The organism is Olivibacter jilunii, assembly GCF_900607235.1.
GTDB lineage: Bacteria > Bacteroidota > Bacteroidia > Sphingobacteriales > Sphingobacteriaceae > Olivibacter > Olivibacter oleidegradans.
On record NZ_LR027848.1, the window covers coordinates 115344 to 172476 of the forward strand.

61 protein-coding genes and 1 tRNA gene (2 of these 62 only partly in view) are annotated in these 57133 nt (G+C 42.2%); 13 read left to right on the forward strand and 49 right to left on the reverse strand.

Translation table 11 applies throughout. The annotated features are described in order from the left end of the window. From E0E36_RS00445 to E0E36_RS00455, 3 genes are all read left to right on the forward strand, one after another. Positions 1–298 carry the 3' portion of a DNA-directed RNA polymerase subunit omega gene (locus E0E36_RS00445; RefSeq protein WP_013665049.1) on the forward strand. 35 nt of this gene lie to the left of the window's left edge, so 298 of the gene's 333 nt are visible here — the last part of the coding sequence; the start codon falls outside the window, past its left edge; the stop codon is at positions 296–298. Positions 299–322: 24 nt separating this feature from the next. Continuing rightward, positions 323–1543 (forward strand): bifunctional phosphopantothenoylcysteine decarboxylase/phosphopantothenate--cysteine ligase CoaBC, encoded by a 1221-nt coding sequence (gene coaBC / locus E0E36_RS00450; protein ID WP_130854386.1) that lies wholly within the window; start codon positions 323–325, stop codon positions 1541–1543. Between the two features lie 221 nt (positions 1544–1764). Next, a complete protein-coding gene (locus E0E36_RS00455; protein WP_013665047.1) occupies positions 1765–2532 on the forward strand; it encodes a 3-keto-disaccharide hydrolase in 768 nt (255 codons plus the stop codon). Between the two features lie 95 nt (positions 2533–2627). Here the strand turns inward: E0E36_RS00455 and E0E36_RS00460 are convergent, their stop codons facing one another. Genes E0E36_RS00460 through E0E36_RS00470 form a run of 3 tightly spaced genes read right to left on the reverse strand, consistent with a single transcriptional unit; the run spans position 2628 to position 6616 of the window. Beyond that, on the reverse strand, positions 2628–4220 hold the full coding sequence (locus E0E36_RS00460) for an MFS transporter (RefSeq protein ID WP_130854387.1): 1593 nt from the start codon (positions 4218–4220) through the stop codon (positions 2628–2630). Position 4221: 1 nt separating this feature from the next. Then, the gene (locus E0E36_RS00465) at positions 4222–5274 is read right to left on the reverse strand and encodes an HlyD family secretion protein (RefSeq protein ID WP_130854388.1); all 1053 of its coding nucleotides are present in this window, start codon (positions 5272–5274) and stop codon (positions 4222–4224) included. A 4-nt stretch (positions 5275–5278) separates the two neighbouring features. Next, positions 5279–6616, reverse strand: a complete 1338-nt coding sequence (locus tag E0E36_RS00470; RefSeq protein ID WP_130854389.1) for a TolC family protein — start codon at positions 6614–6616, stop codon at positions 5279–5281. 86 nt (positions 6617–6702) lie between these two features. On the opposite strand from E0E36_RS00470, the gene E0E36_RS00475 reads away from it, so the two are divergent. Together E0E36_RS00475 and lacZ are read left to right on the forward strand one after the other, a co-directional pair. Next, positions 6703–7518: a helix-turn-helix domain-containing protein gene (locus E0E36_RS00475; protein WP_130854390.1), complete on the forward strand. Its 816-nt coding sequence runs from the start codon at positions 6703–6705 to the stop codon at positions 7516–7518. Positions 7519–7716: 198 nt separating this feature from the next. Continuing rightward, the gene (gene lacZ, locus E0E36_RS00480) at positions 7717–10938 is read left to right on the forward strand and encodes a beta-galactosidase, LacZ type (protein WP_130854391.1); all 3222 of its coding nucleotides are present in this window, start codon (positions 7717–7719) and stop codon (positions 10936–10938) included. 78 nt (positions 10939–11016) lie between these two features. Here lacZ and gmd read toward each other — a convergent pair whose 3' ends face one another. Further along, the gene (gene gmd, locus E0E36_RS00485) at positions 11017–12153 is read right to left on the reverse strand and encodes a GDP-mannose 4,6-dehydratase (protein ID WP_130854392.1); all 1137 of its coding nucleotides are present in this window, start codon (positions 12151–12153) and stop codon (positions 11017–11019) included. 212 nt (positions 12154–12365) lie between these two features. Then, positions 12366–13232 (reverse strand): glucose-1-phosphate thymidylyltransferase RfbA, encoded by an 867-nt coding sequence (rfbA, locus tag E0E36_RS00490; RefSeq protein ID WP_130854393.1) that lies wholly within the window; start codon positions 13230–13232, stop codon positions 12366–12368. A 319-nt stretch (positions 13233–13551) separates the two neighbouring features. Between rfbA and E0E36_RS00495 the strand changes: the two genes are divergently transcribed. The 3 genes from E0E36_RS00495 (at position 13552) to E0E36_RS00505 (ending at position 18546) form a co-directional block, all read left to right on the forward strand. Continuing rightward, a complete protein-coding gene (locus tag E0E36_RS00495; RefSeq protein ID WP_130854394.1) occupies positions 13552–15978 on the forward strand; it encodes a S9 family peptidase in 2427 nt (808 codons plus the stop codon). A 75-nt stretch (positions 15979–16053) separates the two neighbouring features. Continuing rightward, complete coding sequence (locus tag E0E36_RS00500; RefSeq protein WP_130854395.1) at positions 16054–17595, forward strand: helicase HerA-like domain-containing protein; 1542 nt, start codon at positions 16054–16056, stop codon at positions 17593–17595. Positions 17596–17637: 42 nt separating this feature from the next. Further along, positions 17638–18546 (forward strand): nucleotidyltransferase family protein, encoded by a 909-nt coding sequence (locus E0E36_RS00505; protein WP_013665037.1) that lies wholly within the window; start codon positions 17638–17640, stop codon positions 18544–18546. Between the two features lie 135 nt (positions 18547–18681). Here the strand turns inward: E0E36_RS00505 and E0E36_RS00510 are convergent, their stop codons facing one another. The 3 genes from E0E36_RS00510 to folB form a co-directional block, all read right to left on the reverse strand. Continuing rightward, complete coding sequence (locus tag E0E36_RS00510; protein ID WP_130854396.1) at positions 18682–20712, reverse strand: S9 family peptidase; 2031 nt, start codon at positions 20710–20712, stop codon at positions 18682–18684. A 146-nt stretch (positions 20713–20858) separates the two neighbouring features. Beyond that, positions 20859–22253 (reverse strand): FAD-binding oxidoreductase, encoded by a 1395-nt coding sequence (locus E0E36_RS00515; RefSeq protein WP_130854397.1) that lies wholly within the window; start codon positions 22251–22253, stop codon positions 20859–20861. 80 nt (positions 22254–22333) lie between these two features. After that, a complete protein-coding gene (gene folB / locus E0E36_RS00520) occupies positions 22334–22708 on the reverse strand; it encodes a dihydroneopterin aldolase (protein ID WP_130854398.1) in 375 nt (124 codons plus the stop codon). A gap of 70 nt (positions 22709–22778) precedes the next feature. Here folB and E0E36_RS27635 point away from each other — a divergent pair, with 70 nt between their 5' ends. Further along, positions 22779–22949 (forward strand): hypothetical protein, encoded by a 171-nt coding sequence (locus E0E36_RS27635; protein ID WP_013665033.1) that lies wholly within the window; start codon positions 22779–22781, stop codon positions 22947–22949. On the opposite strand, the gene E0E36_RS00525 is transcribed toward E0E36_RS27635, so the two are convergent. From E0E36_RS00525 to E0E36_RS00695, 35 genes are all read right to left on the reverse strand, one after another. Further along, on the reverse strand, positions 22950–23555 hold the full coding sequence (locus E0E36_RS00525) for an HAD family hydrolase (protein ID WP_013665032.1): 606 nt from the start codon (positions 23553–23555) through the stop codon (positions 22950–22952). A 169-nt stretch (positions 23556–23724) separates the two neighbouring features. Further along, a complete protein-coding gene (dnaK, locus tag E0E36_RS00530) occupies positions 23725–25641 on the reverse strand; it encodes a molecular chaperone DnaK (RefSeq protein ID WP_013665031.1) in 1917 nt (638 codons plus the stop codon). A gap of 241 nt (positions 25642–25882) precedes the next feature. Next, positions 25883–27082 carry a class I SAM-dependent methyltransferase gene (locus E0E36_RS00535; RefSeq protein WP_130854399.1) on the reverse strand — a complete coding sequence of 400 codons (1200 nt, stop codon included), beginning with the start codon at positions 27080–27082 and terminating at the stop codon, positions 25883–25885. Between the two features lie 101 nt (positions 27083–27183). Then, the gene (rplQ, locus tag E0E36_RS00540; RefSeq protein WP_130854400.1) at positions 27184–27783 is read right to left on the reverse strand and encodes a 50S ribosomal protein L17; all 600 of its coding nucleotides are present in this window, start codon (positions 27781–27783) and stop codon (positions 27184–27186) included. A 191-nt stretch (positions 27784–27974) separates the two neighbouring features. Then, a complete protein-coding gene (locus E0E36_RS00545) occupies positions 27975–28967 on the reverse strand; it encodes a DNA-directed RNA polymerase subunit alpha (RefSeq protein WP_013665028.1) in 993 nt (330 codons plus the stop codon). An 83-nt stretch (positions 28968–29050) separates the two neighbouring features. Further along, positions 29051–29659 (reverse strand): 30S ribosomal protein S4, encoded by a 609-nt coding sequence (rpsD, locus tag E0E36_RS00550; protein ID WP_130854401.1) that lies wholly within the window; start codon positions 29657–29659, stop codon positions 29051–29053. A 66-nt stretch (positions 29660–29725) separates the two neighbouring features. Then, entirely contained in the window at positions 29726–30115 is a 390-nt protein-coding gene (gene rpsK / locus E0E36_RS00555; RefSeq protein WP_013665026.1) for a 30S ribosomal protein S11, read from the reverse strand. A 16-nt stretch (positions 30116–30131) separates the two neighbouring features. Beyond that, positions 30132–30509, reverse strand: coding sequence for a 30S ribosomal protein S13 (rpsM, locus tag E0E36_RS00560; RefSeq protein WP_130854402.1), 378 nt, complete (start codon positions 30507–30509; stop codon positions 30132–30134). Between the two features lie 93 nt (positions 30510–30602). Next, positions 30603–30719, reverse strand: a complete 117-nt coding sequence (gene ykgO / locus E0E36_RS00565; protein ID WP_013665024.1) for a type B 50S ribosomal protein L36 — start codon at positions 30717–30719, stop codon at positions 30603–30605. A 144-nt stretch (positions 30720–30863) separates the two neighbouring features. Next, complete coding sequence (infA, locus tag E0E36_RS00570; protein WP_013665023.1) at positions 30864–31082, reverse strand: translation initiation factor IF-1; 219 nt, start codon at positions 31080–31082, stop codon at positions 30864–30866. Between the two features lie 74 nt (positions 31083–31156). Beyond that, positions 31157–31942 carry a type I methionyl aminopeptidase gene (gene map / locus E0E36_RS00575; protein WP_013665022.1) on the reverse strand — a complete coding sequence of 262 codons (786 nt, stop codon included), beginning with the start codon at positions 31940–31942 and terminating at the stop codon, positions 31157–31159. Between the two features lie 8 nt (positions 31943–31950). After that, positions 31951–33282, reverse strand: a complete 1332-nt coding sequence (gene secY, locus E0E36_RS00580; RefSeq protein WP_013665021.1) for a preprotein translocase subunit SecY — start codon at positions 33280–33282, stop codon at positions 31951–31953. A 4-nt stretch (positions 33283–33286) separates the two neighbouring features. Beyond that, a complete protein-coding gene (gene rplO / locus E0E36_RS00585) occupies positions 33287–33733 on the reverse strand; it encodes a 50S ribosomal protein L15 (RefSeq protein WP_013665020.1) in 447 nt (148 codons plus the stop codon). Positions 33734–33868: 135 nt separating this feature from the next. Further along, on the reverse strand, positions 33869–34048 hold the full coding sequence (rpmD, locus tag E0E36_RS00590) for a 50S ribosomal protein L30 (protein WP_041388049.1): 180 nt from the start codon (positions 34046–34048) through the stop codon (positions 33869–33871). Between the two features lie 4 nt (positions 34049–34052). Beyond that, a complete protein-coding gene (gene rpsE, locus E0E36_RS00595; protein ID WP_013665018.1) occupies positions 34053–34571 on the reverse strand; it encodes a 30S ribosomal protein S5 in 519 nt (172 codons plus the stop codon). A 13-nt stretch (positions 34572–34584) separates the two neighbouring features. Then, positions 34585–34938 carry a 50S ribosomal protein L18 gene (gene rplR, locus E0E36_RS00600; protein ID WP_130854403.1) on the reverse strand — a complete coding sequence of 118 codons (354 nt, stop codon included), beginning with the start codon at positions 34936–34938 and terminating at the stop codon, positions 34585–34587. Positions 34939–34943: 5 nt separating this feature from the next. Then, the gene (rplF, locus tag E0E36_RS00605; protein WP_013665016.1) at positions 34944–35498 is read right to left on the reverse strand and encodes a 50S ribosomal protein L6; all 555 of its coding nucleotides are present in this window, start codon (positions 35496–35498) and stop codon (positions 34944–34946) included. Between the two features lie 18 nt (positions 35499–35516). After that, on the reverse strand, positions 35517–35915 hold the full coding sequence (gene rpsH, locus E0E36_RS00610) for a 30S ribosomal protein S8 (protein ID WP_013665015.1): 399 nt from the start codon (positions 35913–35915) through the stop codon (positions 35517–35519). Positions 35916–36057: 142 nt separating this feature from the next. Next, a complete protein-coding gene (gene rpsN, locus E0E36_RS00615) occupies positions 36058–36327 on the reverse strand; it encodes a 30S ribosomal protein S14 (protein ID WP_013665014.1) in 270 nt (89 codons plus the stop codon). Then, positions 36320–36886 (reverse strand): 50S ribosomal protein L5, encoded by a 567-nt coding sequence (gene rplE, locus E0E36_RS00620; RefSeq protein WP_013665013.1) that lies wholly within the window; start codon positions 36884–36886, stop codon positions 36320–36322. The genes rpsN and rplE overlap by 8 nt, the downstream gene beginning before the upstream one ends. Further along, positions 36886–37212: a 50S ribosomal protein L24 gene (gene rplX, locus E0E36_RS00625; RefSeq protein ID WP_130854404.1), complete on the reverse strand. Its 327-nt coding sequence runs from the start codon at positions 37210–37212 to the stop codon at positions 36886–36888. Before rplX ends, rplE begins: the two co-directional genes overlap by 1 nt. Before the next feature lies 1 nt (position 37213). Further along, positions 37214–37582, reverse strand: coding sequence for a 50S ribosomal protein L14 (rplN, locus tag E0E36_RS00630; RefSeq protein WP_013665011.1), 369 nt, complete (start codon positions 37580–37582; stop codon positions 37214–37216). Between the two features lies 1 nt (position 37583). Then, on the reverse strand, positions 37584–37838 hold the full coding sequence (gene rpsQ, locus E0E36_RS00635) for a 30S ribosomal protein S17 (RefSeq protein ID WP_013665010.1): 255 nt from the start codon (positions 37836–37838) through the stop codon (positions 37584–37586). A 12-nt stretch (positions 37839–37850) separates the two neighbouring features. Further along, positions 37851–38081, reverse strand: coding sequence for a 50S ribosomal protein L29 (gene rpmC, locus E0E36_RS00640; RefSeq protein WP_013665009.1), 231 nt, complete (start codon positions 38079–38081; stop codon positions 37851–37853). Positions 38082–38244: 163 nt separating this feature from the next. Continuing rightward, a complete protein-coding gene (gene rplP / locus E0E36_RS00645; RefSeq protein WP_013665007.1) occupies positions 38245–38667 on the reverse strand; it encodes a 50S ribosomal protein L16 in 423 nt (140 codons plus the stop codon). A gap of 54 nt (positions 38668–38721) precedes the next feature. Continuing rightward, on the reverse strand, positions 38722–39525 hold the full coding sequence (rpsC, locus tag E0E36_RS00650) for a 30S ribosomal protein S3 (RefSeq protein WP_013665006.1): 804 nt from the start codon (positions 39523–39525) through the stop codon (positions 38722–38724). Positions 39526–39534: 9 nt separating this feature from the next. Next, a complete protein-coding gene (rplV, locus tag E0E36_RS00655; protein ID WP_013665005.1) occupies positions 39535–39969 on the reverse strand; it encodes a 50S ribosomal protein L22 in 435 nt (144 codons plus the stop codon). A 6-nt stretch (positions 39970–39975) separates the two neighbouring features. Then, complete coding sequence (gene rpsS / locus E0E36_RS00660; RefSeq protein WP_013665004.1) at positions 39976–40242, reverse strand: 30S ribosomal protein S19; 267 nt, start codon at positions 40240–40242, stop codon at positions 39976–39978. Continuing rightward, complete coding sequence (rplB, locus tag E0E36_RS00665; RefSeq protein ID WP_013665003.1) at positions 40242–41066, reverse strand: 50S ribosomal protein L2; 825 nt, start codon at positions 41064–41066, stop codon at positions 40242–40244. The genes rpsS and rplB overlap by 1 nt, the downstream gene beginning before the upstream one ends. Before the next feature lie 6 nt (positions 41067–41072). After that, positions 41073–41363 carry a 50S ribosomal protein L23 gene (gene rplW / locus E0E36_RS00670; protein WP_013665002.1) on the reverse strand — a complete coding sequence of 97 codons (291 nt, stop codon included), beginning with the start codon at positions 41361–41363 and terminating at the stop codon, positions 41073–41075. Position 41364: 1 nt separating this feature from the next. Continuing rightward, positions 41365–41994, reverse strand: coding sequence for a 50S ribosomal protein L4 (rplD, locus tag E0E36_RS00675; protein WP_013665001.1), 630 nt, complete (start codon positions 41992–41994; stop codon positions 41365–41367). A gap of 4 nt (positions 41995–41998) precedes the next feature. Then, entirely contained in the window at positions 41999–42616 is a 618-nt protein-coding gene (rplC, locus tag E0E36_RS00680; protein ID WP_013665000.1) for a 50S ribosomal protein L3, read from the reverse strand. A 194-nt stretch (positions 42617–42810) separates the two neighbouring features. Then, on the reverse strand, positions 42811–43473 hold the full coding sequence (locus tag E0E36_RS00685) for a DedA family protein (RefSeq protein ID WP_013664999.1): 663 nt from the start codon (positions 43471–43473) through the stop codon (positions 42811–42813). A 29-nt stretch (positions 43474–43502) separates the two neighbouring features. After that, the gene (gene dnaN / locus E0E36_RS00690; protein WP_013664998.1) at positions 43503–44627 is read right to left on the reverse strand and encodes a DNA polymerase III subunit beta; all 1125 of its coding nucleotides are present in this window, start codon (positions 44625–44627) and stop codon (positions 43503–43505) included. A 55-nt stretch (positions 44628–44682) separates the two neighbouring features. Next, on the reverse strand, positions 44683–45498 hold the full coding sequence (locus E0E36_RS00695) for a helix-turn-helix domain-containing protein (RefSeq protein ID WP_130854405.1): 816 nt from the start codon (positions 45496–45498) through the stop codon (positions 44683–44685). A 170-nt stretch (positions 45499–45668) separates the two neighbouring features. Here E0E36_RS00695 and E0E36_RS00700 point away from each other — a divergent pair, with 170 nt between their 5' ends. Beyond that, positions 45669–47165 (forward strand): succinate CoA transferase, encoded by a 1497-nt coding sequence (locus tag E0E36_RS00700; protein ID WP_130854406.1) that lies wholly within the window; start codon positions 45669–45671, stop codon positions 47163–47165. Positions 47166–47231: 66 nt separating this feature from the next. Here E0E36_RS00700 and gldG read toward each other — a convergent pair whose 3' ends face one another. From gldG to E0E36_RS00720, 4 genes are all read right to left on the reverse strand, one after another. Next, complete coding sequence (gldG, locus tag E0E36_RS00705; RefSeq protein ID WP_130854407.1) at positions 47232–49637, reverse strand: gliding motility-associated ABC transporter substrate-binding protein GldG; 2406 nt, start codon at positions 49635–49637, stop codon at positions 47232–47234. A 132-nt stretch (positions 49638–49769) separates the two neighbouring features. Next, positions 49770–50357 (reverse strand): hypothetical protein, encoded by a 588-nt coding sequence (locus E0E36_RS00710; protein ID WP_013664994.1) that lies wholly within the window; start codon positions 50355–50357, stop codon positions 49770–49772. Positions 50358–50456: 99 nt separating this feature from the next. Further along, positions 50457–51164 (reverse strand): ABC transporter ATP-binding protein, encoded by a 708-nt coding sequence (locus E0E36_RS00715; protein WP_013664993.1) that lies wholly within the window; start codon positions 51162–51164, stop codon positions 50457–50459. A 20-nt stretch (positions 51165–51184) separates the two neighbouring features. After that, positions 51185–52111, reverse strand: coding sequence for a glycerophosphodiester phosphodiesterase family protein (locus E0E36_RS00720; protein WP_041387212.1), 927 nt, complete (start codon positions 52109–52111; stop codon positions 51185–51187). A 338-nt stretch (positions 52112–52449) separates the two neighbouring features. On the opposite strand from E0E36_RS00720, the gene E0E36_RS00725 reads away from it, so the two are divergent. Then, entirely contained in the window at positions 52450–53916 is a 1467-nt protein-coding gene (locus tag E0E36_RS00725; protein WP_130854408.1) for a glycine--tRNA ligase, read from the forward strand. Between the two features lie 69 nt (positions 53917–53985). On the opposite strand, the gene E0E36_RS00730 is transcribed toward E0E36_RS00725, so the two are convergent. Then, entirely contained in the window at positions 53986–55281 is a 1296-nt protein-coding gene (locus tag E0E36_RS00730) for an NAD(P)/FAD-dependent oxidoreductase (protein ID WP_130854409.1), read from the reverse strand. 543 nt (positions 55282–55824) lie between these two features. Between E0E36_RS00730 and E0E36_RS00735 the strand changes: the two genes are divergently transcribed. Further along, a tRNA-Asn gene (locus E0E36_RS00735) sits at positions 55825–55898 on the forward strand. Between the two features lie 54 nt (positions 55899–55952). Then, positions 55953–56867: a PfkB family carbohydrate kinase gene (locus E0E36_RS00740; RefSeq protein ID WP_013664989.1), complete on the forward strand. Its 915-nt coding sequence runs from the start codon at positions 55953–55955 to the stop codon at positions 56865–56867. 79 nt (positions 56868–56946) lie between these two features. Here the strand turns inward: E0E36_RS00740 and E0E36_RS00745 are convergent, their stop codons facing one another. Continuing rightward, positions 56947–57133, reverse strand: the 3' portion of a protein-coding gene (locus E0E36_RS00745) for a cytochrome b5 domain-containing protein (RefSeq protein WP_130854410.1). Its footprint extends 44 nt past the window's final position; the window shows 187 of its 231 coding nt (coding positions 45–231); its start codon lies off the right edge, out of view; it ends in the stop codon at positions 56947–56949.

Here is a 57133-nt window from a genome sequence, read left to right on the forward strand (position 1 = left end):
CACTGTAACCCGCGATTTACGGGAGTTAGATGAAAAAACCGGCAATATTTACGAATCGATCGTTATTATGGGTCGTCGTGCCAATCAGATTGCCACCAACATGAAGGAAGAGCTTCATAGCAAATTAGCAGAATTTGCCACATCCAATGACAATTTGGAAGAGGTATTCGAAAACCGCGAGCAAATCGAAATTTCGAAGCATTACGAGCGTCTTCCTAAACCTACTTTAGTAGCTGTAGACGAATTTTTAAACGATAAGGTTTACTTTAGAAATCCTTCTAAAGAGCAACAAAAGTAAGCGCAACTGATCATTTAGCTTAACATGCTAAAGGGAAAAAAGATTATACTGGGCATATGTGGAAGCATTGCCGCCTACAAAGCCGCGGCTTTAACCAGACTACTGGTTAAAGCCGGCGCTGAAGTACAAGTAGTCATGACACCTGATGCTGTTGAGTTTATTACCCCGCTTACCCTTTCTACCTTATCAAACAAGCCGGTGTTAACGGCTTATTTTGAGAAGAAGACCGGAACCTGGAATCACCATGTGCAGTTGGGCCTATGGGCCGATTTAGTGTTAATTGCTCCGGCAAGCGCAAACACCTTAGCGAAATTGGCCAATGGCTTGTGTGACAATTTGCTTTGCGCAGTTTACTTATCTGCAAAATGCCCCGTCTACCTTGCCCCTGCGATGGACCTGGATATGTGGGCTCATCCAAGTACCCAAAGCAATATTAAGAAATTACAGGAATACGGGAATAGGTTAATACCTCCCGGAACGGGTGAGCTTGCCAGCGGATTAGTGGGGGAAGGCCGTTTAGCCGAGCCTGAAGAGATCCTTCGTTTCTTAGAAAAAACACTTGCAGACGCAGCTTCTGAACGGAAAGGCCCTTTAAATGGGAAAAAGGCCTTAGTGAGCGCCGGACCTACGCACGAGGCAATTGATCCCGTACGCTTTATTGGGAACCACAGCAGCGGTAAAATGGGTTATGCCATTGCTGAAGCGTTACATCAATTGGGAGCAGACGTGACCTTAGTAAGCGGCCCTACTAGCCTCCCTACTCCGAATGGTGTCAAACGTATTGATGTGGTATCAGCGAAAGATATGCTAGAAGCCTGTTCATTGGCATTTGCGGAAGCTGACATTACCGTGATGAGCGCCGCCGTAGCAGACTATACCCCCGAAACTGTCGCAGATCGGAAAATCAAGAAAAAAGACACGCATTTTACGATCGCCCTAAAAAAGACAACTGATATTTTAGCTACTTTGGGAGCCAGAAAGCAAACCCATCAGCTCCTAGTAGGTTTTGCACTGGAAACCGACAATGAGCTCGCTAACGCCGTCGGCAAATTGAAGAAAAAGAACCTGGATTTTATTGTCCTCAATTCCATGCAAGACAAAGGAGCCGGCTTTGCGGGCGACCGGAACAAGATTACCATTATAGACCGCAACCACCAACAAGTAACTTTCCCCCTCAAGACCAAGAAAGAAGTAGCCACTGATATTTGTGATTTTATCATTAAGGCTTTAGGCTTTAGGCAATAGGCTGTCGATGTTTTCTCAATTACGCAACCCCTTCATCATACATTATCTTGATTGGCTAATTGGCTAATTGTCTGATTGGCTAATTGGCTAATTAACAAATTTGCTACTCAACTAATTCTCTCCTAACCCTTGCTACTTACTATCCGAATAACTACCTTTGATAAACGTACTTTAAACACTAAGTACATATAGCTAATTAAATTAACAACTTATTTACAGCGATGCTTAAAAATCAATTACTTATAGCAGCCCTATTATTGGGAACCGCAGCGTCATCCTTAGCTCAAGAAAAAATGAAACCTGAAGACACCGAAGTATGGGAACCCGTACCACATGTTGTAGCAACGCCTGTTGGGCAGGCTCCTTCGGACGCCATTGTATTGTTTGATGGCAAGGATCTGAGTGCCTGGGAATCACAAAAGAATCCGGGTCAACCGGCCGATTGGCCCGTGGCAGGCGGTGTATTTACGGTTAATAAAAAAGCCGGTAATATTTGGACAAAGCAAAAATTCGGAAGTTATCAGCTCCACCTCGAGTACTATATCCCACAGGATATTGATGGAGAAGGACAAGGGAGAGGAAATAGTGGTTTGTTTTTAGCAGCTATAGGAAATGGTGATGAAGGCTACGAGTTGCAGATCCTGGACTCTTATAACAACAAAACATATGTAAACGGACAGTTGGGTTCCGTTTATAAGCAACGTATTCCCCTAGCAAATCCGGCAAGAAAACCAGGTGAATGGCAAACCTACGATGTGGTTTGGACAGCGCCTACCTTTAAATCCGATGGCTCGGTGGAAACGCCTGCTCGAGTAACGGCATTTGTTAATGGGGTGCTGGTACAAAATAATGTAGAGCTCATAGGCGGTACTCAATATATCGGACGGCCAAGTTACAAGCAACATGGCCCTGCACCGATCATGTTGCAAGCTCACGGCGATCCAAGTAAACCGATCAGCTTCAAAAATATCTGGGTAAGACCATTGTAGTTTAAGGACACAAGTAGCAGGGCATAAGACATAAAGTCCTGCTATTTTTACTCTTTCTACTTAACTACTCCCCTACTCAACCACTCAACAATCACCTAAAACCCCGCTGCAGCCGGTTGCTTGTTCTTAACATTAATAATCGTTTTATTGATAATAGGCATGAGCAGTATCAGTACTATGGTAATAACACATATAATCGCCATCAACTGATAATAATCCATGCAGAAACGTAGAAAATCTTGCTTGTGCATACTTTTCGCCAATAAAGCATGTGCTGCGCGCCCAGCCTGATCATGCGGCATCCCGCTGGCTGACAGTGCCTGCTGATATAAAGAAAGTCGTTGTGTTAGCAAGGAATTGCTTTGGTTGAGCCCTTCAGCAAGCTGGTTACTATGTATCTTTTCAAAGTACAACTGATAAAAATTGAGCGAAGCTAAACTCAATGAAAAGGTACTGAAACGGACAAAGACTCCAATCGCAGAGGCCGATTTGCTTAATGCCGTTGGGACCGAGGAAATGATAAATAGCACAACGGGCCCCATTAATAAACCCGCACCAACTCCCTGCAATATTAGCAATAAGATATAGTGGCTTGGATTAGCTTCGGTAGAAAAAAAATGAACCATCACTGCATGATAAATAGCCAACAGCGCAAAACCGGTACACCAAAGTGCCTGAAGTGATTTCTTTAAAATAACCAATCGGGTCGATATTGTACAACCGATGACAACTCCCAGCATGTTCCACAATAGAAAGCGATAGGTATGAAGGGGATCCATGCCCAGAACCTGTGCAAAGTATTGGCTAGTTAGATTAAAGCTACCACGTACAAGATAGAGAATCACTAATAAGAGAAGGCCTATCCAAATATTTTTATAACGAAATATCTCAACATACACATAGGGTCGTTTAAGTGATTTCTGTCGCCAATAATTCATCAATAGCAGGAATGGCACTAAAAAAGCACCATATCGAACCATCGGGTCATCAAACCAGTTCAGCTGCTGTCCGTATACGAGCACATAAGCAAGCAGTACTAAGGCTCCTGCGTATAATACAAAGCTGACCCAGTCCAGCTGATAAAGCGGTGTCTTACGACTGAGACGCACATTGTGCATAATGCTTAATAACATAATCGCACCGGGTATAATACAAAAGGTAATTGCTTTATAGATCACTTTATAATCATATTGATCAATGAGCGGAGCGGCCATTAAGGAAGTTAAGGGAGCCACACATAAGATCAAACCATAAAAAATGGAGTAGCCAATTTCTCGGGCATGGTCTGATTTGAGCTGTCGGAAAAGTAAGTTTAAGCAGATACTGGTGGTACCGCAATTCACAATCCCCTGTAAGAACCGTATGGGTAGGATTACGCCTAGGTGATGACTATGGTATACGCCATAGGCAAAAACAAGCTGCAAACTCAAGCAGATTAGCAAGTACTCTTTCGTGGCGATCCGATTGAAGAAACGGGTTTCCAGGGGTGTGAAAGCCGCAATGGCGGCATAGAAAACTAACAAAGAGAATTGAACGTCAGCTGGCTCAATACCATAGTAGCCAACCGCCGCGGATACATTGGCTGTTGACATGGCAAAAAGCAATAAAGTAGGCAATAAGAGCAGCAGTGTAGTCAGGAAGATTAACCAACGTGGCACCCATGCTTTAAATAATTGTTTATCAGCCATATCATCCTCCTTTTCCTACGCGCACGGTGGCGTTCATGCCAGCATTCAAAAGCTCAATATCTTCTCCTTCGAGGCGGATACGCACCGGTATCCTTTGTGCAATCTTCACAAAATTACCGGTCGAGTTATCCGGTGGTAACAGCGAATAACGCGAGCCTGTGGCTCCGGAAAGTGATTCTATTTTCCCATGAAAGATTTTATCGGGATAGGCATCTACCGAGATAGACACTTCTTTGCCTACTCGCATATGCTGGATTTGCGTTTCTTTAAAATTAGCCACAACCCATTTGCCTGAGCTTCGATCGATAATGAAAGCTAAGGTTTGGCTGGGTTGCACCAGCTGTCCGGGTTGGATGCTTCGTCTTCCCATTTTGCCATCGTAAGGGGCACGAATAACGGTATAGTCCGTATTCAAAGCGCTCCGTTGCAACACGGCTTCCCGTCGCTTAATTTCGGCATGCAATACATCGGCCTGTACCCGGATGTCGTTCGCTTTTGATAAAGAAGCTGCATAGGCATCGGTTGCAGCAAGATAATCGGCCTTTGCAACCTCCAAAGCGCTTTGCACAGCTTCTAACTGCTGTTTAGTGGCCGATTCGACCTCGTAAAGCTTCTGATACCGGTTATACTCTTGTTCTTGTTTTACCAATCTCGCCTTAGCGGCACGAATATGTGATTCGTCTACGGCGGCGCCTTTATTAGCCGTTTGAATGTTACTTTGTAAAACGGCAACCTGTGCCCGGGCGTTCATTAAGGAAGCTGCGGCCTCCTCTTGTTGCGCAGCGTATTCGCTATTATCGATGATAACCAGGGTATCTCCTTTGTGCACATTTTGATTTTCCTCGAAGCGAACTTCCTTTATATAACCATTCACCCGAGAGGTTATGGGATTAATATACTCATCTACTTGTGCGTCATTCGTTTCCTCAAAACGATAATAGGAAACGAGCGTACGAAAACCCCAAATGAGCAGGGCAATCACGAGGATCAGGGCGACTGCCGTGGTGATTCGTGTAATTATTTTATCAGATGATGATTGCTTTTGTATTGTCATTGTATTATAAATTGCCAATCGTTCTTTGTAATTTGTAAAATTGTACCTGTGCATTTGCTTGGGCGGTTGATAATTCGAACCGTGATTGCAGTAATTGCGTTTCTGCATCAAGAAAATCTGTTAGTAGCGAAAGCTGATTGAAATAGGTGTTACGCATAATGCGGTAACTTTCTGCCGCCTGCTTGATATTTTCTTTAGCAACTTCAATTTTTTTCATAGCCTCCGTACATCGTAAGTAGGCCTCCTCTACCGCTTGTCTTATTTCGTCATGGGCATTTTCATAGGCTATTTCCTGCTGTTTAAGCGCCAAAGATGCTTCTTGTACCTTGTGTTTGTTAGTGTATAAGCCGGAGATGGGAATACTAAGTTTTATGCCGGCCATTCCGGAGCCGTACAACGCTAAACTGTAAGGATAAAATTGTATCTGGGGATAGCCATAACCATATTCAGCAAAGAAACCTACCTTAGGGGAGGTATTCGATTTCACTTGTTGCAGGTTGAGGGCACGCAGCTCCTTGGCTTTTCCGGACAATAATCCGTTGAAAGCGTGTGCATGGGCTTCGTCTAAATATGTTTGCAAAGACTGTAATTGAAATGCCGCATGGCCACCGGTGTCAACATCCAGTTGCACCGGCGTGTCGTCAGGTTTACCTATCAAAACATTAAGTCGCTGCCCCGCGATTTTAATACTGTTATTGATTTCTATCAATAACATGCGCTGTTTGGACAAACGTAGCTCTGCCCGTAAAACATCGCTTTTAAGGACTGTTCCATTGGCGTAAAGCTGTTTAATTTCCTCCAACTGCTTTTCGCGCTCTTTAATGTCGTGTAATAAAAGTGTTCGATAGGCCTGATTTCTATAAACATCATAATAATGCACAGCTACGCTGAAATGAATATCTGCCGCTGTCCGGTGATGTTCCACCTCAACAATCTCCTGTTCTTTTTTTGCGTACATAATTTCCCGACCGGTTTTACCGCCATTGTAAAGATTGAGATAGGCTTCAGCACCCGCCTTATAGTACTTTCGATCGACCGGAAATTGCTTGGGGGTATGGAAAAGACCATCTTCATAAATCGGCATATTAAACACGTATGCATATTGTCCATGAATTGACACCTCGGGTAAGCGCCCATCCTTTGCGATCTGTAAACGAGCGGCGCTTGCCTGCACATCCATTTCACTTATTTGGATTTTTTTGCTGTTAAGGTCAGCCAATTGCCAGGCCTTTTCCAGGCTCAAGGCCTCAGCCCTCATTTGCTGTGTTCTTCCACATACGGGAGACAATAGTGTTATCACCAAGCACAGGCCCAGTTGTATGTTATACTTTAGAAAGTTCATGATTTATTTAATGACACCACAAAGGTCGGGATATTTGGTTTTCTTATTTTTCTCTAAAATGACATACTTTTGCTTAAACACGCCAAATGAAAAGAGTAACGATCAGCGAATATTTATCGGCGCTGGACCAGCACCCGGACAGCACCTATCTGTGGTACAGCCAATATGGTGATCAGCTGGAATTGCACAGTCATCATAAAGGGCAACTCACTTACGTGGAAGGAGGTGTGATCTTTTTACATACGGAAGATCGGTCTTATTTTTTACCGGCAAGACATTATGCCTGGATTCCGGCAGGAGTACGACATCGCTTTTACCATCGATATCCTTCGGTTAAAGTTCGTACCATCCACTTTGACCCTAAGCGAACCGATGATGCTTTTTTTAAGAAAATGGGTATCTATCCTGTGAACAACCTGCTGCTTGAAATGCTTCTGTTTTCTGAAAGATGGCATGGTAATATTTTTCCGGGTTCCAAAGCCTATGATTTTCTGAATACAATGAAAAATATCCTGCCGTTAATCAGTTTGCATCCATTGCCCATTGCATTGCCTACCACCGATAACATCCGTTTGCGACCTGTATTGATCTATATCCATCAACATATCGCGGATGATCTGACCTTGGAAGTTTTAGGAAAGGCATTCGGGTTTAGCGAAAGAACCTTATCACGACTATTCAAGACGATTTTGAACATGCCTTTTTTTCAATATCTCAAATTAACCCGAATTATTAAGGCGATGGAACACCTGATTAAAGACGATCTCTCGATTAGCGAAATTGCTTATCGTGTAGGCTACAATAGCATCTCGGCTTTCAGTAATACGTTCTATAGCATCATGGGGCAACGCCCTACCGACTTCCAGCAGCTGAATATCGCCGTTGCTGACGAAGGCACTTAAATCTGCCCGGAAAAAGTGCAGATCACAAAAATTACGCATGCGTAACAATAGCCATACGTTCAGGGCAACTATTACGTTCTAGTAGAGTAAAATGATATCTTTGCCAATCACGATGCTCGCTAGCTTTCGTTAGTTGATGGATTCCGCTGGTTCAGGCTCCTCAATTAGGCGGGCAATAGGCTACTAAAACAAACATACATGAATGCAATAGATCGCTATCTATATAGTCTTATCTTTCTTATAAGCACCGCTTTGCCTCTTGCTGCACAACAGCGGGATTGGGAAAATGAAAAGGTGTTTGAAACCAATAAACTACCCAGTCATGCAACGGCTATTCCCTTCGATAATGAGCAGCAGGCTATCGCTAATATCGATTCCAATTCTTCACTCTATAAAAGTTTAAACGGCTTGTGGAAATTTAACTGGGTAAAAAGCCCGAATGAGCGTCCCAAAGATTTCTATAAAAAGGGTTTTAATGATCGTCAATGGAAGGAGCTTAGGGTACCGTCCACATGGGAGGTTAACGGATATGGCACACCTATCTATACCAACATCACTTATCCATTTAAAGTGGAACCGCCCAAAATCATGAAACCTGTTGATACGTCATGGACTAAACACAAGGAACCCAACCCCGTGGGATCGTACAGACGTAAGGTGGAAATCCCTTCTAATTGGGCTGATAAACAGATCTTCCTGAATTTTGATGGCGTGCAAAGCGCCTTCTATGTATGGGTTAATGGCGAAAAAATTGGCTATAGTGAAGGGAGCATGACAGGCGCTTCTTTTGATATTACGGAATATGTTCAAACGGGTCAGAGCAATTTAATTGCCGTTGAAGTGTATAAATGGAGCGACGGCAGTTACCTGGAGGATCAAGATATGTTCCGACTGGGCGGGATTCATCGAAATGTATACTTGAGCGCCGCCCCGAAATTACATATACGCGATTTTTTTCTGAAATCAATACTATCGGATGATCTTTCTTCAGCAACTTTTATAGCCGACACTTGGTTAAGAAATTCCGGAAAAGGCGGCGACGCGGTCGGAAGTTTAAGCGTGAAGATCTTGGACGCGGAAGGAAAGGAAGCGGTACTCTCTTCCAAAATGGAAGAACGGATCAATCGAAAGATTGGATTTGGAAGCCTCTTTGGGAAAAAGGAAGAGGATGCTGCCTATCAATTGAAAAGCACCATCCAAAATCCCAAGTTATGGACGGCAGAAACGCCTTACCTTTATACGGTAATCCTTACCCTGAAAGACAAACAGGATCAGGTCACTGAAGTTTTATCTAGCAAGTTCGGTTTTAGAAAAATTGAAATTAAGAATAGCCGCTTGTATGTAAACAATAAGCCGATCTTATTAAAGGGCGTGAATCGACATGAAACACATCCCGTTTTCGGCAAGGCCGTACCTTATGAAAGTATGTTGGAAGACATCCAATTGATGAAGCAAAATAACATCAATACGGTACGTACTTCTCATTATCCCAACGACCCACGTTGGTACAAGTTATGCGATGAATATGGCCTCTATGTAATTGATGAAGCGGATTTGGAAACCCATGGAGCGAAGGCAGATTTAGGAAATAGCATCAGTTGGAAACCGGCCTACATCGATCGGCACAGGCGGATGGTACAGCGCGATAAAAACCATCCTTCGATCATTATTTGGTCTTTAGGCAATGAGTCTTGGGGCCATGAGAACTTCAAGGCCGCTCGTGAAGCGGTACTGGCGATTGATACGACCAGACCGCTTCATTTTGAAAGTTACAACGAAGTGGCAGACATTGAATCAACCATGTACCCTTCAGTCGCCAGTCTATTAAAGAGCGGACAAACGGCTAGCACCAAACCTTTTTTGATGTGTGAGTATGGCCATGCTATGGGAAACGCTATCGGTAATCTGAAAGAATATTGGGATGTCATCGAAAGTCATCCGCGCCTTATCGGTGGCTGTATTTGGGAATGGGTGGACCATGGCTTGAGCAAACAGATACCGGGAGCCGCGAAGGGGCAAACCTTTTTTGCTTATGGCGGCGACTTTGGTGATAAGCCGAATGACGGAAACTTTTGCATGGATGGTATATTGACACCGGATAGAAAACCGACGGCCAAGTTGGAAGAAGTGAAAAAAGTGTATCAATATGTAAGCTTCACGGCAGCAAATCTTGTGGAAGGAAATGTCCGTGTAAAGAATAAATATGCTTTTCTGGACTTGAACAATTTTACATTGGATTGGGTACTAACAGAGGATGGCAAGGAGGTTCAGCAAGGCGTACTCCCGCCGCTGAATCTGGCACCGGGCGATAGCAGCATCTTACGTGTGCCCATCAAGCAACCGCTCTTAGCTCCGGGGGCATCTTATCATTTGCAACTTTCTGTTAAATCAACTAAGGATGAGCGATGGGCTCCGAAAGGGACCGTTGTAGCAACGGAACAGTTTGAAATGCCCTACCGAGCGCCGGTACAAGTTGCCTACTTGGATACGGTGACCACCCTGCCTGATATTATTGTACTCCAAAAAGAAGATGAGGTTACCTTAATCGGCAAAGAGTTCCATGTAGGATTCAATCGCAATAATGGCATGATTTCATCCTTGGCTTATCGAAATAACCAGCTGATCGAAGGTCTCGGAAATGGTTTGAAATTGAACATCTATCGGGCTACGCTTGATAACGACCGCGATAAAGATTGGGGACAAGCCATTCCGTGGGAAAAGGAGGGATACGACTCCCTGTCGTTTAAGGTAAATGATTTCAACATCAATCAAAGCAGCCGTAAGTCGGTCCAGGTTACCGCATCGGTAATCGCAAGTACCAAGTCCGGGTATGAAATTCCGCTCAATCTTGTATACACCGTGTACGGAAACGGCATTATACATGTCTCGGCCTTTATCAACCCCAACAAAGACGGACTACCCCTGGCAAGGATTGGTTTTAGCGCAACCGTCAATGGGCGACATAATACTGTTGAATGGCTGGGGCGAGGGCGGCATGAGAATTATATCGACCGTAAGCAGGCTGCCTTTTTTGGTCGTTACCAAAGTACCGTGGAACAGTTAGGAAGCAATTATATGCGCCCCCAAAGTATGGCGAACCGAGAAGATACGAAGTGGGTAAAGCTTACGAATACGAATAACCAGGGAATGATCGTTGTTGCAGACAATAAACTCGGCTTTAGTGCTTCTCATTATACCGAAAGGGATTTGCATAAGGCCAAGCATCCTTATGAGTTAAAGGCAAGGCCGGAAGTTATATTACATATTGATTATGCACAACGAGGGTTAGGTAATGGTAGTTGTGGACCGATTACGCTGCCGCAATACCAAATTGCCAAAGAACCCATCAACTTCAGCTTTAGCTTGCTCCCTTATAGTATGATGGACGGGGATGCAGCAGACTATGTTAGAAGACACTAGAGGCGTAGGGGGTGAAGGCATAAGGTTTAGAAGGTTGTGCAGGTCGTACACCTTAAACCTCATACCTAAAATACCCCGCTACTCAAAGTAATTCATCGTTTTAAAGCCGCCCTTTTTAAGGTATTCCTCTTTACGCATGAGGTGTAGATCAGACTCCATCATGTCAGCTACCAAGCTTTCGAGATTGTATTTTGGTTTCCATCCAAGTTTAGTCCGCGCTTTTGTGGCATCGCCGATAAGTAAATCGACTTCCGTTGGTCTAAAATAAGTAGGGTCTACTTTAACAACCGTTTGACCGAATTTGATGTTAGCCGGGTCTATTCCCAGTGCCGTCAATCTTTGCTCATCTGCATCTATAATAACACCCTTCTCCTGCTCATCCTTTCCACTGAATTCAATTTCGATACCTACATGGGCAAAACTCATTCGCACAAAATCACGTACGGTAGCCGTAACACCTGTCGCAATTACATAATCCTCCGCCTGCTCCTGCTGGAGAATCAGCCACATGGCTTCAATATAATCTTTAGCATGCCCCCAATCGCGTTGCGCAGAGAGGTTCCCTAAATATAACCGGTCTTGCAACCCTAGTGCAATCTTGGATACTGCGCGGGTAATCTTTCTCGTCACAAAAGTTTCGCCCCTTATTGGGCTTTCATGATTAAATAGAATACCATTACATGCGTACATTTTATAGGCTTCACGGTAATTGACCGTTATCCAATAGGCATACAATTTTGCTACCGCGTAAGGAGATCGGGGATAGAACGGAGTTGTTTCACTTTGAGGTACTGCTTGTACGAGCCCATAGAGTTCAGAAGTGGAAGCTTGGTAGATACGGCATTTCGCTGTCATTCCTAACAATCTGACTGCTTCCAATAAGCGGAGCATACCTAAACCATCGGCATTGGCTGTATATTCGGGGGTATCAAAACTGACCTTTACATGGCTTTGGGCTGCAAGGTTGTAAATTTCATCCGGTTGGGTTTCCTGCACTAAACGAATCAGATTCGTTGAATCGGTCAAGTCGCCGTAGTGCAAAGTAAATTTCGGATTCGCTTCATGGGGATCCTGATAGAGATGGTCGATCCGATCTGTATTAAAAAGCGAGCTTCTCCGCTTCACACCGTGGACACGGTAACCCTTTTTTAGCAGAAATTCGGCTAAATATGCACCGTCCTGTCCGGTAATTCCTGTTATTAATGCTGTTTTCATTTTTATAGCAATCAGCTGTCAGTTATCGACCGCCAGCCTTTTTGTATTTTTTATTAGCCTTTACTCAAGCTATACCCTGAGTACTCATATTAGTTGAGAGTTTAAACAGTGTTAGCTACTTAAATTTTATTTACTAACCACTTAATTGCTCAATCACGAAGCACACCCTAGTTTTATTCATCACTCAAAATTCATCACTCATCATTAACAAACTACTTCCTTCCCACTAGTCGCAATAGGTATTCCCCATAACCACTCTTTACCAAAGGTTCAGCGATGGTCCGTAATTGATCGGCGTTAATATATTTCATACGATAGGCTACTTCTTCGATGCACCCTATTTTCAAGCCCTGGCGCTCCTCAATAACTTGCACGAATTGACCTGCCTGCATTAAAGAAGGAATGGTACCCGTGTCCAACCAGGCCGTGCCACGACTGAAAACCCCTACTTTTAAACGACCCGCTTCTAAATATTTTTTATTCACGTCAGTGATCTCATACTCACCCCTTGCAGACGGCTCGATATTCTTGGCAATCGATACGACCGAGTTATCATAGAAATAAATACCCGGAACGGCATAATTTGATTTGGGTTCTTTTGGCTTTTCTTCGATCGATAGCACATTCTTGTCCTCATCGAACTCAACAACACCATAACGTTCGGGATCGGACACGGGATAAGCGAAAACGACGCCGCCTTCCGGATTAACACTCTGTTGCAACAACTTAGACAAGCCATCACCATAAAAAATATTATCTCCCAAAATCAGCGCCACCTTATCCTCACCGATAAATTTTTCTCCTATAACAAAGGCTTGCGCTAAGCCATTGGGTTCTGCCTGAACGGCATAAGAAAACTTGCAACCAATCTGCGAGCCATCGCCTAACAATTTTTCAAAGTTGGGCAAATCGTGTGGCGTGGATATAATCAAAATCTCATTTATACCCGCTAGCATCAGTGTTGATAAGGGGTAGTAAATCATCGGTTTGTCATACACAGGCATCAGTTGCTTGCTTACCGCCAGTGTTAAGGGATGTAAACGGGTACCTGATCCTCCTGCTAAAATAATACCTTTCATGAATTATATTTTTTCTTATTTAGATGATTGTTCTATTCTTTTTTCCAATTATTTTATCGTAAAAGTATTGATTTTTTGCCATATCAAAGAACGATGGATAAACAAGCCCGGATTTCCCGTTCAACTTACATTAGTCCTTGCAATTAAAAGAACGTATTTACACATATGGCACTTCGTTCTTAACGGCGAATACTCAGTTTTTTATATCTCATGTTAGGTATTTCGGGCAATTATTGGCATATTGCAGCTATTTTTAATCACCTAATATAATTGGCTCACGATCGACCATTTTAACAGTATTTTAATTAAAATAATATACATGAAGAAAACACTACTTAGCCTCTTAATTTTTGCTGCTACTATATCCGCCCGAGCGCAGGAGCAAAAGGGTTATCAAAGCCCACCCGCCAGTATTCAAGAGCTCTTGAACGCACCGAATACACCGGTTGTCCGGTTTAATAAGAGTGGTACCAAGTTATTGCTTTTACGCGTGCCTGATTATCCATCCATTGAAGATGTTTCCCAGCCCATTCTTGGCCTCGCCGGTTTACGTATTAATCCATTGAATAATTCTTCAGCCGTATCTACTACTTATACATCGATGGCGATCCAAGAAGTAAATTCAACCAATGAAAAACTGGTGGAAGGTTTACCAAAGTCGGCAAAGATTGGCAATATTACTTGGAGTCCGAATGAACAGTATCTTGCTTTCACGAATGCAACAAAAGAAGGAGTAGAGCTGTGGCTCGTCGATATCGAAAAGTTACAGGCCAAAAGAATATCCGAAAGATATGTAAATGATGCCTATGGGCGAACCTTACAATGGGCTCCTGAGGGTAATCAATTATTGGTACAGCTGCTTGTGGATGCAAGAGGTACGCAACCCCGGGAGAGCCTGGTCCCAAGTGGACCGATTATTCAGGAGAACATTGGCTTGGCGGCTCCATCCAGAACTTATCAGAATCTGCTAAAGAATCCTTACGACGAGACGCTTATGGATTACTTCTTAACTTCTCAACCTGCCTTGGTAAGTCTAAACGGTGAAGTGGAAAAGATCTTAGCTCCAGGAATTTATCGTGACCTAGCTTATTCTCCCAACGGTAAATATATACTTGCTCAAAAGGTGATACGCCCGTATTCTTATTTAGTGCCTATTTATTCCTTCCCATTTGAAAATATTATTTATACCGCTTGGGGAAAGGAAGTGAAAAAATTGGCGACATCTCCTTTAGCTGAAAATCTTCCAACCGGCTTTGATGCTGTCATTAGTGGCGCTAGGGAGTTTGGATGGCGGACCGATGCACCTGCCACTTTATACTGGGTAGAAGCACAGGATGGAGGTGACCCAAACAAAGAACAAGCCATCCGCGATGTAGTCTTTACCTTGAAAGCACCTTTTAATCGAGAGGCCGTTAAATTGACGTCAACCACTTTGCGATATCAAGGGATTGAATGGGGCAATAAGCAGTATGCTGTTTTAAAAGAAGAGTGGCGGAAAGATAGAAAAGAAAAGATGACGCTGATCCATCCGGAAACGGGAAAGATCGTTAAAGTCATTGCCGACCGCTCGTCTGAGGACAGTTATACCGATCCAGGCCAGTTCGTCCATGCTGACGGACCTTACGACAGACCTGTCCTGTTATTCGAAAAAGAAGCAGAGCCTATGGCTTTCAGTATAGGAGTCGGATCTTCCCCAGAGGGCGATCGTCCCTTTTTGATGAAGTGGGGTTTGTTAAGCGATCGAAAGGACACCCTCTTTAAGTCTAAAGCCCCCTATTATGAAGAGCCCTTATTTTTTAATAATAAAGGCGTTGTATATGTTTCCCGCGAGTCCATAGAACAAGCACCGAACATTTATCGGATAGATTTGAAAAATGGCAATGGTATGTCGTTGACTACCTTTCCCGATCCTTATCCAAGTCTCAAAGGAGTTAGTAAACAGCAGTTATCTTATCCGCGTAAGGATGGCATTAAACTAACAGCAACCTTGTATTTACCCAAGGGTTATACCAAGGAACAAGGCCCGCTACCGGTTTTGATATGGGCTTACCCTAAAGAGTTTAAAAGTTTAAAGGCAGCAGGACAGGTAAAAGGCTCTCCATACCGTTTTACACGGCTTGCTTTTCGATCGCCCGTCTATTGGGTAACCCGTGGCTATGCGATTTTGGATCAAACCGACATGCCTATTGTGGGTGAAGGTAAGGAAGAGCCCAATGATACCTTTATCCAGCAAATTCAAGATAATGCGCAAGCCGTAATTGATTATGTTGTGGATATGGGTATTGCCGATCGAAACAGAATTGCTGTTGGAGGGCACTCTTATGGAGCTTTTATGACGGCAAATCTGTTAGCCCATACCAATCTTTTTGCTGCGGGAATAGCTCGAAGTGGTGCGTATAATAGAACCCTTACACCTTTTGGTTTTCAGTATGAATCGAGGACCTATTGGGAGGCTCCCGAGGTGTATTACCAAATGTCGCCTTTCAGCTATGCAAATAAAATAAAAACACCTTTATTGATGACCCATGGCTTGGATGACGAAAATTCCGGGACTTTCCCTATACAAAGTGAAAGACTTTACAACGCCATTAAAGGCCATGGAGGAACGGTCCGTTTAGTACTGCTCCCGAAGGAGTTCCATGGTTATCGAGCAAAGGAATCCATTATGCATACATTCTGGGAAATGGATTGTTGGCTTGAAAAATATGTCAAGAATAGAAAAGTAACCGATAAACAAACGGAATAATAATTGCAAAGGCGAAATTGCCAATTTTGTAAGCAATAAAAATTGTGTAATTTGCATCGGCTTAAATTATTAAATATGGCTGATATCGACCAGTTTATTGCAAAAATAACCGCTTCCTATCAACCGAAGGGCGAATTTATCTATCTTGGGGCCGGGATATTGGATGGAAACATTGTAGCACAAGCAGAGGTAAATCTTGCTTTAAAGATGATGAATCGGCATGGCCTGATCGCGGGCGCGACAGGTACCGGAAAGACACGTACACTTCAGCTCATCGCTGAGCAATTATCGGATGCCAATGTGCCTGTTTTTATGCTCGATGTAAAAGGCGATTTATCGGGTTTACATGAACCCGGAAAAACGAATGCGGCATTGGAAGAGCGGGGAAAAGCGCTTGGTAAACCATTTGTACCGGCAGGTTTTCCTATTGCGCTTTATTCGCTTTCGGGAGAACTTGGTGCACCGATGCGCGTCAAGATCAGTGATTTTGGACCCATCTTATTGGGACGGATTCTCGAGTTGAATGATACACAGACAGGCGTTCTTTCCGTTTTATTTAAGTATGCGGCGGACAAATCCTACCCTGTAATAGATCTGGAAGATCTAAAGAAATTATTAAATTACTTAACGTCAGAAGATGGTGCGCTCGAAATAAAGGAGAGCTACGGAAAAATCAGCAGTGCTACCTCTACTACCATTTTACGCAAAATCGTGGCTATAGAGCAACAAGGGCTTGGCCACATTTTTGGAGAGCCTGCATTGGACCTAAACGATTTGTTTGAACGCGTAGATGGGAAGGGGGTCGTCAGTCTGCTGAATATTTCGGATATTCAAAGTCAACCGCTTTTATTTTCTACTTTTCTGTTAAGCTTACTATCCCAATTGTTTGAACAGATGCCGGAAGTAGGCGACTTAGATAAACCTAAGCTTATCTTCTTTTTTGATGAGGCACACCTTCTCTTCAATGGAGCTTCGAAAGCGTTTTTGGGTAAAATAGAGCAAATTATCCGCCTCATACGATCAAAAGGAATAGGTGTATTTTTTTGCACGCAAGCAGCTACTGATGTGCCTGACACCGTGTTGGGCCAACTGGGAAATCGCGTTCAGCATGCCTTACGAGCGTTCACACCGAATGATGCGGAAGCATTGCGCAAAACAGCAAAAACCTATCCGCATTCCGACTTTTACGAAATAGACAAAACCCTAACCGGTTTAGGTACCGGACAGGCCATCATTACGGTCTTAAATGACAAAGGAATCCCCACGGAAGTGGTAGCGACTCACCTTATTCCGCCGAGAGCGGTCATGGGGCCTTTGGATAAAGCTAGCTACGATGCCCTGGTAAATGAGTCGGCCATTTATGGCAAATACAAGGAGGCTGTTAACACACGAAGTGCAGCTGATATATTGGAGGAAAATGAAAAGGAAACAATCGTAGCGGAAGAGGAAAAACCGATACAAAAAAAAGGGGCAGGTAGTAGCTCGAGAGAAACACCTATGGAGGCCATGGCTAAGAGCGCATCACGGACACTCGGACGTGAGGGCATCAAGTTTTTAACCAAACTCGGAACTGCAATTATAGCATCGCTTATTGGCGGAAAAAAAAGAAAAAACTAAAGAAAAATAACAACGTTAACTAATAATAAATTAAAGAAAAGAATGAAACCCACCTTATTGATTTTAGCAGCAGGTATGGCTAGCCGTTACGGAAGTATGAAACAAATCGATGCCTTTGGTCCCAATGGGGAAACGATCATTGATTATTCGATTTATGATGCGATCAAGGCGGGATTTGGAAAGGTAAGCTTTATTATCCGTGAAGAGTTTGCCGAACCATTTAAAGCTATTTTTGAACCTAAACTAAAGGGGAAAATAGAAACTGACTATGTTTATCAAGGCACGGATCTTCGAAAATATGGCATTGATAAAGATATTGAAAGAGCAAAACCTTGGGGAACGGCACATGCTGTTTTAGAGGCCCACAATCAGATAAACGAACCTTTTTGTGTGATTAATGCGGATGATTTTTACGGTTATGATGCTTTCGAAAAAATGGCGAAATTTTTGACTACGGAGGTGTCGGACGAAACATTCTCGTTGATGGGCTATCAGGTTGATAAAACCTTATCAGACCATGGTACTGTTTCACGCGGTGTATGTGCGGTGAACAGTCAAGGAAATATGACGGCCATTAATGAACGCACGCAAGTGTACTTCAAAGAGGTTAACGGCGAAAAGAAAGTTTTTTATGAGGAAAATGGTGTAGAGACTGAAATCCCCAACGATACACGTGTATCTATGAACTTTTGGGGTTTTACACCGGCTGTATTTGAAGAAACGAAAAAGCTTTTTATCGATTTTGTAGAAGCCAATCAGCACAATCCGAAAGCAGAATTTTTTATTCCTTTAGTAGCTGATAGTCTAATCCAATCCGGCAAAGCGGCTTTTAAAGTAATTCCAACGGCTGAAGAGTGGTTCGGTGTTACTTATAAAGAAGATAAACCGATTGTTCAAAAATGTATTTCTACGCTCGTTGAAAAAGGAGTTTATCCTGCTAAGTTATTTTAGCGCAAGGTTAAGTAGTTAAGTGGCGAAGTAGTTAAGTAGTTAGTAAATGGCGGGAATTGGTTAATATGGAGTAGTTAATAAGGGCTATTCACTATTCCCTTATTAACTATTTAACTACTCTACTACTCAACGAACCTAAAGCGTTTCCTTCAACCAAGTGAAGAATTCACGTTGCCATACAATGGCATTCTGAGGTTGCAATACCCAATGGTTCTCTTCGGGGAAATAAAGCAATCTGCTTTTTATTCCTTTTAGCTGCGCCAACTGGAAAGCTCCTAAACCTTGTTCGATGCCCACACGAAAATCCTTCCCGCCCTGTACAATTAATATAGGTGTGTCCCATTTATCTGCGTAGCTTATCGGATTAAATTGTGTATAAGCTTTCGGTGTGGGTTGCTGCCAATAGTTGCCTCCCAGTTCCTTGTTGGCAAAGAAAAGTTCTTCCGTAGTGCCATACCAACTGCGTGTATCGAAGAGGCCATCATGTGCAATAAAGGTTTTGAATCTATTTTCGTGTACTCCTGCAAGCATAAATACCGAATAGCCTCCGTAGCTTGCACCTACAGCACCCAATCGATTCTTGTCGACATAAGGCTCTTTGGCGACATCATCAATCGCACTTAAATAATCGCGAATAGGCTGTCCTCCCCAATCGCCGCTAATAGAGCGATTCCATTCCACACCGTGTCCGGGCATTCCTCTCCTGTTGGGTGCTACCACAATATAGCCTTGTGCGGCGATTAACTGCATATTCCATCGGAAAGAGTAGAATTGCGATAAAGCTGCCTGTGGCCCGCCTTGACAATACAACAAAGTCGGATATTTCTTATTGGCATCAAAATCAGGTGGGTAAATGACCCACGAAAAGAGATCTTTTCCGTCTGTTGCTTTGGTGATACGACCTACCACCTTGCTCTGGGCGATCGAAGCGTTCAATTCATCGTTTACATGGCTCAATTGCTTCAGTTCTTTAGATTTACGGTTAAATGTGTAGAGTTCGGCTGCATGGTTCATATCGGTCCGACTTACAAGCAATAGGTCACCGCTTTCACCATTTACCGAAGTGATATCATAATCGCCCTTGGTTAATTGTTTCACCTGTTTAGCGCCAACTTTGCTTAAATCTTTTGAAAGTGCGATTTCAAAAAGTTGAATCGTTCCTGCGGTGGGCGCTGTAAACCAAATTTTGGAGCCGTCTGCACTCCAAAGGAAACCACCTACCGTCTCATCCCAATCCTTGGTTAAGTTATAGGTTGTTGACGTTTTCAGATCGCGGACAATTAGATCATTTTTATCCGATTCGTAACCATCTTCTTTCATGCTCAACCAAGCCAGGTAGTTAGCATCCTTACTAAAAGCCGGCGCTACATCGTAACCCATCATTCCGTCGCTTAGATTTTTGGTTTGTTTGCGCTCGATATCGTAAGCATAGAGATCGGTATTGGTACTTTGTGCATAGTCTGTTCCGAATTTCTTTTTGCAAACATAGATGATTTGCTTACTGTCGGGGCTCCAAACCATATCTTCCGCACCTCCGAATGGTTGTTGCGGGGTGAAGTAAGGCTCATCAGCCATGATGTCAACCGGCTTACCAATTATGCCGTTTTGATAGCTTGCATAAAAAACGTGGGAAAACTTCCCATTAAACCAAGTGTCCCAATGGCGATTATTCAAGGAATTGAAAATGTAGGCATCGGATTTCTTAAGATCCTCATACTTATCGGCGCTTTGCACTTTTTGCAAGGCTACTTCCTGAGAGAATAAGATATACTGTCCGTTGGGTGAAATTTTAACATTACTCAATTCCCCATCAAATTTCGTCAGCTGTTTAGGTTCTTCTTTACCCGATTCCAGAAGCCACAATTGGCCCTTACTTAAGTAAAGTATATTGCCGTTTTGTTCCAAATGAACGAGTGTTTCACCTCCTTGGCTTTTAGTCAGTTGCAAGGCCTTGCCACCATTTAACGGAATTTTATAAAGATTACGTTCACTATTATTTTCCGCCAGATTGTAGTGTGTAACGCCATAAATGGCATATTTCTTATCGGGCGTTACCGCCTCTGCGCTAACCCGTCCCAATTTCCATAATAGTTCGGGCGTGAGCGGTTGCTGTGCTTTTACAGATCCTGCTGCCAAAATAGTCGCTAAAATTAAGGTTTTGTTCATGTGTGTGAAAAGTTCAAAAGTCAAAATTAAAAATTCAAAAGGAAAAAAGCTACCGTTCGCATCTGCTCATTGGCTGGCTTTCACTATATCTAAGCTATAAACACCGTACTTTACGGGTGTGCCCGAGCTCCGCTTGCCGGACACCATTAAAATATCTTTCCCGGATTCAGGATGCCTTTCGGGTCAAACACCTTTTTAATACCGCGCATGAGGTCTAAATGGAGGGTGGAATACTTTAAGGGCATATATTCTTTTTGAACCAAACCGATGCCATGTTCGCCGGAAATAGTTCCGCCCAGTTCGATGGTTAAGTCGAATATTTCTTTGATTCCTTCCTTCAGCTTATGGTGCCAGTCGTGCTCAGTCATTTCTCCCTTGATGATATTAACATGCAGATTGCCATCGCCTGCATGACCGTAACAGATCGATTCAAAGCCATAGCGTGTGCCGATTGCTTTTATACCTTTAATCAAGGTAGGCAGCGTTGCACGTGGAACTACCGTATCTTCTTCTTTATAAATGGAATTGGCTTTCACCGACACAGGCATGGTACGACGTAGGCGCCACAAGATTTCTTTCTGGTTAGCCGTGTCTGCCAACAAAACATCCAAGCAGTTTTTTTCTTCCAGTACTTCGTTCACCTCTTCACATTGCAGCATCAGCTCGTCGAGGCTATTTCCATCCAACTCAATTAATAAGAAAGCTTCCATTTCCGGAAGAAGATTAAATTGAACCTGATCATAAGAGATGACCCATTCAACGCCCTTTCGCTCCATAAACTCTACAGCGGATGGAATAATACCTTTTCTAAAAATGGCACCAACTGCTTCGCAGGCTTCCTCATTGGATGCAAAGGAAGCGAAAAGTAATAAGTCTTGCTTAGGTTTCGGAATTAATTTAAGCACTGCTTTACAAATAATACCCAAGGTGCCTTCTGAACCGATAAATAGTTGAGTAAGGTTATAGCCCGACGCATATTTCAAGGTGTTTGCACCTGTCCAAATCAGTTCTCCCGTAGGGAGGGCCACCTGTAAATTGAGTACATATTCGCGGATTGTTCCGTATTTCACAACACGCGGGCCACCGCTGCCATGAGAAATGTTCCCGCCGATGAAGCAAGATCCTTTGCTGGCCGGATCAACGGGGTACAGAAGATCCTTCGTAGCAGCTAAATTGATTAACTCTTCTGTAACAACACCGGTTTCAACAGTCGCCTGCAAATTTCTTTCATCGATGGCTATAATCTTGTTCATACGTTGCATCGCGATCATCAAGCCTCCATAAATAGCCAGGGAGCCGCCCGATAGTCCGGTACCGGCGCCCCGAGGTGTAACAGGGATGCTGTGCTCATGGCAGATTTTTAGCAGAGCAGCTACCTCTTCTGCCGTTTCCGGTAGGGCAATAAGGTCTGGTGAATAGTGTAAGTCTTCTGTCTCGTCATGCGCGTAGTCTGCCAATACAGCGGGATCGCTCACTAAACGATCTTCGTTGATTGCCTGCTTGAATAATTGCAGAATATCCGGTGTAATTTTATTCAACATGTTTTAGCGTTCAGCTTTCGGCTGTCAGAAGTCAGCCCGATTTCGGTTTATATTACGAAGCTATAAGTGGAAACAAGTCTTTAAGTGCCCGATTGCCAGTATAAACTTACTTCAGCAGTTGCAGCATCTCCACCGAAAGGCGGATTACTTTTTCTCAGGGATACCTCTATTTCATTTACCTCGTGGAAATTTACCTTAATACTATTAAGTATGTTATCCACAACCGTTTCCAACAGTTTTTTCGGTTGAGCCATCTCCTCTTTGGCAATGCGATAAAGCTCTTCATAATTGATCGTTTTCACCAAATTATCATCCGTATTCAATGTAGGGTTGCTTACAAAGCAAATGATATCTAAAAAAAACTCGTTTCCAAGCATCTGCTCTTCGTGATAATAGCCATGGTAAGCATAAAAACGAGCATTTGTCAGTGCTATTTTTCTCTTATATTGCTCCATCCAACAAACTTAAGCATTTTCCTACTCAAAACTTTTTTGCCTGTCGGATGGTTGTATAAAAAAAGATTTTATGAGTCGAAGCAATTATATCATTTGGCCGGCAGCAATTATCCTGCTCACAAGCATTAGCAGTTGTGACTTTATTGCCGGAGTATTTAAAGGCGGCGTGTATGTTGGCGTCTTTTTAGTTATCATCGTCATTGCCATTATCGTATGGCTGATCAGTAAAGCAAGGCGTTAGTTATAAAACCTGTAAACGAATCAGTTCTTCCTTCAACTGATCGGGGTTTTCAAAAGTAATACTTTGTATACCGAATTGACGGGCCGCATCTGTGTTTCTTATATTGTCGTCGATAAAAAGGCATTCATTCGCCATTAAATGATATCGATCCAGCAATAACTGATAGAAGGCGGGATGTGGCTTTCTTAAACGTTCGGTACCTGAAACTAGGATGCCGTCAAAAAGGCTAAAGAAGTCAAATCGCCGTAGAGCAATGGGGAATGTTTCTGCCGACCAATTCGTGAGTCCGAACAATTTGTGTTTTCCGGATTTTTTCAACTGTTCCAGGATCGCAACGGTTCCTGCTATCGGTCCTGCCAACATCTCTTCCCAACGGCCATAATAGGCTTCAATTAGCTCCTTTTTTTCCGGAAAACATTGAACAAGGGCCTCAGTTCCTTCCTTGAGGGTTCGGCCTTCATCTTGCTGCTCATTCCAGTCGGATGTACAAATATTCCCCAGGAATTCCTCCATCGCTGCCTCCTCAGCAAAAAGTTTTTTATAAAGATACTTGGGGTTCCAGTCGACTAAAACGCCTCCGAAATCGAAGATAATGTTCTTGAACATAGCTAAAGTTTATTGGCTAAACTTAGCTAATTTGTCTGAATATGCAAAAAAGCGCTACACTTGTTTGTTCCCAAAAAGGAACTAATAAAAAAATGCGAAACACAATTATCGAACATAAAAAAAGCCGCAATGAATATTGCGGCTTCTTTATTAAGAATTGAAAAAAAACTTATTTTTTATCATCATCTTTTACTTCCTCAAAATCTACATCAGTTACTTCATCTCCGGTATTGCCAGGCTGTTGTGCTTCTCCCTGAGGGGCACCCTGAGCACCGGCTTCCTGAGAAGCTTTGTACATTTCTTCAGAAGCTGCATTCCAAGATGCTTGCAATTCTGTTTGTGCAGTTTCCAAGGCCGCGAAATCTTTAGCAGCGTAAGCCTCTTTTAATTTGGCCAAACCACTTTCGATCGGTGCTTTCTTGTCGGCACTGATTTTATCGCCATACTCTTTCAACTGTTTCTCTGTGGAGAAGATAAGCGCATCTGCTGCATTTAGCTTATCCACTTCTTCTTTGGCTTTTCTATCTGCGTCAGCATTCGCTTCTGCGTCGGCCTTCATTTTCTTGATTTCCTCATCACTTAAGCCTGAAGAAGCTTCGATACGGATTTTTTGTTCTTTCCCGGTTGCTTTATCTTTCGCGGATACGTGTAAAATACCGTTTGCATCAATATCAAATGTTACTTCAATTTGTGGCACGCCACGAGGTGCTGCCGGAATTCCATCTAAGTGGAAACGACCAATCGTACGGTTCTGTGCCGCCATAGGACGTTCCCCTTGCAAAATATGAATCTCTACCGAGGGCTGGTTATCCGAAGCCGTGGAGAACACTTCCGATTTTTTAGTTGGGATCGTTGTATTTGCTTCAATCAGCTTAGTCATTACACCTCCCATGGTTTCAATACCCAATGACAAAGGCGTTACGTCTAATAGCAATACATCTTTCACTTCACCGGTTAATACACCGCCTTGAATAGCTGCCCCTAAAGCAACCACCTCATCCGGGTTAACCCCTTTAGAAGGCTCCTTACCGAAGAAGCTCTTCACTGCTTCTTGTATAGCCGGAATACGAGTAGAACCACCTACCAGAATAATTTCATCGATTTCACTGGTTGAAAGACCGGCATTTTTCAAGGCTGATCTACAAGGATCGATGGTACGTTTGATTAAGTCTGAAGCCAAAGACTCGAATTTAGCACGGCTTAAGTTACGCACCAAGTGCTTTGGCCCGGTTGCATCAGCCGTGATATATGGTAAATTGATTTCGGTAGAAGATGTGCTGGAAAGTTCGATCTTTGCTTTCTCTGCAGCTTCTTTCAAGCGTTGCAAAGCCATGGCATCTTTACTTAAATCCAATCCGCCATTATCGCTCTTAAATTCTTCAACTAACCAATCAATAATTACTTGATCGAAGTCGTCCCCCCCTAGATGGGTATCGCCGTCTGTAGATTTCACTTCAAATACACCATCACCTAACTCAAGAACGGAAACGTCATGCGTACCACCACCGCAGTCGAACACAACAATCTTCATGTCCTTGTGCGCCTTATCCAAACCATAAGCTAAGGCAGCGGCTGTAGGCTCATTAATGATACGTTTAACATTTAACCCGGCGATTTCGCCTGCTTCTTTAGTAGCCTGGCGTTCGGCATCGTTAAAGTAGGCTGGAACAGTAATAACGGCTTCTGTTACCTCCTGACCCAAAAAATCTTCTGCCGTCTTTTTCATCTTCTGCAAAATCATGGCAGAAAGCTCTTGTGGTGTGTATTTCCGATCACCAATTTCAACGCGAGGTGTATTATTGTCGCCTTTTACTACTTTATAAGGTACTCGGGCGGCTTCTTCGGTCACTTCATCAAAACGTCTACCCATAAAGCGCTTAATGGAGTAAACAGTCTTTTGAGGATTGGTAATGGCCTGACGTTTAGCAGGATCTCCCACCTTACGTTCACCATTATCTACAAAACCTATGATAGAAGGTGTGGTACGTTTACCTTCATTGTTTGCTATAACTACCGGCTCATTACCTTCCATTACAGCGACGCAAGAGTTGGTAGTACCTAAGTCAATTCCAATAATTTTAGACATATCTTATTTGTTTATATTTACAATTTGCTGTTTTCTAATACAAATTATCAATGCCTGTGCCAAGTTCACGTTTACGACATAATGTCAGCCCGCTTGCCTCTCAGGCGAAGGCTCCTTTTTATGATACGAAAAAGTATAGCAGCGTTATGTGAAGCTATTCTTCAACAAAGCTACTGAATGATGCAAGCAGGGTCAACTTAGTTTTCGATAACCTAGTAAACAGCATCACAATGCGTATCAATTAGTTCTCCAATTGCAATAAAGACTCCAAATAGTGTTTCTCCAAACCAAAAAAAGCCTTTGTTTGGTTAATCTGTAATAGAATCTGCTTTCGGCGTTCTGCCGGTATGGATGATGTTTTACTGGCCACGATCAGCACATTTTTTGGTGTGTGTGCATCGGATATAAATTCGAGCACTTTGGTTTTATAGCCGTAATACTCCAGGAATAACGTCCTTAAAGCATCTGTCAACATTTCAGCCTGTCGTTCTAAAAAGATGCCAAATCGCGTAATAGGTTGAATTTCGGCAGTCATCACAGCCCTTTCCATTTGCCGTCTGACTTGTTTGTGACAGCAAGGCGCTACGACTATAAGCTTTGCGCCGGCCTTAATACCTTGATAGATTGCATCATCAGTCGCCGTGTCACAGGCATGTAAAGCCACTAACATATCCATGTTTGGCTCATCATACTCCACAATGGCACCTTGCTGAAACTTTAACAAAGGAAATGCAGCTTGTTGTGCAATGCGGTTACACAAGCTTACTAAATCTTCGCGAAATTCAACACCTGTAACTTCCACTTCCTTCAATCCCAACACGTTGTAGAGGTAGTCATAGAGTGCAAAGGTCAAATAGCCTTTTCCCGACCCCATATCCACCACTTTCTTCAGGTTTTCCTTGCCTATATCCTGAATCAAAGGACGCAATAGCTCTATATAGTGATTAATTTGCTTAAATTTATCTTGGGCATTTTTATAGACTTGCCCGGTGGCGTCCGTAATTCTTAGCTCGTGCAAGTAGCTTTTGTTAGCCCCCGGTTTAATCAGTCGATGCTTTTCTTTATCGTGCGCCAAAGATGGCTGCTGTTTAATAGACGCCGTTTTAACCTGGAGTCTCTCCTGCCCACTTTGGTTACGCGTCCAATAAAAGTCATTATTTGTAGTAAATAAGGTAGCAGCATAAAATCCATGCTTCAGGTAGCTCTCAACTTGGGCGACACCTGTTTCAATATCCAAATTTTTAACCAGGTCGCGCCGACGGAAGCGATGGGTAAAGTTTAACTTGAGCTCGCGTTTCACCAGGATGAGTCTTACCTGGATTTGTTTTAACTCATGCTCATCTCCCCGGTAATTTCCGAGCGACAATTTAACAAAGTTATCTTGCTGTAGGCTCGACTTCAACTGAAAAATGAATGTTTCGATCGATGTGGGATTTTCCATACAATTGCCTTTTTATAAAAGCTTCCGGTTGATCTTGCATATGCGATAAACAAAAAATCCCCTAAAAAGGGGATTTTCGATGATTAAATGCTACAAAGCAATTACTCGGCATCCTTTGCCTCTTCAGCGGAAGCTTCCGGTTCAGCTTTTGCCTTTGCTTTTTTCTGTTTAGGAGCCTCTTCAGCAGTTTCTTCTGCGGCAGGAGCTTCCTCAACTGGTGCAGTAGCTTCTTCAGCAGTAGCTACTACTTCTTGCTCATCAGCCTTTGCCGATGCCTTTTTCTTTGCACCACGACGACGAGTCGATTTCTTCTCAACCTTCGCACCACCGGTAGCGTATACTTCGTTGTAGTCGACCAATTCGATCAATGCTACTTCTGCATTGTCGCCGGGACGGTTTGCCAACTTGATAATACGTGTATAACCACCCGGACGATTAGCCACTTTCTCGGAAATCTCGCGGAACAGGATGGTTACTGCTTCTTTGTCTTTTACGTAGCTGAATACAGTACGACGAGAATGCGTAGTATCGCTCTTTGATTTAGTGATCAAAGGCTCTACATATGTACGAAGCGCCTTTGCTTTTGCTAAGGTAGTTACGATGCGCTTATGTTTGATAAGCGATACGGCCATGTTAGACAATAGGGCCTTACGATGGCTAGCTGTGCGGCCTAAGTGATTAATTTTTTTTCCGTGTCTCATTGTTCTTTGTTTTGTGCATACCGTTCTTGTCTAATTCAAAAGTCAAAAGCCAAAATTAAAAAACCATTACAGCTCATCTTTCATGCGGCACAAAGCGTACCTTTTTAATTTTTACCGTCCCTACGGGAGGCAAGCTTTTACTTTTTACTTTACAAGAGGAATTATGCAACAGGTCGCTTAATTATTCCTATTTATTCTTCATCCAGTTTGTATTTCGACAAATTCATACCGAAGGACAAACCTTTAGATTTTACAAGTTCTTGAATCTCTGTAAGAGATTTTTTACCGAAGTTTCTAAACTTAAGCATATCAGCTACATCATAAGAAACCAACTCGGCTAAGCTACGGATGTCAGCAGCTTTTAAACAATTTAATGCACGTACAGAAAGATCTAAGTCAACCAATTCAGTTTTCAAGATCTTACGCATATGCAAGATTTCCTCATCCACCTCTTTTGTCTCCTCCTTCGTTTGAGATTCCAATAGAATGTTCTCATCCGAGAATAACATAAAGTGATGAATTAAGATTTTAGCAGCTTCTTTCAATGCATCTTCCGGATGGATTGAACCATCAGTAGAAATATCCAATAAAAGCTTCTCGTAATCTGTTTTCTGCTCTACACGGAAGTTCTCGATCGTATATTTCACATTCTTGATCGGTGTATAGATAGAGTCAATTGCGATAACCCCTACTGCTGCATCGGCAACTTTATTCTCTTCAGCATTGACATAACCACGGCCTTTGTTTACGGTTAACTCTACTTCCAAAGTTACAGAGCTCTCCATATTACAAATAACCAAGTCAGGATTGAGTACAGTAAAGTTGTTAGAATGACTGGTAATATCTCCAGCTTTAAATTGATCTTGACCGTTGATTACAACAAAAATCTTTTCTGAATCTCCTGATTCTCCTGTTTTCTTAAAACGTACCTGTTTAAGATTCAGGATAATCTCAGTCACATCCTCTACTACCCCAGTGATGGTAGAAAATTCATGTGAGACACCGGAGAAACGAACAGAAGTAATTGCATAACCTTCTAATGAAGATAACAAAATACGGCGTAGAGCATTACCTATGGTTACACCGAAACCCGGCTCTAACGGTCGAAATTCAAACGTTCCGTCAAAATCCGTGGATTTTTGCATAATAACTTTATCCGGTTTCTGAAATGCTAAGATTGCCATTTATTTCTAATTAATTGTTTGATTGAAATGATTGCAAGCAAACAAGTACCCGGAATGAACCGGATACTGGTTTGCTGTATAAACTATTTAGAATACAACTCAACGATTAGCTGTTCCTTGATATTTTCAGGAATCTCATCGCGGTTAGGATAATTCAAGAACTTACCTGTAAGTCCGTTAGCATCCCATTCTAACCAGCTATATTTATTTTGTTTTCTACCGGCAACGGAATTCGCAACAGCTTCCAACGTTTTAGAACGCTCTCTAACAGCGATAACATCGCCGGGGCGTACGCTGTACGAAGGAATGTTGACTACCTGACCGTTTACGGTGATATGTTTGTGTCCTACTAATTGACGGGCTCCGGCACGTGTAGGTGCAATACCTAAACGAAAGACCGTATTATCTAAACGAGCCTCTAAGAATTTGAGCAAGTTCTCCCCTGTAATGCCTTCTTTTGAAGCAGCTTTATCGAAAAGGTTAGCGAACTGACGCTCTAATACACCATAGGTATATTTTGCTTTTTGTTTTTCTTGCAGCTGAATAGCGTATTCAGACTGTTTACCACGGCGTTTTGAAACTCCGTGCATACCCGGAGGGTAATTTTTACGCTCTAATGCTTTATCAGGACCAAAAATCGGTTCTCTGAATTTACGGGCTATTTTGGACTTAGGTCCGGTATATCTTGCCATTTTTTTTCTCTTTTAAAGTATCATCTAACCCAAGGCTAGAGAATCTTAGCTTTAAAAATCCGTTAATTAAACTCTTCTCCTTTTTGGTGGACGACAACCATTGTGCGGAAGTGGGGTAATATCTTTTATTGAAGTCACCTCAATACCCTGAGTTTGTAAAGTACGAATGGCAGACTCACGTCCGGCACCTGGTCCTTTTACAAAAACTTCAACTTTACGCAAGCCTAAATCATGCGCAACTTTACCACAATCGCTAGCAGCCTGTGAGGCAGCATAAGGGGTGTTCTTTTTCGAACCTTTGAAGCCCATTTTACCGGCAGACGACCAAGAAATTGTTTGACCTTGGTTGTTGGTAAGTGTTACAATGATATTGTTAAAGGTTGCATTGATATGAGCCTGACCAACAGGTTCAATCACCACAATACGCTTCTTGGTTACTTTTTTACTTTTAGCCATTGTATTGTATCAATTATTATTTAGTAGCTTTTTTCTTGTTAGCAACAGTCTTACGCTTTCCTTTACGGGTACGTGAGTTGTTCTTTGTACGTTGCCCACGAAGTGGTAAACCCTTACGATGACGTAAACCACGGTAACAGCCGATATCCATTAAACGCTTAATGTTTAGCTGTACCTCCGAACGCAAAGCACCTTCTACTTTTACACGATCGTTGATGATTGTACGAATTGCTGTTAACTGATCATCAGTCCATTCCTGTACCTTTGTATCCTCATCAATACCCGCTTCAGCTAAAATGCTCTTTGCGGTTGAAAGACCGATACCATAGATATAAGTAAGTCCGATTACTCCTCTTTTGTTTCTTGGTAAATCTATACCTGCTATCCTTGCCATATTTATTATTACGGTTAAAAGGCTTAAGGTTTAAGGTCTAAGCAATAAAGAAAACCTTTTGCCTTTTTCCTCACACCTATTTACCTCTAAATGTTATCCCTGACGTTGTTTAAACTTAGGATTCTTTTTGTTAATTACAAATACTTTTCCTTTACGGCGGATGATTTTACAATCAGCGCTACGTTTTTTGATAGATGCTCTAACTTTCATCTCTTATAATTATTCGTTATTATTCGTTTTGTTAACGGAATCTTTCTTTCGATGCCGTATTTATTATGTTCACCGAGAACAATCGTTTAAAACCTATAGATCACAAGCGAACAAAGGGCGCATCAATTGCCTGTTCTGTTCTCCTTATTTATACCGATATGTTATTCTACCTTTTGTTAAATCGTAAGGAGACATCTCTAACTTTACCCTATCCCCCGGCAATATCTTAATGTAATGCATCCGCATCTTGCCGGATATATGTGCGATAATTTCGTGTCCATTTTCCAACTCTACACGAAACATAGCATTCGATAATGCTTCTTTAATGACGCCGTCTTGTTCAATAGAGGCTTGTTTAGCCATATGTTATTGATTATTATGTATTTATAAACCCTGCACAAACAGGGATGCAAAGTTAAAAATAAAAATGCTGATTATCAACCTTTTTTGTTTAAAACTTCTTCAATGTATGAAAAGGTGGTTAAAACATCAGCTTTGCCTTTACTTACTGCTACGGTATGCTCAAAATGAGCCGATGGTTTTTCATCAATTGTACTGACGGTCCAACCATCCTCCCAAAAACGAACGCCGGCTTTCCCTAAATTGATCATAGGCTCGATCGCGATGACCATTCCCCGCTCCAACTTCGTTCCCTTGCCGCGCTGTCCATAATTTGGCACTTCCGGTTTCTCATGAAGGTGGATCCCCACCCCATGGCCAACCAACTCCTTTACAATTCCATAGCCGTAAGTACGCACATGCTCCTGTACAGCAAAGGAAATATCGCCTACCCGCTTTCCCACAACTGCCTGTTCTACGCCTTTATCCAAACTCTCCTTCGTTACACGCAAGAGTTGCTCTACCTCTGCAGATACGGCTCCTACGGAAAACGTATAAGCTGAATCACTGATGTAACCATTCAATACTACACCGCCATCGACACTGATGATATCTCCCTCTTTCAATTCATAACTCCCGGGGAAACCATGAACAATCTGGTCGTTTACTGAAATACAAAGCGAATATGGGAATCCGTTATAGTTGAGAAAAGCGGGAGTTCCGCCATGGTCCTGAATAAATGTAAATGCTAATTTATCCAAGTCAATGGTTTTTACTCCCGGTTCTATTTCTTTTGCTATTTCCGCCAGTGTTCTGGAAAGTACATCGGCACTTTTGCGGATCTGTTCGATATCTTCGTCTGACTTATAAATCAATTTCGACATGCTCGCCTCTATATTGTTGGATCTGCTACACCACTTGCTACAGCAGTACGACCCTTAACGCGACCGGTTTTCATCAAACCGTCATAGTGGCGCATGAGCAAATGACTTTCTATCTGTTGAAGTGTATCAAGCACTACTCCTACTAAAATCAGTAAAGAAGTACCTCCGTAAAAATGTGCAAATTGACTGTTAACGCCTAATAAACTAGCAATCGCGGGCAATATTGCAATGATTGCTAAGAAAATCGATCCCGGCAATGTGATTTTGGATATGACACTATCAATATAACCACTGGTAGCCAAACCGGGTTTTACCCCAGGAATGAAACCTCCATTTTTCTTCATGTCATCCGACATCTGCTGAGGGTTCACCATAATAGCTGTATAGAAAAACGTAAAGGCAATAATTAAAATCGCAAACGTTACATTATACGCTACGGAAGTAAAGTTACTCAATGAAGTCAAAAACGATGATTGAAGATTCGGAAAAAATTGGGCCAACGTAGTGGGTATAAACATAATTGCTTGCGCAAAGATGATGGGCATTACACCGGCTGAGTTCACTTTTAATGGTATGTATTGCCGTACCCCCCCGTATTGCTTGTTACCAACAATTTTCTTGGCGTACTGTACCGGGATCTTACGGACACCTTGTACGATAAGGATCGTAAACACCACCACAAAGAACAAAGCTGCTATCTCAACAATGAAGGGAATTAAGCCACCATGACCATCCATGCGTGAAGCCCATTCACTCAACATACCACTCGGCAATTGTGCAATGATACCCACCATGATGATCAAAGAAATACCGTTCCCGATACCTTTATCAGTAATCTTCTCCCCTAACCACATCACAAACATGGTTCCTGCGGTTAAAATGAAGGTACCAACAAGCGTAAAGAACGGTTCATCCATCGTTTTGGCTTCCGGGCTAATCTGCGACCTTAAATAAGCTACGGCTTGAACAAGGGTAATAGCAAGGGTCAAGTAACGGGTTATCTGTGTCATCTTCTTCCGTCCACTTTCGCCTTCTTTTTGTAGTTTCTGAAAATACGGAACGGCAATACCTAAGAGCTGCACCACGATGGATGCAGAGATGTAAGGCATTACCCCTAACGCAAATATTGCCGAACGGGAGAAAGACCCACCGGCAAACATATTAAGTAAACCCAATATACCATCCTTCGCTTCCTGACTGAGCGACTGCGGATTAACACCGGGTAATACGATATGAGAACCTACACGGTAAATCAAAAGAAATAGAAGCGTATTTAAAATACGCGTTCTTAAGTCTTCGATCTTCCATATATTGGTTAAGGTTGTGATTAGCTTCTTCATTTAATTAAAGTTTTACGATCGAACCGCCTGCAGCTTCAATTTGCTTTTGCGCAGTAGCAGAGAATGCATGTGCTTTAACTTCTAATTTTGCTTTAAGTTCCCCGCGGCCGAGTATTTTAACAAGGTCTTTTTTCGATACCAAGCCGTGTTCTCTCAGCGACTCAAAATCAATACTCGTTAAATTATACTTCTCTGCCAAACCTTGCAATACATCTAGGTTGATACCTATATATTCTACACGGTTAGGATTCTTAAAACCAACTTTAGGAAGCCTACGTTGAAGCGGCATCTGCCCACCTTCAAACCCGATTTTTGTACTGGTTCCGGAACGTGACCCGGCACCTTTATGTCCACGTGTTGATGTTCCACCACGGCCTGAACCTGTACCACGACCAATACGTTTTCTACTCTTAACTGAACCTGCAGCAGGTTTTAAATTTGATAAGTTCATGATTAATACAAACTTCTATGTTTCCCTTCGCTTTCACTAATCAGGGAGAACGGTTAAAACGATAAAATTACCTAAAAATTGTCATCCTTTCCACCAAAAGGGAAAAGGACGACAATCTATAAAAATAATTTTAAATTATAAACTCTCAACGGCAACTAAATGGTTAACTTTTCTAACCATCCCAATAATCGCTGGGGTAGCCTCAACCTCTACAGACTTATTGATCTTGGTTAAACCAAGAGCCTGCATGGTTCTTTTCTGGCGCTCGCTTCTGTCGATTACGCTTTTAATCTGTGTGATTTTTATCTTCGCCATTTGCTTATCCATTAAATACTTTATTTAGATCAACACCGCGGTTTTGAGCTACTGTATAAGCATCACGCATTTTTGTCAACGCATCGATTGTCGCTTTCACCACGTTATGAGGGTTTGAAGAACCGGTTGATTTTGCCAATACGTCGGTGATACCGGCACTTTCCAAAACGGCACGCATCGCACCGCCTGCTAGTACTCCTGTACCGTGAACTGCCGGCTTAATCAAAACGGAACCACCGGAATATTTACCCAATTGCGCATGAGGAACTGTTCCTTTGATTACAGGAACTTTGACCAAGTTCTTTTTAGCGTCATCAACACCTTTGGCGATGGCTTCGGTAACCTCTTTCGCTTTACCTAAACCATAACCTACTACACCGTTCTCATCCCCTACTACTACAATAGCCGAGAAACTAAACGTACGACCACCTTTAGTCACTTTAGCAACACGTTGAATACTAACCAAACGGTCTTTTAGTTCGATTTCGCTTGATTTTACTCGTTTAATATTATTTACTGACATCTCTCTGTTTTAATTAAAAGTCTAAACCGCCTTCACGAGCACCTTCGGCCAACGACTTAACGCGGCCGTGGTATAAATACCCGTTACGGTCAAAAACTACTTGGTTAATTCCTGCTGCTTTAGCTTTCTCGGCAATTAATTTACCGACAGCTTTAGACTGCTCAGATTTCGTGCCACTTGCACTGAAATCTTTTGATGAAGAGGATGCGGAAACTAAGGTTTTACCAGTAACATCATCGATAACCTGTGCATAGATTCCTTTATTGCTTCTATATACAGAAAGACGAGGACGCTCTGCAGAACCGGATAAGTGTTTTCTGATCCCTTTTTTAATTCGCTCTCTGCGAGATGATTTACTTCCTGCCATGATGATTATTTTTTAGCTGATTTACCTGCTTTTCTTCTTAATACTTCACCAGCAAACTTGATACCCTTACCTTTGTATGGCTCAGGTGCACGTAACGAACGGATTTTCGCTGCTACTTGACCAATCAATTGCTTATCGATAGATTCTAACGTGATTGTCGGGTTTTTTCCCTTTTCTGCCGTAGTAGTTACCTTTACTTCTTTAGGTAATACCATAACGATATGGTGAGAATAACCTAAAATTAGGTCTAAGGTACTTCCTTGATGACTTGCGCGGTAACCTACACCCACTAGCTCCTGGGTAGTTTTGTATCCTTCGGTAACACCAATCACCATGTTATTGATCAAGGCTCTGTATAAACCGTGCAATGACTTGTGATTTTTGCTATCTGTAGGACGTTTGATTACAATATTACCGTTCTCTTGTGATACAGTGATCGCTGAATCAACTTGCTGTGTTAATTCACCTTTTGGCCCTTTGACAGTTACCAGGTTCTTTTCAGAAACAGTAACGGTAACACCGGCAGGGATCGCAATAGGTGCTTTTCCAATTCTTGACATCGTGTGTTTTCCTCCTGATTAATAAACGTAACATAAAACTTCACCACCAATGTTTAGGTTCTTTGCTTCCTTATCGGTCATGACTCCTTTTGAAGTCGATAAGATGGCAATCCCTAATCCATTTAATACACGTGGCATAGTTTCCACACCTGCATACTTTCTTAAACCTGGTTTACTCACACGTGTCAAAGTGCGAATAGCAGGAACTTTGGTTATCGGATGATATTTCAAGGCAATCTTAATCGACCCTTGAACGTTTTTCTCCTCAAACTTGTAGTTCGCGATGTAACCTTTGTCAAAAAGAACTTTAGTGATTTCCTTTTTTAGGTTTGATGCAGGAATTTCAACAACCCTGTGGTTGGCCTTAATGGCATTCCTTACTCGTGTAAGGTAATCTGCTATTGAATCTGTATTCATTTGTTAAAAATTTGATAGTGGTTTCCATTGCCCCCATGGCCCCAGACCTGCTATCGGTTAATAGTATTATAAGTAATAAGTTATAAGTTGTACGTAGTAAGTTTTAAGGCCTTGCTAACGTATAACTTATAACTTAAAAAAACTACCAAGAAGCTTTTTTCACTCCCGGGATCTTACCAGCTAGGGCCATTTCACGGAAAGTAACCCGTGAAATACCAAACTGACGCATATACCCCTTAGGACGTCCTGTCAATTTGCAACGGTTGTGCAAGCGGACAGGAGAAGCATTTTTTGGTAATTTATCTAATGCTGCATAATCACCTTCTGCTTTTAAAGCAGCACGCTTCTCAGCGTATTTGGCAACCAATCTGGCACGTTTAACTTCACGTGCTTTAATTCCTTCTTTAGCCATTAGTAGTATTTTGATTTTTGAATGGTAAACCGAACTGTTTAAGTAATTCCAGCGCTTCAACGTCTGTGTTTGCCGTTGTTACAAAAGTAATATCCATACCCATAATTTTATTGATCTTGTCAATATTGATTTCAGGGAAGATAATTTGCTCTGTTACACCCAGGGTATAGTTACCACGGCCGTCAAACCCTTTATCGTTAATACCTTTAAAGTCGCGGATACGTGGTAAAGCGACAGCGATTAGACGATCCAGGAATTCATACATTTTGCTATCGCGTAAAGTTACGTGCACACCAACCGGCATACCCTTACGCAATTTAAAGTTTGAAATATCCTTTTTCGATTTTGCTGCTACAGCCTGTTGTCCTGTGATGGTGGTCATTTCGTTGACAGCCGTTTCAATTAACTTCTTGTCGGTGGTAGCGCCACCTACTCCTTGGTTAACTGAAATCTTCACCAACTTAGGAACCTGCATAACGCTTTTATACTGAAACTTCTCTTTCAGTGCGCTGCGAATCTCTTCTTTATATTTTGCTTTTAATCTTGGTACGTAAGTCATTACTTAATCTCCTCCCCTGATTTTTTAGCCACACGAACTAACTTTCCTTCGCTATTTTTCTGACGGCCTACACGGGTAATTTTACCCGACTTAGGGTCGATCAATGCCAAGTTAGAAATGTGAATTGGTGCTTCCTTTTTAATAATACCACCGTTAGGGTTGGCTGCATTAGGTTTTGTATGTTTAGATACTAAATTAGCACCTTCAACAACTGCACGATTCTTATCGATAATTACTTCCAAAACCTTACCCTGTGTTCCTTTAGAATCACCGGCAATAACCTGTACCAAATCGCCTTTACGGATTTTTAATTTAATCTTTCTCATTTTATAAAACCTCCGGTGCTAATGATACAATTTTCATGAACTGTTTTTCACGAAGTTCTCTGGCAACAGGGCCGAAGATACGTGTACCACGTGGTTCATCCTGATTATTTAACAATACAGCCGCATTGTCATCAAAACGGATGTAGGAACCGTCTTTACGACGAACTTCCTTCTTCGTTCTAACAACCACTGCTTTAGAGACTGTTCCTTTCTTTACGTTTCCGGAAGGGATAGCACTTTTAACGGTTACAACGATCTTGTCGCCTAATGATGCATAACGCTTACCGGTACCGCCCAATACACGGATCACTAAAACTTCTTTAGCTCCGCTGTTGTCGGCCACTGTTAGTCTTGATTCCTGTTGTACCATGTTACTTAGCCCTTTCTAAAATTTCAACTAATCTCCAATTTTTAGTTTTACTCAGCGGACGAGTTTCCATAATCAACACCGTATCGCCGATACCGCAGGTGTTTTGTTCGTCATGAGCCTTGAATTTGGTAGTTTTCTTTACGAACTTACCATAGATAGGGTGTTTTACTTTACGTTCAACAGCCACTACAATGGATTTATCCATTTTGTTGCTTACTACCAAGCCGATCCTTGTTTTTCTTAAATTTCTTTCCATTTTCGACTTAAATTATTGCGCTTCAGCGGCTGTTTCCTGTGCTTGTTTAGCTTCTGCATTTTTAATCGCAGAAAGTGCTGTATTTAAACGAGCAATTAACTTTCTAGCTGTTTTAATCCGAAGCGGATTCTCTATAGCAGAAACAGCATGAGCAAATTTCAACTTATTGAGGGCAGCCTTTTCTTCTGCGATACGGGCTACTAGTTCCTCTTTTGACAATTCTAAAATTTCTGAATTTTTCATTTGAATAATTCGTTTTAAAGTAATGGATCCACCTTTTAACAGGAATTATCCACCTTCTTATTTGTTGTTGTGTCTATTTAACCAATTTGTTTATGGCTTTTTCAAGCCAGTTAGTACGGGCCTGGTAACGGCAGGCCCGCCAACAAACGGCGGGCTAGACGATTTATGCTTCTACGTAATCTCTACGTATAACGAACTTGGTTTGTACCGGAAGCTTCTGAGCAGCTAAGCGCAAAGCTTCTTTCGCCACTTCCAAAGGAACCCCTTCTGCCTCAAATAACATGCGGCCCGGGCGAACAACTGCTACCCAATACTCGGGTGCACCCTTACCCTTACCCATACGAACCTCAGCAGGTTTCTTTGTAACGGGTTTATCGGGGAAGATACGGATCCAAACTTGACCTTCACGTTTCATATAACGGGTTACCGCAATACGAGCCGCTTCAATCTGACGGCTGGTAATCCATGCCGGTTCTAATGATTTTATACCGAAAGATCCGAAAGCCAGCTCAGCACCACGTCCGGCATTACCCTTCATGCGGCCTTTCTGCATCTTTCTGAACTTCGTTCTTTTTGGCTGTAACATTGTCTTTAATATGATTAAACAAGCTGTCTAATGACAGCATTCATGATACCTAAATTAGTTTTTTCCCTTAGGAGCTCCACCACGGTTGCCACCACGTCCGCCACGGCGATCGTTTCTTCCACCACTTCTGCGGTCGTTGCCACCTCTGTTACGATCTCCACCGCTAAAGTTGCTGGCACCTTCACCTCTACCTTTAACATTTCCTTGACCTACATTCGGAGATAAATCACGCTTACCGTATACTTCTCCTTTACAGATCCATACTTTAACACCTATTTTTCCATAAGTAGTATGGGCTTCTGCCAATGCATAATCAATGTCGGCACGGAAGGTGTGCAAAGGAATTCTTCCTTCTTTGTATTGCTCGGTACGAGCCATTTCCGCACCACCTAAACGACCAGAGCACATGATTTTGATACCCTCTGCGCCCATACGCATGGTAGAAGCGATTGTGGTTTTCATGGCGCGACGGAAAGAGATACGAGCCTCTAACTGCTTCGCTACTCCATCAGCTACCAATTGAGCATCTAATTCCGGACGTTTAATCTCAAAGATGTTGATCTGAACATCTTTCTTTGTAAGCTTCTTAAGCTCTTCTTTTATCTTATCAACTTCCTGACCGCCTTTACCGATAACGATGCCCGGACGAGCGGTATGGATAGTCACGGTAAGACGTTTCAATGTACGCTCGATAACAACTTTTGCTACGCCACCTTTAGCGATACGAACAGAAAGATATTTTCTGATCTTCTCATCTTCAACTAATTTATCGGAGTAGTTGTTGCCACCGAACCAGTTAGAATCCCAACCTTTGATGATTCCTAATCTGTTACCTATTGGATGTGCTTTTTGTCCCATTTCTCCTAATTAGTTTTGTGGTTCAGTAGTTTTGCTGTCAACAACAATGGTTACGTGGTTAGAACGCTTGCGGATTCTATAGCCACGACCTTGCGGTGCAGGTCTTAATCTTTTTAATTGACGGCCGCCTCCAACAGATACTTCTTTTACATAAAGTTCACTATCTTCAACGCGCTTATCTTCGTTGTTCGCTTCCCAATTCTTGATCGCTGATAACAACAGCTTCTCAACCCTTAGGGCAGCTTCTTTATTTGTATATTTCAGAATATACAATGCTTTCTCAACTTTTTCACCTCTGATAAGATCCACTACCAAACGCATCTTACGTGGAGACGTAGGGCAGTTTAATAATTTGGCAGTAGAAGCACCACCCTTCTGTGCCTGCTCTTTTCTTTCTCTTATCAGTACAGATTTTTTCTTCTTTACGTTATTTGTTGCTTCCATTGCCTATTATTTTTTCTTTTCAGCGTGACCTCTAAATGTTCTAGTTGGAGCAAACTCCCCCAATTTATGGCCAACCATGTTCTCGGTTACATACACCGGAATAAATTTATTTCCGTTGTGAACTGCGAAGGTATGACCAACAAAATCAGGTGAAATCATAGATCTACGTGACCAAGTTTTAACAACTGATTTTTTATTGGTTTCATTCATAGAAAGAACTTTTCTTTCTAAGTTATGATCGATATAAGGACCTTTTTTAATTGAACGAGCCATTATTTTTTCCTTCTCTCAATGATGTAACGATTCGATGTTTTTTTCTTTGACCGAGTCTTGAAGCCTTTTGCTAACAAGCCCTTACGTGAGCGTGGATGACCTCCGGATGCTCTACCTTCACCACCACCCATAGGGTGATCTACCGGGTTCATAGCTACACCACGAACACGCGGACGGCGGCCCAACCAGCGTTTTCTACCTGCCTTACCTAACACTTGGTTAGCTTTTTCGGCATTCGAAACCGCCCCGATTGTAGCAACACAGGTTGATAAAATCATCCTGGTTTCGCCGGAAGGCAATTTAATGATCGCATATTTACCATCACGAGCAGAAAGCTGAGCATAAGTTCCGGCACTGCGCGCAATAGATCCACCCTGTCCCGGATTCAACTCGATATTGTGGATGATCGAACCTAGCGGAATATTTTTTAATGGTAATGTATTTCCTACTTCAGGGGCAACTTGTTCGCCGGCAACAATTGTCTGACCAACTTGTAAGCCCTCCGGAGCAATAATGTAACGTTTTTCGCCATCTACATAATGCAACAAAGCAATACGTGCTGTACGGTTTGGATCGTATTCTATAGTGGCTACTTTTGCGGGGATATCTTTTTTATCGCGTTTAAAATCTATCAATCGGTATGATTTCTTATGTCCCCCACCGAGATAACGCATAGTCATTTTACCGGTATTATTTCTACCTCCTGACTTTTTGATTTTAACGACTAATGATTTTTCAGGTACATTAGTTGTTACATCGCTATAGTCAGCTCCTACCCGAAAACGAGTACCTGGAGTAACCGGTTTGAATCTTTTAACTGCCATTTCTAATTATATAGTACTGTAAAAGTCAATAGTTTCACCATCTTTCAATGTAATGATGGCTTTCTTATATTTAGGAGCACGGCCCGAGATATTCCCTGCTTTTGTGTAACGGCTCTTGGTCTTTCCGCAAACAACCATGGTGTTTACAGACTCCACATTAACGCCGAACATTTGTTCAACTGCAGCTTTGATCTGTATCTTATTGGCTCTATGGTCCACCTTAAATGTATAGCGATTCAACTTTTCTGTTAAAAGTGCCGCTTTTTCTGTTAATACGGGTTTCTTAATAATCTCCATGTTACTTGGCAAATGCCTCCTCCAATGTTTTAACAGTCTCGGTAGTCAACAAAAGTTTACCTGCATTTAATACGTCGTAGGTATTAATATCAGCTGCAGTAATCACTTTTGTTTTTTTCAAGTTTCTGCTAGATAAATAAACATTCTTGTTCAAAGCCGGTAAAACCAATAGGGTTTTCTCGTTCGCTACGTTTAAGTCGTTCACAAGCTTCACATAGTTTTTAGTTTTGATAGAATCGAAATTCACTTCATCCAAAACTACAATGTTGTTCTCTTGTGCTTTGTAACTTAAAGCAGATTTACGAGCTAAAGCTTTTAACTTTTTGTTCAATTTGAAGCTGTAATCACGGGGTTGAGGACCAAAGATACGGCCACCACCGTTGAACAAGGGTGACTTAATACTACCGGCACGGGCTCCACCAGTACCTTTTTGTTTGTGTAATTTGCGGGTAGAACCGGCAATCTCGTTACGTTGCTTAGATTTGTGTGTACCTTGACGTTGATTAGCCAAGTACTGCTTAACATCTAAATAGATAGCGTGATCGTTGGGGGTTACACCGAATACCGCTTCAGGAAGTTGCACCTTGGCACCTGTTTCTTTACCTGAAATGTTTAAAACTTGTACTTCCATCTTCTTATTTATCTACGATTACGTAAGAACCCTTTGCACCCGGAACCGAACCGCTAACAACTAGCAAGTTTTTCTCTGGGTACACTTTCAACACTTGTAAGTTTTGAACCTTAACGCGGTCGCCACCTGTGCGGCCGGCCATACGCATACCCTTGAATACGCGAGAAGGCCAAGATGAAGCACCTAATGAACCCGGTGCACGCATACGGTTGTGCTGACCATGGGTTTGGCCACCTACACCACCGAAGCCGTGACGTTTCACAACGCCCTGGAAACCTTTACCTTTAGAAGTACCTACTACATCGATATAATCGCCTTCAGCGAATATATCAACTGTAACAACATCTCCAAGATTTTTCTCCTCAGGGAAAACCTCAAATTCTACCAACTTACGCTTAGGCGTTGTATTTGCTTTCGCAAAGTGCCCTTTCAATGATGCGGTCGTGTTCTTCTCTTTCTTTTCGTCGAAAGCCAGCTGGATTGCTGTATAACCGTCATTTTCTACCGTGCGTATCTGCGTTACCACGCACGGGCCAGCTTCGATTACCGTACAAGGAATATTTTTTCCTTCGGCATCGAAAATGCTGGTCATTCCTACTTTTTTACCAATGATTCCTGACATTTTATTTAATTTCTATTTTTGTCCATCGAAGCAGTAGGGCTTCGTTCAAGACATACTAATCCCACAAAGGGACGGCAAAGATAGAAAACTTCCTTTAACTATCAAATACTTAGCGAATTATTTTTTTAATTTTCTTGATGCGGGGAGCACCTTATTCGCTCTAGAAATTTTTTTTATTGAAATGATCTTAGCCATCAAAGGCCTTCACTTGCCTCTTTTTGCTTGCTTTTACCCCTTAACATCTCAATGAGAGGCGGTAATAGCGACAGCAGAATAATCGCAAATATCACATAGGTGAAGTTATTCTTTATAACGGGCAATCCACCAAAATAGTATCCTAAAAACAGAAAAGACGCTACCCAAAGGCAACCGCCCACTACGTTGTACGAGGCAAACTTGCCATAACTCATCGTGCCGATGCCTGCAACAAAGGGTGCAAAGGTTCTTACAATAGGAATAAAACGAGCATAAATAATGGTTTTACCGCCATGCTTAATATAGAAGCGTTGCGTTTTCTCCAAATACTCCTTTTTTAAAAGTTTATACTTTCCACTGAAGGCAACCGGACCTACATATTTACCTATATGGTAATTAACCAAGTCGCCCAATACAGCGGCAATGATCAGCAGTACGCACATTAGGAAAATATTCAAGTCCGTATCCGGCTTAGCAACAATCGCCCCCGCTGCAAAAAGCAAAGAATCGCCGGGCAGAAAGGGTGTTACCACCAAACCGGTTTCTGCAAAAATAATTAAGAAGAGTATTAGGTACGTCCACGTCTGGTACTCATTGACAATCTCTACGAGGTGCTTGTCGATATGCAGGATGAAATCAATGATTGAGCTAATTACTTCCACGTATTCTTCTTTTTTCCGAAATGACTAAATTATCCTTGACTGTTCAGCATAACCGGCATCACCAGCATGAGTATGTTTTCATTTTCTTCCTCTACCGCAGGCAATAACAGACCGGCACGGTTTGGTGTACTCATCTCAAGGACAACTTCTTCACACTCCAGATTGCTAAGCATTTCGATTAAAAACTTGGCGTTGAAGCCGATCTCCGTATCCTCTCCCTCATATTGACAGCTTAAGCGTTCATGTGCTTCGTTGGCAAAATCCAGGTCCTCTGAAGAAATATTGAGCTCGCTACCGGTTATTCTTAAACGTACCTGATGCGTCGTTTTATTAGCAAAAATGACAACCCGTCGAAGTGAGTTCAGCAACAACAAGCGATCAATCGTTAATTTATTGGGGTTTACCTGCGGAATGACTGCTTCGTAATCCGGATAACGTTCATCGATCAGGCGACAAATTAAATGGATATTACCGAATTTAAAGAAAGCACTGGTATTGTTATATTCAACAGCAACATCAACATCTTCTGAAGGTAAAGAGCTTTTTAGTAAAGTCAGTGCCTTCTTTGGAAGAATCATGGATGTTACCTGCTCTGATTTAACGTCTGCTCGACGGTAACGTACGAGCTTGTGGGCGTCAGTAGAAACAAAGGTTGTATTTTGGGGTGTTAGCTGGCAAAGCACACCGGTCATCGCCGGCCGTAGCTCATCGTTGCTTACAGCAAAAATCGTTTTACTGATTGCCTCCGATAAAACAGACGCCGGAATACGGACGGTAGACGGGTTTTCGACAACGGGGATTTTCGGAAAATCATCGGCATTTTCGCCACTCAATTTATACTTTCCATCACCGGCGCTGATTTCGATCGCAAAAGTCTGTGTATCGACTGAAAATGCAATCGGTTGGTCCGGCAGTGTTTTCAAGGTTTCGATTAAGATCTTAGCGGGAACGGCAACCTTACCTTCTTCTTTCGACTCTACCTGTAAAGAGGTTATCATGCTCGTTTGCAGGTCGGTAGCCGAAATTGTAAGTGAATTATCTTTTATCTCAAACAGAAAATTCTCTAATATTGGCAACACAGTGCTGCTACTTGATGCACCATTTACGGCTTGTAATTGTTTAAGTAAAGTTGAAGTTGAAACGATGAATCTCATATCTGTCAAATATAACGGCAATGATAATAAAAAGAATGGAGAAAGTTAAAAAAAGTTATGAGTTGTCCCGTCCGCTCATCATATTCATCTTGATGTACTCACTTGGGCGAACACCAATTATTTTTTGAAATGTATTGCTGAAGGTGGGTAAGCTACTATAGCCTACTTTAGATGCAACCTCATTAATGGATAATGACTTCTCCAACAGGAGTTGGAGGGCTTTCAACATGCGTAAAGCGGTTAAATACTGAATAAAGGACATGCCTAAGTCCTTTTGAAAGAGCCGCGAGAGCGAACGCGGGCTGAAACCAAACCCGGTGGCCAGATCGTTGAATAAAAAATCCTTACCCAAGTTCTCCTCTAAATACACCGTAACTTCTTTCAGGCGCTTATTTTTGGCTAAAGGCAACGATAAGGGCAGCGAAAAGTTACTGATCTGTGGCAGTAGTACCTTAAAAGCATCCACAATTGTATAGGCTGTTCTATCTTGTGGGTCGATATGTCCGGTCCATCGATGCGTGAACAGCATAAGTTCCAATAGCAAATCGTTTACCGGATGGATACTGGTATTAAAATAGAAAGCATCGTCAGTGGCGTAAATCGGAAAATAGAGATTTCGCATAATCACTTCAGGCGAGCTCGGATGAATGCTGTGTTCCACGCCGGGGGCAATCCACATATAGTGTCTGGCAGGAAGGAAATACGATTTTTCTTGGGTTTTCACAAATACAACGCCTCCTTCGGTATACAAAAATTGTCCCTTTTTGTGATGATGGCTGGGTATAAATTTCTCACCCATCTGGTTATGATAACAATATATACTGTCTTCTTTTTTATCTACGTCTGTGATGTAATATTTTTCGCCTGTCATACTGATTGATCACGAAGGTACAGAACAAATATAACAAACACATCTTTTTTGGCTACCCTCGATAAATCTATGTCTACCAAAAATAAACAGGACGATCGTAAAAATGGTATAATTGTAATATTTTAAAACGCTTGGGGCTAAATTATTATTTCCTAAATAAACAAATAACTATGCATACCGATAGAATAAGAAACACCTCTTTGTTGGATCGGGTAAAAGAGGTAAGCGAAGTATTGGATTTATTTCAAGATGGGATGGTGATAGCCTCCAGCGGCTTCACCAAAGCAGGCGACAGTAAGGTTATTCTTCCCGCTTTGGCAGCGAACAACACCTCACGTCCTATAAAAATCACACTGATTACCGGTGCGTCTTTGGGTCACGAAACAGATGCTAAACTCACAGAAGCGGGTGTCTTGGCTCGGCGCATGCCTTTTCAGGTAGATAAGGTATTACGGAAAGCCATCAACCGGGGCGACGTATTATTTGTGGATCAAAACTTAAGTGAAACCAGCGAAATGCTGTTAGATCATCATCTCCCGGAGATTGACATCGCAATTATTGAAGCAGCCTATATTACCGCTGAAGGCGGAATTGTGCCCACCACTTCTGTTGGTAACTCGCCCATTTTTGCCGATAAAGCAAAAAAGGTGATCATTGAGATTAATACAGCCGTACAGACAAATGTACATGGCTTACATGATATTTACCTTCCTGAGGCCTATCCCAATCGTAAAGCCATTGAGATTTTTCGACCGAACGATCGCATTGGATCCGCTGTTATCAACGTCGAGCCCGAGAAAATTGCAGCCATTGTATTGAGTCATCAACAAGATAGCCCTGCCGATATTGCAGTAATTGATGATAAAACTGCTGCTATTGCTCATCATTTAATCGACTTCTTTACCGAGGAAGTAAAAAACGGTCGTTTGTCAAAATCGCTGCGTCCTTTACAGGCAGGCATTGGTAAGGTAGCTAATGCCGTGCTTACAGGACTCGCGGAAAGCGACTTTGAAGGGCTCACCATGTTCTCGGAAGTACTGCAAGACAGTGCTTTTGATTTAATTGACGCAGGCAAACTTACCTTTGCTTCCGCAGCTTCCATTACCGTATCCGCAGCGTGCTACCAACGGGTTTTTGACAATCTTGAAAAATACAAAGACAAGGTGGTATTGCGCCCACAGAGCATTAGCAATGCCCCGGAAGTTATCCGGCGCTTGGGCATCATCGGCATCAATACGGCTATTGAATTCGACATCTATGGCAATGTAAATTCTTCGCATATTGCGGGAACACAGATGATGAATGGCATCGGAGGTTCGGGCGATTTTGCCCGCAATGCGCATATTAGCATATTTGTCACGCAAGCGGCCTCTAAAGAAAATAAAATCTCCCATGTGTTGCCGATGGTAACGCATGTCGACCACAATGAACATAATGTAGATGTTGTGGTAACCGATGTAGGTTATGCCGACCTACGAGGCTTAGCGCCACGAGAGCGAGCACTTAAGATTATTGGAAACTGCGTGCACCCGGATTATAAAGAAGAGTTGCAATCTTACTTTGATCGCGCCGTCGCCGAAATTGGTGGTCAAACACCCCATCTCTTGGATGAAGCTTTCTTATGGCATAAACGATTCAGGGAAAACGGCTCCATGAAAGCTCGTTAATTACAGAACTGTCTTCCCGACACACGGAAGCAGCTCTGATTTAGGAAAGCGGAAACACCGCTCCATTTAATGGGCGTATTTCCGCTTCCGTATCCAGTGCTGTAATAGGCCAAAAAGAAATAGCAGCAATAGCGGTCCTCCTACATTGAGTATTTGCCAAAAAAGTTTATCATTCTTGATGAGCAACTTATCCAACAAACGAAGTTTCACTTCTTTTTCACGTAAGGCAATAATTCCGCTTTCATCATTTAAATAATCAACCATATTCAGCAGCAAGGTCTTATTGCCATACTGCTGTTGTGTAGCGCGGTCCCAACCTAAGCTATAGGGCATACGTTCTTGTTGATTGATCTCATTTTTAAGTATGTTACCGTCCGACAACACAATCATCTTACCGGACAATTGCGGGCTTTGCTGCCGACAGCTGAATGTATCAACAAGCGGTTCGGGAACGGGTCTGTTTTTAAACACTGAAGGAAACGCTCCTTCCAGTACCACGCCCACAGGATAGCCGGTACTCCTAAAATCTTCCGGCTTCGGATTTTGTGAAACCATATCAAGCGAAATTAGTGTCGGTACATTAAGCGCCTTACTAAAGGGAGACGAACGCAGGATAATCTCTTTCTTGATATTGACGGCCGGCAATGTGTCAACCGTTCCCGAAAATTCACTACGTATGCCATCAATATTCTTTATAATCGGATGGGTAGCCTTCGGCACCAAAATAGGATAAAACAACCAGGGAACAAGCTGAAATTGATCGGCCCCTCCTACTTCACCAACCCGAAGCGGAATCTGTGCGCAATTGAGATCAGCTATCAAATTATAGTTCAGCCGCACACCGTATTTAAAGAGCATGTCATCTAAATTGAGCGACCGGGCTACTGCCACTTGATTGCCTGAGTTCCGCATACTGTCCAATTCGACCTGCGTCTGATTAACGGCCCACAAGACCTTGCCACCATGTTGCACAAAATAGTCAATTTTAAATTTATGAAGCTCGGGAAAAGCCTTTTGTGGCTTGGCTACCACCATCACCTTGATCTGTTTTAACGTTTCGAAAGAAATCGAATCTAAATTTAACCGGCCCACCTGATAGGTGATTCCCAAACTATGCATTGCATCATAAACCTGTAGATCGTTCAGCTCACCATGCCCTTCAGTGAAAGCGACTATCGGCTTTCCACCGGAAGTTATTTTCTTAATACCGTTGATGAACGTGTACTCCAGATTCTGAACAGAATTATTCAATACATCTTCGGGATTAATAAATCGATTATTCTGCAAAAGCTGCACCGGTAGTTCCTCATCACCATACATCAATACCGCTACGGGGAAAATCGTTTTCTGTGACAACCCCTCGCTTGTTTTGACACTGAGATTGGTAGGCTCTATACCACGTGCAGCCAAAGCCTCTACATACGATTGTTCTTGTCCGCCGCTTTCGCTCAACGGGTTGATAAAAGTATATTTGATTTGCCCTCCTGCATAGGCTTTTAGATCGGCCAACATGTCTTTAGTAGCTCCTTTTAGCCGTTGGAATCCGGCAGGTAATTCGCCCTCTAAAAAGACAACTACGCGAAGGTCGTCCGTTAATGACCGCAACACATCTTTGGAAACCTCTGATAGCGTATACCTTTTTTCGCTGGTAAAATCTAGCCTGAAAAAATTATAATTGGCAAGAAAATTGACACCCAACAAGGCAACAAGTAGTAAAATGATTCCCTTCAGCTGCCCCCAAACTGTTTTTCTGCCTCTTTCGATAAAAAGATAGGTCAGTAAGAGAAATAGGGCGCTGAAACTTATAAAAAAGCAAAAATCGCGGAGATCGAGTACCCCACGACTAACCGAATCGTAATGAGCGAGTATGCCTAAATAAGTAAAGGCTTCCGAGAGGGCACTATCAACAAACAAAGTGGACAAATAATCAAACCCGATAAAGAGGGTGAAACACAAAAAGGCGCTTAGCAAAAAGGCGACTACCGCGTTGGTGCAAACGGCTGAGATAAAGATTCCAATCGCGCAAAATGCAGCTCCCAGCAAGAAGAGTCCGATATAGGAACCAATAACGGCCCCGGTATCGATATTGCCAACCGGAGCACCTAAATAATAAATGCTTATATAATAAACACCGGTTGGTAAAATGGCCATAGTGACAATAAGTAAACAGCTTGCATATTTAGCGAGGATGAGCTGCCAATAACTTATGGGCTTTGTCATCAACCATTCGTAGGTACCCTCTTCCCGCTCTCCTGCAATAGCCCGCATGGTAATGGCGGGGATCAGAAACATAAAGATATAGGGAGCTATAGAAAAAAAACCGGTTAGGGTGGCATATCCATATTCCGGAACGCTCGTTTCGGGAAAGACCCAAAGAAAGAGACCTGATACCACTAAAAAAAGCGCAATGGTTAAATAGCCAACGAGTGAATGAAAAAAAATAGAAACGTCTTTTATCAGAATGCTGAACACGGATTCACGATTTATTTGTAGGTCTCGAAGTTACAAAAAAGCGCTAAAAACGGGAATGTGGTCGAAATTAAAAACAAAAAAGAGGAAGCCCGTGGTTCGGAGCCTCCTCTTCTTGTTCATGTTAAGTGCTTTTTATCGGTTACCTTGTCCAGGAAGATAAATTTGGAAACCCAAATTAAACCCTAAACCATTTTGTGCCTGAGCGCTCGCATTGTTGGCCTTTGAATAATTATACCCTACAACTGCTTCCAATGCAACACTTCTCGTAATAAAGTGCGCATAACCTAAACCAACTCCGGCAGCAAAGGTTACATCACTTCCGTTATTAGCCCCTGCAATACCTACTTCTCCCTGACCAAAGAAACGTCCGGTAGCAGACGAACCTTCCGGGAAAAAGTAGCGAACAAAGGGAGCTACTCCATAAGTCCAAATATCATCAGCATCTTTTACTGACTGGAATCCACCATTGAGTGATAAACCAATAGCTATACCGTCAGAAACAAAATAACCGGCTCGCGGGTTAATATTGACATTGAAAGATTCGCCTTCAAAACTATAGCCCATGGATCCTAAGCTTCCGCCAACCATCCAGTTACCTTTCTGTATAGGAACCATACCTACACTTTCAGACATCTGTGGCTTGTTTACGTCCACGTTTTGGGCTTTTAGCCCTAGGAAACTTCCTAATACTAATGCAGAGAATAAAAATACACGCTTCATAGTTTTCAATTGTTAATTATCTAATTTGTTAATTGTTACTAGGTAATTAACATAAAACATGCCATAATGTTTTTTTGAAAACCGTTCGCTTTAAAAATATTATTTGGTCAAATCGTAAAACACTTGCTCTAAGTTCTTGTTTTCGAACATCTCAGGCCTTTTTTCAATTGAAAAGTTTCCTACTAGCTTTCCTTTATTAATAAAAATTACCTCTTGGCAAATGGCCTCTACTTCCTGCATTATGTGTGTGGATAAGACTACAACCTTTTCCTGCCCCAATAAACGGATCAAATTTCTGATTTCATGCAATTGGTTTGGATCCAACCCCGCCGTCGGCTCATCCAAAATTAACACGGGTGGATTATGCAATAAGGTTTGCGCAATCCCCAAACGCTGCTTATATCCCTTCGACAACTGTTTGATTTTTTTCTGCTGCTCGTCTCCTAAACCTACCATATCAATAACTTCTTCTATACGTTTAGATAAGTTAGGTAAGCGATATAGCTTCCCGGTATATTGCAAGCTCTCGCGAACATACATACTTCCATATAAAGGGTTATTTTCCGGCAGATAGCCTAGTAAACGTTTTGCTTCATATTCTTTTTCCTGCACATCGATCCCGTGAATGCTTACACTTCCTGTAGAAGGCCTGATAAATCCGGTAATCATTTTCATTGTAGTCGATTTCCCGGCCCCATTGGGACCTAAAAATCCAACGACCTTTGCTTCCTCGATACCGAAGGAGATATCATTGACGGCTACTTGATTTCCAAATGTTTTGGTGAGGTTCTTGACCGCTAGCAACATAGCAACTAAATTTTCAGTTATCAATAAGCCCGAATCTGATGATCTTTACGGTATTTTGCCAGTTGCACGCCTGCTTCATTATGCCGATCGGTGGATAAAATATCGGCACCTCGTTCTATAAGTTGATAGTAAAGGCCATCACCCCGACTTTCCGCCCGTTTATCCAAGTTGCCCATAGTTCCTAATATACACATAATCCCGTGCTCATGCAACCGCTTATATAAGGATGGCTCGGGCTCACTGACGCCTACAAAGGCGAGCAATCTGTTATCGGGAATACCGTAATCGTTCAATCGCAACAAATCATCCATCTTTCGGATACTGGCCGATATCATCAAATCAGGAGCCAGTTGATGTACCTGAGCCGCTTGGGTGGCATTGTAGGTGATGATAACGGAGTAAGAGGCCGCCTGATGACGCTTGACAGCGTCCACTACCAAATCCATCGGCACGCCTCTTTTTATATCCAACGTAAAGATTACTTTTCCCTTTCCCCACTTCAACACATCATCCAGTGTAGGAATTTTAAAGGATGTAACCTTACCTTCATTGTCTTTTAATTTTAGTGCCTTAAGTTCGGCCAAGGTATGATTGCTAAGCAACCCCTTGCCCGTCGTTGTACGATCTAGTTTATCATCGTGCATCATCACCAAAACGGAGTCTTTCGTTAACGCAATATCACATTCGATGATTAGCGGTTGTTTATTAGCACTATGTTGAAATGTTTCAATGGCATTTTCAGGATATCCCGGCTCGGGCCCACCGCGGTGTGCACTAACAAGGGGTACACGTCGATCACTATAGGTCATAAACCTATACAAGTCCTCAACTGAAGAAAGTGCTATTTTAGAAGCCTCACTGTAACCGTTGCCTGTCGCCTCCGTTAATGAGCAAGCGCTTATACCGATGCTCAGTAACCATAATAAACTTAAATATAACCGCTTCATGAAATTTTGTGATGCTGCTCGATTTGATCCTACAAAGCTATTGACAAACACCTTGTAAAACAACACTTCGCTTTCTTTTCTTATAATATGAACGCCATATTCTTATAAAACAAAAAAGTGTTTCCTATCTGAAGGGCTTAAAGGAATTAAAGCGATTTCCCGGATAGGAATTTAATTTATAGCGAAAAATAAAAGAATTTTGTATAGGTTTGTCTCTGCTATGGAAAACGACAAGAGAACGATAGCTCAACCTGTTAAAATCCGTTTAAATTTATTTCAAAAGAAATAAGAGCTGTCGCTTTAACAGCTCGTTTCGACGCTTATATAAAAAGGTAAGAATGAAGACTAACGACGAACTTTTTAAAAATGTTATATCACATGCAAAGGAATATGGTTTTGTATTCCCTTCCAGTGAAATCTACGATGGTTTAAGTGCCGTGTACGATTACGGCCAATTAGGGGCTGAGTTGAAAAACAATATTAAAACCTATTGGTGGAAGGCTATGGTGCAGTTAAATGAGAATATTGTAGGGATAGATTCGGCTATTTTTATGCATCCTAAAATATGGAAAGCTTCCGGCCATGTTGATGGTTTTAACGATCCGATGATTGATAACAAAGATTCAAAAAAACGTTACCGGGCAGATCAGCTAATTGAAGATAAAATAGCACGGTATGAAAAGGATGGTAAAACCGATAAAGCGGCGAAACTCCAAGCCGATCTAGATGCTGCCTTAAACAGCGATGATTTAGGTCGACTAAAATCCATCATTGAAGAACATGAAATTGCCTGCCCCGTTTCGGGAACGAAAAATTGGACCGAGGTCCGTCAGTTTAATTTAATGTTCAGTACGCAAATGGGTGCTATGGCCGATGGGTCTGAGGAGGTGTATCTTCGCCCGGAAACCGCGCAAGGTATTTTCGTCAATTTTCTGAATGTACAGAAAACCGGTAGGATGAAGATTCCTTTTGGTATCGCTCAAATCGGAAAAGCCTTCCGAAATGAAGTAATTGCTCGCCAGTTTATCATGCGTATGCGTGAATTTGAGCAAATGGAAATGCAATTTTTCGTTCGCCCGGGCACCGAGCTTGAGTGGTATAACCAATGGAAGGAAACACGTTTAAAGTGGCATTTAGCTTTAAAGCCGAATCCTTCGAAATACCGTTATCATGACCATGTAAAATTAGCACATTATGCCAATGCCGCAGTTGATATTGAATATGAATTCCCGTTCGGTTTCAAAGAAGTGGAAGGCATTCATTCCCGGACCGACTTTGATTTAAGTCAACATCAAACTTTTTCGGGAAAGAAACTGCAATATTTTGATCCGGAGATTAACCAGAATTATGTTCCTTATGTTATTGAAACTTCCATTGGTTTGGATCGTATGTTCTTAACCATCCTTTGTAACGCTTATGAAGAGGAAGATTTGAGCACAGATGAAAAGCAGGATTCCCGCTCTGTATTACATCTTCATCCCGCGCTTGCCCCTATTAAAGCGGCGGTATTTCCCTTGACAAAAAAAGATGGCTTGCCTGAAAAAGCGAGGGAGGTAATGGATTTACTCAAAATCGACTATAATATTATTTACGAGGAGAAAGATGCGATCGGCAAACGCTATCGTCGGCAAGATGCGATTGGTACACCAATCTGTATTACGGTAGATCATCAAAGTCTGCAAGATGATACTGTTACTATTCGGCATCGCGACAGCATGGAACAAGAGCGTGTAGCCATCAAAGACCTTGAAAAGTTATTGGACGGTATTGTTGGATGGAAACCTTTGCTACAAAGTTTGCTATAATATAATAGGCGTTCATAAAAAAGCGTCCGTTTCAGTGCTGAAACGGACGCTTTTTTTATAAGAAGGAAATTATTTTTTAACTTCTTCTACCATGGCGTCTTCGGTACTTTTGTGCTGATCAATAGGCCGAATAATTAGACGTAAACTTGGATTATTTGTTAAGAACGACCAGAACCAGCCGGTTACCAGCTTTATTTTATTGCGGAATCCGGCAATTGGTATAATGTGAATAAACAACCAAGTTAACCAGGCGAACCAACCGGTGAATGTAAATTTAGGTAAATCTACCACCGCTTTATTCTTGGTGATAATCGCCATGCTACCTTTATCATTGTATTTAAATGCCTTCAAGGGTCGCTTTTCAACCATATTAACGAGGTTTTCTGCCAGCAGTTTTCCCTGTTGAATAGCAACTTGCGCCAATTGCGGGTGCCCATTAGGAAACGCGCTATCCGTTGTTTGCAAACAGATATCTCCGATAGCGAACACGTTATCCAAGCCTTTTACCCGGTTATATTCGTCCACCAAAATTCTTCTACCACGACCAATCGCCTCTTTCGGTAAACCGGGTGCTTCTTTTGCAATGACACCTGATGACCAGATCAGTGTGTCGGTAGCGATGCTTGTTCCGTCAGCGAACAACACCTTTCCATCTACGTAGTCTTTTACACCGGTGTTCAACTTTACTTCCACACCCATATCGCGCAGCACATCTAAAGCTTCTTGTTGTGACTTCTTACTCATCGGTCCTAATAACGTTGGCGCCATATCAACTAATACAATCCGCATTTTGCCATTCGGAGAAAATTCAGGGTACTCTTTCGCCAAAATTTTCTTATTCATATAAGCTAACATACCCGCCAATTCAACCCCGGTTGGACCGCCTCCTGAAATAACGATTGTTGAAAACTTCTCACGTTCTTCATCATCATGTTCTTGGGCAGCACGCTCGCCATTGCGCAAAATGTGATTACGAAGATTGATCGCGTCGTCAATTGTTTTCATTGGTACGGCATGCTTCTCTACGTTGGCCATACCGAAATAGTTAGTTTCGGTTCCCATCGCCAACACCAAGTAGTCATAAGACACTTTGCCTGACGTAGTGGTCACCACCTGGTTTTGGGTGTCAATATATTCCAATCCTCCATAATGAAATCGAAAGTTGCGCGCACTACTGAACATTTTTCGAAACGGATAAGTAATAATCGATGTTTCAATAAAAGCAGTCGCTACCTGATAAATTAGGGGAGGAAAGAAATGATAGTTATTTTTATCTATCAATGTAATGTTCAGGCTGCCGTCCTTTGACAATTGCTTGGCCAAATTCATCCCAGCAAAACCACCGCCAACGATTACAATATTCATAATATTAATTTTAAATGCCGATTCTTAAACGATGCGCAAAAGTGACAATTTTTAAGATGCTACGCAAAATTATCTACCTTTTTTATCGTCAAAAATACACGGACAAATATAGCATTAAATTTCAACAATAGTGTACAACAAACACTAAGAAAATAAAACGATATTCCGCGCAAATACTTGATGGACAAAATCCATTGTTTTAAGCTAACAATTGGCCTTTTGTATTGTTTCGAGTGACACATATTCCACTATCGTGGCAGTCCGTGATCTCGACCGCAACGAAGTGTAATGGAAAGATTGATACGGATTGGTTCACATATCGATGTCTTGGCCCCCTGCCCTTCATCCAGCGCACTCTTCTCGACATAATGATTTGGAAAAGTGCTATTTTTTTCCTTCTGAAAATGAGCCTTCTAATTGATCAATTCGCTATAAGAAGCACAAAAAACAAAAAAATCGTTTGACAATTTAAAACATTACCCTATATTTGCATCGCAGTTCACAAAAGGACAATATTTGTGGACCGCAATAGCCAGAAAGCACTCCTGAATAGCTCAGCTGGTTAGAGCATCTGACTGTTAATCAGAGGGTCGCTGGTTCGAGCCCAGCTTCAGGAGCAAACCCCGTAAGTTTACGGGGTTTTTTTGTTTACATAGGTTACAAACAATAGTATGAGCTTGATCATCCTCGGATCCGTGGCTTTCGATGCCCTGGAAACTCCTTTTGGTAAAACTGATAAAATTGTCGGCGGTGCCGCCAGTTATGCAGCTCTTGCTGCTTCCTATCTTTACGATGATGTTAAGATAATCAGTGTAGTTGGTGAAGATTTTGGCCAGGGCAACCTCGAAAAATTCACTGATAAACATATTGATATTTCAGGGATCCAGATCAAAGCGGGAGAAAAGTCATTCTTCTGGTCGGGAAAGTACCATAACGACATGAATACACGTGATACCCTTGTTACGGAGCTGAATGTTTTAGGCGACTTTGACCCCATCATACCGAGCAGTTACCAAATGGCCGAATACATCCTATTAGGCAATTTAAGTCCACAGGTTCAACTCACAGCGCTTGAACGGTTGACAAGGCGGCCCAAGCTCGTGGTTATGGACACCATGAACTTCTGGATGAACATTGCGCTTGACGACCTGAAAAAAGTACTTCGTCAAGTGGATGTGTTAACGATAAACGACGAAGAGGCCCGTCAGCTATCCGGTCAATATTCATTAGTCAAAGCTGCTGAACTCATTTTGAATATGGGACCAAAATATTTGATTATTAAAAAAGGTGAACATGGCGCTCTTTTATTTGGCGAAAACAGCATATTCGCTGCTCCTGCCCTCCCGTTAGCAGAAGTTTTTGATCCAACCGGTGCCGGCGACACCTTCGCAGGTGGATTTATTGGTTATTTAGCCAATAAGGGTTTTATTAATTTTGAAAGCATGAAAGCTGCCGTGATTTACGGTTCTGCATTAGCTTCCTTTTGCGTAGAAAAGTTCGGAACCGAACGGATCGAATCGCTCAGTGCACAGGAGATTCACGAACGGGTTCAAACATTCAGCACCCTTACTTCTTTTATTATTTAATATAAGGATAGAAACTACCTACTGAGTAGCTAGCTCAAGGTTTCAGTATAGGCGATAATTTTCGGATTCTCAACGGTTATCAATCCTCGAGCATTCCAACTACCTCAAAACGCTCAAAGACCAGGGCCGTGTGTGGGGCAGCTGTCAACTCTTCCGTCAAATCCTGACCCGCCCAATGTTCATAATGGGTTCCGTTTCGCCACAGACGACTGTCTGTCACATCGTAAATCTTGCCTTTGAAAGCTATCCAAATTTCATCCCGATCC

What these genes read in the sequence shown, in the direction of transcription:
- coaBC (WP_130854386.1), top strand. Translation starts at nt 323, where the DNA reads ATGCTAAAGGGAAAAAAGATTATACTGGGCATATGTGGAAGCATTGCC.
- E0E36_RS00455 (WP_013665047.1), top strand. Translation starts at nt 1,765, where the DNA reads ATGCTTAAAAATCAATTACTTATAGCAGCCCTATTATTGGGAACCGCA.
- E0E36_RS00460 (WP_130854387.1), bottom strand. Translation starts at nt 4,220, where the DNA reads ATGGCTGATAAACAATTATTTAAAGCATGGGTGCCACGTTGGTTAATC.
- E0E36_RS00465 (WP_130854388.1), bottom strand. Translation starts at nt 5,274, where the DNA reads ATGACAATACAAAAGCAATCATCATCTGATAAAATAATTACACGAATC.
- E0E36_RS00470 (WP_130854389.1), bottom strand. Translation starts at nt 6,616, where the DNA reads ATGAACTTTCTAAAGTATAACATACAACTGGGCCTGTGCTTGGTGATA.
- E0E36_RS00475 (WP_130854390.1), top strand. Translation starts at nt 6,703, where the DNA reads ATGAAAAGAGTAACGATCAGCGAATATTTATCGGCGCTGGACCAGCAC.
- lacZ (WP_130854391.1), top strand. Translation starts at nt 7,717, where the DNA reads ATGAATGCAATAGATCGCTATCTATATAGTCTTATCTTTCTTATAAGC.
- gmd (WP_130854392.1), bottom strand. Translation starts at nt 12,153, where the DNA reads ATGAAAACAGCATTAATAACAGGAATTACCGGACAGGACGGTGCATAT.
- rfbA (WP_130854393.1), bottom strand. Translation starts at nt 13,232, where the DNA reads ATGAAAGGTATTATTTTAGCAGGAGGATCAGGTACCCGTTTACATCCC.
- E0E36_RS00495 (WP_130854394.1), top strand. Translation starts at nt 13,552, where the DNA reads ATGAAGAAAACACTACTTAGCCTCTTAATTTTTGCTGCTACTATATCC.
- E0E36_RS00500 (WP_130854395.1), top strand. Translation starts at nt 16,054, where the DNA reads ATGGCTGATATCGACCAGTTTATTGCAAAAATAACCGCTTCCTATCAA.
- E0E36_RS00505 (WP_013665037.1), top strand. Translation starts at nt 17,638, where the DNA reads ATGAAACCCACCTTATTGATTTTAGCAGCAGGTATGGCTAGCCGTTAC.
- E0E36_RS00510 (WP_130854396.1), bottom strand. Translation starts at nt 20,712, where the DNA reads ATGAACAAAACCTTAATTTTAGCGACTATTTTGGCAGCAGGATCTGTA.
- E0E36_RS00515 (WP_130854397.1), bottom strand. Translation starts at nt 22,253, where the DNA reads ATGTTGAATAAAATTACACCGGATATTCTGCAATTATTCAAGCAGGCA.
- folB (WP_130854398.1), bottom strand. Translation starts at nt 22,708, where the DNA reads ATGGAGCAATATAAGAGAAAAATAGCACTGACAAATGCTCGTTTTTAT.
- E0E36_RS27635 (WP_013665033.1), top strand. Translation starts at nt 22,779, where the DNA reads ATGAGTCGAAGCAATTATATCATTTGGCCGGCAGCAATTATCCTGCTC.
- E0E36_RS00525 (WP_013665032.1), bottom strand. Translation starts at nt 23,555, where the DNA reads ATGTTCAAGAACATTATCTTCGATTTCGGAGGCGTTTTAGTCGACTGG.
- dnaK (WP_013665031.1), bottom strand. Translation starts at nt 25,641, where the DNA reads ATGTCTAAAATTATTGGAATTGACTTAGGTACTACCAACTCTTGCGTC.
- E0E36_RS00535 (WP_130854399.1), bottom strand. Translation starts at nt 27,082, where the DNA reads ATGGAAAATCCCACATCGATCGAAACATTCATTTTTCAGTTGAAGTCG.
- rplQ (WP_130854400.1), bottom strand. Translation starts at nt 27,783, where the DNA reads ATGAGACACGGAAAAAAAATTAATCACTTAGGCCGCACAGCTAGCCAT.
- E0E36_RS00545 (WP_013665028.1), bottom strand. Translation starts at nt 28,967, where the DNA reads ATGGCAATCTTAGCATTTCAGAAACCGGATAAAGTTATTATGCAAAAA.
- rpsD (WP_130854401.1), bottom strand. Translation starts at nt 29,659, where the DNA reads ATGGCAAGATATACCGGACCTAAGTCCAAAATAGCCCGTAAATTCAGA.
- rpsK (WP_013665026.1), bottom strand. Translation starts at nt 30,115, where the DNA reads ATGGCTAAAAGTAAAAAAGTAACCAAGAAGCGTATTGTGGTGATTGAA.
- rpsM (WP_130854402.1), bottom strand. Translation starts at nt 30,509, where the DNA reads ATGGCAAGGATAGCAGGTATAGATTTACCAAGAAACAAAAGAGGAGTA.
- ykgO (WP_013665024.1), bottom strand. Translation starts at nt 30,719, where the DNA reads ATGAAAGTTAGAGCATCTATCAAAAAACGTAGCGCTGATTGTAAAATC.
- infA (WP_013665023.1), bottom strand. Translation starts at nt 31,082, where the DNA reads ATGGCTAAACAAGCCTCTATTGAACAAGACGGCGTCATTAAAGAAGCA.
- map (WP_013665022.1), bottom strand. Translation starts at nt 31,942, where the DNA reads ATGTCGAAATTGATTTATAAGTCAGACGAAGATATCGAACAGATCCGC.
- secY (WP_013665021.1), bottom strand. Translation starts at nt 33,282, where the DNA reads ATGAAGAAGCTAATCACAACCTTAACCAATATATGGAAGATCGAAGAC.
- rplO (WP_013665020.1), bottom strand. Translation starts at nt 33,733, where the DNA reads ATGAACTTATCAAATTTAAAACCTGCTGCAGGTTCAGTTAAGAGTAGA.
- rpmD (WP_041388049.1), bottom strand. Translation starts at nt 34,048, where the DNA reads ATGGCGAAGATAAAAATCACACAGATTAAAAGCGTAATCGACAGAAGC.
- rpsE (WP_013665018.1), bottom strand. Translation starts at nt 34,571, where the DNA reads ATGTCAGTAAATAATATTAAACGAGTAAAATCAAGCGAAATCGAACTA.
- rplR (WP_130854403.1), bottom strand. Translation starts at nt 34,938, where the DNA reads ATGGCAGGAAGTAAATCATCTCGCAGAGAGCGAATTAAAAAAGGGATC.
- rplF (WP_013665016.1), bottom strand. Translation starts at nt 35,498, where the DNA reads ATGTCAAGAATTGGAAAAGCACCTATTGCGATCCCTGCCGGTGTTACC.
- rpsH (WP_013665015.1), bottom strand. Translation starts at nt 35,915, where the DNA reads ATGAATACAGATTCAATAGCAGATTACCTTACACGAGTAAGGAATGCC.
- rpsN (WP_013665014.1), bottom strand. Translation starts at nt 36,327, where the DNA reads ATGGCTAAAGAAGGAATTAAAGCACGTGAAGTTAAACGTGCCAGATTG.
- rplE (WP_013665013.1), bottom strand. Translation starts at nt 36,886, where the DNA reads ATGACTTACGTACCAAGATTAAAAGCAAAATATAAAGAAGAGATTCGC.
- rplX (WP_130854404.1), bottom strand. Translation starts at nt 37,212, where the DNA reads ATGAGAAAGATTAAATTAAAAATCCGTAAAGGCGATTTGGTACAGGTT.
- rplN (WP_013665011.1), bottom strand. Translation starts at nt 37,582, where the DNA reads ATGGTACAACAGGAATCAAGACTAACAGTGGCCGACAACAGCGGAGCT.
- rpsQ (WP_013665010.1), bottom strand. Translation starts at nt 37,838, where the DNA reads ATGGAAAGAAATTTAAGAAAAACAAGGATCGGCTTGGTAGTAAGCAAC.
- rpmC (WP_013665009.1), bottom strand. Translation starts at nt 38,081, where the DNA reads ATGAAAAATTCAGAAATTTTAGAATTGTCAAAAGAGGAACTAGTAGCC.
- rplP (WP_013665007.1), bottom strand. Translation starts at nt 38,667, where the DNA reads ATGTTACAGCCAAAAAGAACGAAGTTCAGAAAGATGCAGAAAGGCCGC.
- rpsC (WP_013665006.1), bottom strand. Translation starts at nt 39,525, where the DNA reads ATGGGACAAAAAGCACATCCAATAGGTAACAGATTAGGAATCATCAAA.
- rplV (WP_013665005.1), bottom strand. Translation starts at nt 39,969, where the DNA reads ATGGAAGCAACAAATAACGTAAAGAAGAAAAAATCTGTACTGATAAGA.
- rpsS (WP_013665004.1), bottom strand. Translation starts at nt 40,242, where the DNA reads ATGGCTCGTTCAATTAAAAAAGGTCCTTATATCGATCATAACTTAGAA.
- rplB (WP_013665003.1), bottom strand. Translation starts at nt 41,066, where the DNA reads ATGGCAGTTAAAAGATTCAAACCGGTTACTCCAGGTACTCGTTTTCGG.
- rplW (WP_013665002.1), bottom strand. Translation starts at nt 41,363, where the DNA reads ATGGAGATTATTAAGAAACCCGTATTAACAGAAAAAGCGGCACTTTTA.
- rplD (WP_013665001.1), bottom strand. Translation starts at nt 41,994, where the DNA reads ATGGAAGTACAAGTTTTAAACATTTCAGGTAAAGAAACAGGTGCCAAG.
- rplC (WP_013665000.1), bottom strand. Translation starts at nt 42,616, where the DNA reads ATGTCAGGAATCATTGGTAAAAAAGTAGGAATGACCAGCATTTTCGAT.
- dnaN (WP_013664998.1), bottom strand. Translation starts at nt 44,627, where the DNA reads ATGAGATTCATCGTTTCAACTTCAACTTTACTTAAACAATTACAAGCC.
- E0E36_RS00695 (WP_130854405.1), bottom strand. Translation starts at nt 45,498, where the DNA reads ATGACAGGCGAAAAATATTACATCACAGACGTAGATAAAAAAGAAGAC.
- E0E36_RS00700 (WP_130854406.1), top strand. Translation starts at nt 45,669, where the DNA reads ATGCATACCGATAGAATAAGAAACACCTCTTTGTTGGATCGGGTAAAA.
- E0E36_RS00710 (WP_013664994.1), bottom strand. Translation starts at nt 50,357, where the DNA reads ATGAAGCGTGTATTTTTATTCTCTGCATTAGTATTAGGAAGTTTCCTA.
- E0E36_RS00715 (WP_013664993.1), bottom strand. Translation starts at nt 51,164, where the DNA reads ATGTTGCTAGCGGTCAAGAACCTCACCAAAACATTTGGAAATCAAGTA.
- E0E36_RS00720 (WP_041387212.1), bottom strand. Translation starts at nt 52,111, where the DNA reads ATGAAGCGGTTATATTTAAGTTTATTATGGTTACTGAGCATCGGTATA.
- E0E36_RS00725 (WP_130854408.1), top strand. Translation starts at nt 52,450, where the DNA reads ATGAAGACTAACGACGAACTTTTTAAAAATGTTATATCACATGCAAAG.
- E0E36_RS00730 (WP_130854409.1), bottom strand. Translation starts at nt 55,281, where the DNA reads ATGAATATTGTAATCGTTGGCGGTGGTTTTGCTGGGATGAATTTGGCC.
- E0E36_RS00740 (WP_013664989.1), top strand. Translation starts at nt 55,953, where the DNA reads ATGAGCTTGATCATCCTCGGATCCGTGGCTTTCGATGCCCTGGAAACT.